Origin of the sequence: Salinisphaera dokdonensis CL-ES53, assembly GCF_040361215.1 — a bacterium.
In the GTDB taxonomy this organism is placed as follows: Bacteria; Pseudomonadota; Gammaproteobacteria; order Nevskiales; family Salinisphaeraceae; genus Salinisphaera; species Salinisphaera dokdonensis.
In genome coordinates this window covers 1,024,157-1,077,909 of sequence record NZ_APND01000001.1, presented here as the reverse complement: position 1 = coordinate 1,077,909, position 53,753 = coordinate 1,024,157, and the positions used below count along the sequence as shown (strand labels likewise).

The following is a 53,753-nucleotide window of genomic DNA, read 5'->3' as shown; positions in this document are numbered from 1 at the left end:
AGCGACGGACCGCTGCTGCCGATTCTGCACGATGTACAGGCGCATCACGGCTACGTGTCGGACGAGGCCATCCAGCAGATAGCCGAGGAATTGAATCTGTCCCGTGCCGAAGTTTTCGGCGTGGTCACTTTCTATCACGATTTTCATCGCGAACCGCAGCCCACGCACAGCCTCAAGGTGTGCCGGGCCGAGGCCTGTCAGTCCGTGGGCGGGCGCGATGTCTGGGCGGCTGCCAGCACGGCGGCAGAAAGCGGTCAGGGCGATGTACAGCTCGAAGCGGTCTACTGTCTCGGCAACTGCGCTTGTGCGCCGTCGGTACAGATGGACGGTCGCACGATCGGTCGCATGACCGCCGAGCGTGTCAGTACATTGTTTTCGGCGGGTAACAGCGCCGGGGTGCCGTCATGAAGATCTATATCCCCGTCGATAGCGCGGCGGTCTCCATCGGTGCCAACGAAACAGCCGATGCGTTTGTTCGCCAGGACGCGATTGCCGACGCCGAGGTCGTGCGTACCGGCTCGCGCGGATTCTATTGGCTCGAACCAATGGTCGAGATCGAGCACGAGCACCGTCGTATCGGCTTCGGTCCGATCGAGGCGGCCGACGTGCCGGAGCTGGCTCAGGCCATCGCCGGTGGCGGCTTCGCATCCCATCCGCAGTACCTGGGCGATATCGACCACATGCTGCGCGAGCAGGGCCAGCGCCGGATGACCTTTGCCCGTTGCGGCGTGATCGAACCGACCGACTGGCAGTCGTTCGTGGCCAATGGTGGCAGCGCCGGTCTGCGCGCGGCGCTCGACAACAGCGGCCAGGCGATCGTCGACGCGGTGAAGGAATCCGGGCTGCGCGGGCGTGGCGGCGCGGGTTTCCCCACCGGTATCAAGTGGCAGACCGTGCACGACACGGCCGCCGAGACGAAGTATGTCGTCTGCAACGCGGACGAGGGCGATTCCGGCACCTATGCCGATCGCATGCTCATGGAAGGCGACCCGTTCACGCTCTTTGAGGGCATGGCGATCGCCGGTGTGGCGGTGGGCGCCGAACACGGGCTGATCTATCTGCGCTCCGAGTATCCGGATGCCGAGCGCGTTCTCAAGCGCGCGCTGGATGTCGCCCGGGCCGAAGGCATGCTGGGCGACGACGTGCTGGGCTCCGGCAAGTCCTTTGATATCCAGGTCCGCATGGGCGCCGGCGCCTATATCTGCGGCGAGGAAACCTCGTTGCTGGAAAGTTTGGAAGGCAAGCGCGGGCTGGTGCGATTCAAACCACCACTGCCGGCGATCCAGGGCTTCATGGGCAAGCCGACCGTGATCAACAACGTGATCACGCTGGCCAGTGTGCCGGCGATCATGGCCCAGGGCGCGCCGATGTATGCCGATCTCGGCATCAACCGTTCACGCGGTACGCTCACCATCCAGCTGTGCGGCAATGTCGCCCGCCCGGGTCTCTACGAGATGCCGTTCGGCGTGACGCTCGATCACCTGATCAACGAACTCGGTGGCGGTTCGGCCTCGGGCCGTCCGGTGCGCACTGCGCAGGTCGGTGGCCCGCTGGGCGCCTACGTGCCGGCGTCGCATTTCGATACGCCGCTCGGCTACGAGGAAATGGCCGACAAGAAGGCGATGATCGGCCACGGCGGCGTGGTGGTCTTCGACGACACCGTCGACATGATGCAGCAGGCCCGTTTTGCGATGGAGTTTTGCGATATCGAATCCTGCGGCAAGTGCACGCCGTGCCGGGTCGGCTCGGTCCGCGCACAGGAAGTCATTGATCGCATCATCGCCGACGACGAGCGTGAAGCGAATATCGAACTGCTGCGCGAGCTCTGCGACACGATGATCAACGGCTCGCTGTGTGCCCACGGCGGCATGGCACCGTTTCCGGTGCTCTCGGCACTGAATCATTTTTCCGAGGATTTCGGCGTCCGCGAACAAGCGGCCGTCACCAGCTAGCGCGCCGCGCTGGCTAGAAGAACAACGAGAGGAGGTAGCCATGGCATCTCTCAACCCGGTCGATTACGGCACGCCCAAGCGCACGTCGGACACGCAGATTACGCTCGAGATCGATGGCCAGTCGGTAACCGTGCCGGAAGGTACGTCGGTCATGCGTGCGGCAATGGAGTCCGGCATCGACGTGCCCAAGCTGTGTGCTTCCGACATGCTCGAGCCGTTCGGCTCCTGTCGGCTGTGTCTGGTCGAGATCGAGGGCCGCAAGGGTTATCCGGCCTCGTGCACGACGGAAGTCTCGGAAGGCATGCAGGTCAGCACCCAGACCGACAAGCTCAACCAGCTGCGGCGCGGCGTGGTCGAACTGTATCTGTCCGATCACCCGGGCGAGAGCCTGACGCCGGACGGCAACGGGGACGACGAGCTGCTCGAACTCGCCGACAAGCTCGATCTGACCGAGGTTCGTTACAACAAGGGCCGCAATCACCAGATGGCGGCGGTGGACGACTCGAACCCGTATTTCGATTTCGACGCCTCGCGCTGCATCGTCTGCTCGCGCTGCGTACGTGCCTGCAACGAGGTACAGGGCACCTTCGCGTTGACCGTGGACGGCCGCGGCTTCGCGTCGATGATCAGTGCCGGTACCGACGACGACACCTTCCTCGATTCCGAATGCGTCTCCTGTGGCGCCTGCGTACAGGCCTGCCCGACCGAGGCGCTGATCGAAAAGGACGTGGTCGAGAAGGGCATGCCGGAGCGCTCGGTGACCACCACCTGTGCCTATTGCGGCGTGGGTTGCTCGTTCAATGCCGAGCTCAAGGGCGACGACGTTATCCGCATGGTGCCGGCCAAGGAAGGCAAGGCGAACCAGGGCCATTCCTGTGTGAAGGGCCGTTTCGCCTGGGGTTATACCAACCATCCGGATCGCATCACCAAGCCCATGGTGCGCGACAAGATCACCGATCCCTGGCGCGAAGTCAGCTGGGAGGAGGCGATCCAGTTCTCGGTCGACAAGATCAACGCCATCCGCAACGAATACGGCAGCGGCGCGCTGGGCGCGATCACCTCGTCGCGTTGTACCAACGAAGAGACTTTCCTTGTTCAGAAGCTGGCGCGGGCGGTGTTCAATACCAACAACGTCGATACCTGTGCCCGTGTGTGTCATTCGCCGACCGGCTATGGCCTGAATTCCACCTTCGGCACCTCTGCAGGCACCCAGGATTTCGTATCCGTCGAGAAATGCGACGTGATTCTGGTGATTGGCGCCAACCCGACCGATGCGCATCCGGTATTCGCATCGCAAATGAAAAGACGCCTACGTGAAGGTGCACGGCTGATCGTCTGTGACCCGCGGGCCATTGATCTAGTGCGTTCGGCGCACGTCGAAGCCGACTACCATCTGCAGCTGCGCCCCGGCACCAACGTGGCGCTGGTCAATGCGATGGCCCATGTGGTGCTCAGCGAAGGCCTCGAGAACCGCGCCTTCGTCGAGGAACGTTGTGATCTCGACGAGTATGACGGTTGGCGCGATTTCATCCTGCAGGAGGAGAACAGCCCCGAGAACACCGAGCAATACACCGGCGTGCCGGCTTCAAGCGTTCGCGAGGCGGCGCGCCTGTATGCCACCGGCGGCAACGGGGCGATCTATTACGGCCTCGGCGTGACCGAACACAGCCAAGGCTCGACCATGGTGATGGGCATGGCCAATCTCGCCATGGCCACCGGCAACATCGGCCGGCCGGGCATGGGCGTGAACCCGCTGCGCGGCCAGAACAATGTCCAGGGCTCCTGCGACATGGGCTCGTTCCCGCACGAGCTGCCGGGTTATCGCCATGTCTCCGACAAGAGCGTGCGCGACATCTTCGAGAAGGAATGGGGCGTGACCATCGATCAGGAGCCGGGGCTACGCATCCCGAATATGATCGACGCGGCCACTGCTGGCACTTTCAAGGGTCTGTATGTGCAGGGCGAGGATATTCTCCAGTCCGACCCGAACATCAAGCATATTGCCGCGGGCCTGGCGGCCATGGACTGCGTGATCATTCAGGACATCTTCCTGAACGAGACCGCCAGCTATGCGCATGTCTTCCTGCCGGGTTCGACCTTCCTCGAGAAGGACGGCACCTTCACCAACGCCGAGCGGCGTATCAACCGGGTGCGCAAGATCCAGACGTCGCCGGCCGGCTATGCCGACTGGGAGATCACCCAGATGCTGGCGCAGGCGCTCGGCTACAACATGAACTACAGCCATCCGTCCGAGATCATGGACGAGATCGCGCGCACCACGCCGACCTTCAAGGGCGTGAACTTCGACAAGATCGATGCGCTGGGCAGCGTGCAGTGGCCCTGTAACGACGAGAATCCGGAAGGCACCCCGGTGATGCACGTGGACAATTTCGTGCGCGGCAAGGGCAAGTTCATGCTCACGCCGTTCGTGCCGACCGAGGAGCGCGCCAACCGCAAGTTCCCGTTGCTGCTTACCACCGGTCGTATCCTGTCGCAGTACAACGTCGGCGCGCAGACGCGGCGCACGGCCAACCGCCTGTGGCACGCCGAGGACTGGCTGGAAGTCCATCCCTCGGACGCCGAGATGCGCGGCATCAAGGACGGCACGCTGGTCGCCGTGGCTTCACGCATGGGCGAGACCACGCTGCGAGCCAAGGTCAGCGAGCGCATGACGCCGGGCGTGGTCTATACCACCTTCCATTTCCCGGAAACCGCCGCGAACGTGGTCACGACCGAGTTCTCCGACTGGGCGACCGAGTGCCCGGAATACAAGGTCACTGCAGTCGAAGTCCGGCCCTGCAACACCATGAGTGAGTGGCAGAAGCGCTATATCGATACGCGCGAGAAGCAGCAGCAGATCGAAGGCGATCAGCCGGTGCGTGATCCGGATACGGTCGCCGCCGGCTTCGACGCGGGCGACAACGAATGGGAGCCGGCCGAGTGAGCCGGCGTCCCGTCGAGCCGCCGATGAGCCGCGGCGGCGACGCGCGCCGGGCCATCCGAGGAGATGAGTAATGGATACCGACAAGATGGTGCGCCAGGCGAACCAGATCGCGCAGTACTTCAAGGTCTATCCGCGGGCGCGCGCCGAGGAAGGCGTGCGCGGGCATATCCGCAAATTCTGGGAGCCGCGCATGCGCGCCCAGTTGATCGAGTATCACGATAACGGCGGCGAAGGACTCCACCCGCTGGTGAGCACTGCCGTAGTTGCGATCAAGGCCGAGACGCAGAGTACAGTCTAGGCTGGGGTCTGCGGGCTGGCGTCGAGCGGAAAGAAGCGACTGTTACGGCAGGTCTCGAAAAGCGCTGCGACCAGCGGCGACAGCGGATCGCGTTCGAGCGTGACCAGGCCGACCCGATGGGACGGCTCGAGGTCGTCCAACGCGATCGTGGCGATGCTCGTGTCCGACGCCAGCAACTCGCCGAAATATTCGGGCAGGATGCTGCTCAGGCCGGCGTACTTGATGTGCGCCCAGAGATTCACGATCGAATCGGTCTCGATCGGCGTCACCGGCGTCTGCCCGACCCGTTCGAAGGCATGATCGATGATGCGTCGATTCTGCATGTTGGGCGTGAGCAGGCAGAGCGGTTCGGTCGCAGCCTCGCGCCACGTCACCGCCTTGCGATGTGCCCAGGGATGGTCGCGCGGCACGAATAGCCGGTAACGCTCGCCGTAGAGATCGAACGTTGTCATGTGGCGGACGGGTTCGTTATCCAGATAGGTGATGCCCGCGTCGAGCTGGAAATCCTGTATCTCGCGCAGGATTTCGTCAGAGGTGCGTGAATACACCGCAAAGCGCACATCGGGATAGTGCTGGCGCATCGTGCGGGTGAGCGCCACGACCATCGGCAGGGCGGAGGGCACGACGCCGAGCGCCACGCGGCCCGACAGGCCGCCCTTGAGCGCCGTCAGCTCCTCTTCCATGGCCGAGCAGTCGCGCAGGATGGCCTGGGCCCACTGCAGCACGCGACTGCCTTCCGGCGTCAGGTCGTGGTAGCGCTGGCCGCGCTCGACGATCGGCACACCGAGTTCTTGTTCCAGCTGGCGTATTCGCCCCGAAAGGGTCGGCTGGGTGACATTGCAGCGTTCTGCTGCGCGCGTGAAGTGGCGTTCTTCGGCCAGCGCGACCAGATAATGCAGCTGTTTTATGTCCATGCTTGCCTCTCGAAAAGCCACGTAGACGCGGCATGCGGCGCTGGCGTCATCATACGTTCACTGACATGAGAAAACCTGATCGTCCGGCGGTTGACATTCGAGGTCCGATTCTCAACAATGCGCGGCTTGTTCGTGGAGGGATACCCAAGCGGTCAAAGGGAACAGACTGTAAATCTGTCGGCTCAGCCTTCGGAGGTTCGAATCCTCCTCCCTCCACCACTAAACAGATTGCGCGAGCCAGCGCGACGAAGATGCACAGCAATACGGGTCGATCTGGCCTGCTGTTGTCGACTTTCGAGCACTGGTTCGGGCGGCCAGCCGACAGGGCAATCGTTTGCGATGTCTGTCGGTTTGCAAGGCCGGCCGGGATTCGCGAAGGTTGGCAGGTTGGCGGTGCGGGCGTAGTTCAATGGTAGAACCTCAGCCTTCCAAGCTGATGATGCCGGTTCGATCCCGGTCGCCCGCTCCAGTTTCGGTCTACCGCGGCCGAAGCAGACAAGGTTTTCTGGCCCATGTAGCTCAGCGGTAGAGCACTTCCTTGGTAAGGAAGAGGTCACCGGTTCAAGTCCGGTCATGGGCTCCAGTATAGGCCGGCGATGCGTGGGCGTGGCCGGCGTGTCGGCGCGCGACACTCAAGCAGTGGCGCGGCGATTGACGGTTGAACTCACGGCAACAACGACGAAAGGCGAGCAATGTCCAAATCAAAATTCGAGCGTAACAAGCCGCACGTAAACGTCGGCACGATTGGTCACGTGGACCATGGCAAGACCACGTTGACGGCGGCGCTGACGGTGGTGTCGAACCGTTTGTTCGGCAGTCAGCTGTCGGCGTTTGACATGATCGACAAGGCGCCTGTAGGGTTACCTTTTTTCGCAAGAGAAGGCCCGTGGCATCACGATTTCGACCTCGCACGTCGAGTACGAGTCGGAAGCGCGCCACTACGCCCACGTCGACTGCCCGGGTCACGCGGACTACGTCAAGAACATGATCACCGGTGCCGCCCAGATGGACGGTGCGATCCTGGTCGTGTCGGCTGCAGACGGTCCCATGCCGCAGACCCGTGAGCACATCCTGCTCTCGCGTCAGGTCGGCGTGCCGCACATCGTCGTGTATCTCAACAAGGCCGACATGGTCGACGACGAAGAGCTGCTCGAGCTCGTCGAAATGGAAGTGCGCGAGCTGCTCGACGCCTACGATTTCCCGGGCGACGACACGCCGGTCGTCATCGGCTCCGCGCTCAAGGCGCTGGACGGCGACGAAGGCGAGCACGGCATCGAATCGATTGCCAAGCTGGTCCGTGCGATGGACGACTTCATCCCCGAGCCGGAACGCGCCGTGGACGGCGCCTTCCTGATGCCGGTGGAAGACGTGTTCTCCATCTCCGGTCGCGGCACCGTCGCCACCGGTCGTGTGGAGCGTGGCATCGTCAATGTCGGTGACGACATCGAGATCGTCGGCATCACCGCCACCGCCAAGACCACGGTCACCGGCGTGGAAATGTTCCGTCGCCTGCTCGACCAGGGTCAGGCTGGTGACAACGTCGGCGTGCTGCTGCGCGGCACCAAGCGTGAAGACATCCAGCGTGGTCAGGTTCTGGCCAAGCCGGGTTCGATCACGCCGCACACCAAGTTCGAATGCGAAGTGTACGTGCTGAAGAAAGAAGAAGGCGGTCGTCATACGCCGTTCTTCAAGGGCTACCGCCCGCAGTTCTACTTCCGCACCACGGACGTCACGGGCGCCTGTGAGCTGCCGGCGGACACCGAGATGGTGATGCCGGGCGACAACGTCACGATGAACGTGGAGCTGATCCATCCGATCGCGATGGAAGAAGGCCTGCGCTTCGCCATTCGTGAAGGCGGCCGCACCGTGGGTGCCGGCGTCGTGACCAAGATTACGGAATAGTGGAGTAGCACGATTCGCGGCATGCGGCCGGTCATCGAGAGGTGGCTGGTGGCATGTCGCTTTCGTGTCTCTATGCCGCGAGTGTGGCGGGGCAGTTGCCAAACGTGGAAACTGTGATAACATCCGCCGTCTTTTTCGCGGGCAATGAGTTTACGCGCATAGGCCAGTAGCTCAATTGGCAGAGCAGCGGTCTCCAAAACCGCAGGTTGGGGGTTCGAGTCCCTCCTGGCCTGCCACGTAAATTCCATTACCCACTTTCTTTCTGGTCGAGTCGTCGATGGCAACCCAAGAAAAACGTACGAGCTCCCTGCTCGACACCGCGCTGCTATGGCTTGCCATAGGCGTGCTGTTGGCGAGCATGGTCGGCTACTACTATTTCACGGCGCATACCGATCTCGTACGCGTGCTCGGTCTGCTCGGTGGGGCAGTGGTTGCAGTGGTTATCGCGCTGCAGACTGCAATCGGCAAGACGGCCTGGTCCTATATTCAGGGGTCGCGCACCGAGTTGCGCCGCATGGTCTGGCCCACGCGGCGTGAGACCGTGCAGACCACGCTGATGGTGGTCGTCGTGGTGCTCATCCTGGCCATCTTCATCTGGGCTCTGGATATCGTGCTCGCCTGGGCTGTTCAACTTCTGACTGGCCGATAGGCGCAAGGCGAATTCTTATGGCCAAGCATTGGTATGTGGTTCATGCCTTCTCGCAATACGAGAAGAAGGTGCGCGATTCTCTCAAGGAATACGCTGCACGCCACGGCATGGAAGATTATTTCGGTGACATTCTTGTGCCGACCGAAGAAGTGGTCGAGATCAAGGATGGTCAGCGTCGCACCACCGAGCGCAAGTTCTTTCCCGGTTATGTGCTAGTGCACATGGAAATGAACGACGACACCTGGCATCTCGTCAAGAGTGTTCCTCGTGTACTCGGTTTTATCGGCGGCACCGCTGATCGGCCTGCGCCGATCACCGACGCCGAAGCAGACCAGATCCTCAATCGCGTCGAGGAGTCCGTCGAGAAGCCGCGTCCCAAGACGGTTTTCGAGCCGGGTCAGGAAGTGCGCGTCATCGACGGCCCGTTCGCCGATTTCAATGGCGTGGTCGAGGAAGTCAATTACGACAAGAACCGTCTGCGCGTGGCGGTCACGATCTTCGGGCGTTCGACCCCCGTGGATCTCGAGTTTGACCAGGTCGAAAAGAGCTGATTCGCCGCGGCGCAGCTGCGCCGCATTCGTTGTCACAGGGAGCCCGGGTCAGGCCCGCGGCGCATGAACCTGAAGGAGTAGTTCAATGGCCAAGAAGATTGCAGGCTATATCAAGCTGCAGATCCCGGCCGGCAAGGCCAATCCGAGTCCCCCCGTGGGCCCGGCTTTGGGTCAGCACGGCGTTAACATCATGGAGTTCTGCAAGGCGTTCAACGCCGAAACGCAGGACATGGAGCCCGGTCTGCCGACGCCCGTGGTCATCACGGTGTTCTCGGATCGCAGCTTCTCGTTCGTCAAGAAGACGCCGCCGGCTTCGATTCTGCTGAAGAAGGCTGCCAAGATTTCCAGCGGTGCCGCCGATCCGCTGCGCGAGAAAGTGGGTGTGGTCACCCGTGCGCAGGTCGAAGAGATCGCCGAGACCAAGTGGGCCGATCTCAACGCGGCCGACATGGACGCTGCGGTTCGCATCATTGCAGGCAGTGCCCGTTCCATGGGCATCAAGGTGGAGGGCTAAGTCATGGCGAAGATTTCCAAGCGCAAGGCAGCCATCCGCGATCAGATCGATCCGATCAAGGTCTACCCGGTCGACGAGGCGCTCGAGCTGCTCAAGAAGCTGGCCAGTGCAAAGTTCACCGAGTCGGTCGAAGTGTCGGTCAACCTGGGCGTGAACGCGCGCAAGTCCGATCAGAACGTTCGTGGCTCGACCGTGATGCCGCACGGCACCGGCAAGAGTGTTCGTGTGGCCGTGTTCACCCAGGGTGACAACGCCGAAAAGGCCAAGGCCGCCGGCGCCGACGTTGTCGGTCTCGAAGATCTGGCCGAACAGGTCCAGGCTGGCGAGATCAACTTCGACATGGTCGTTGCCACGCCGGACGCGATGCCGGTTGTGGGTCGTCTGGGTCAGATTCTGGGTCCGAAGGGCCTGATGCCGAACCCGAAGACGGGTACGGTCACGGCCGATGTCGAGACCGCAGTGCAGAACGCCAAGGCGGGTCAGGTGCAGTACCGCACCGACAAGGCCGGCATCATTCATTGCGCCATCGGCAAGGTGGATTTCGACAACAACGCGCTCAAGGAAAACCTTGCCGCGCTGATGTCGGATCTGCGCAAGGCCAAGCCGGCCAATGCCAAGGGCGTTTATTTCAAGAAGGTTTCGCTGTCCACCACGATGGGTCCCGGTCTTGCCGTGGACGCGTCCGGCGCGGCAGCGTAAGTGACGTGGGTTGTCCGGCGGTCTAGCCGTCGGGCGCCGACGCCGTAGTTCTTTGTAGCGTAGCCCGCTCTTCGGTGGCTGCGTTGTCAAAGACCGTTAGGCGAGCCGAAGGAGTCGGTTCTTAAAGGCGACGACGCCAGCCTACGTAGATGACGTATGTCGTATGCGCCGAAAGGTTGCGCGGCAGTCGTCGACGGGCATGTCTTCGGATGTGCTCGATCAATCATCCGGCGACATGTGTCGTCGGTTTGCTCAAGGAGTGATGACTATGGCCATGAGTTTTCAAGCCAAGCAGGCCATGGTGGCAGAAGTCAGCGACGTGGCGACGCGCGCCCATTCCGCAGTGCTTGCGGAATATCGCGGTCTCACGGCTGGCCAGATGGATACCCTTCGCGTGAATGCCCGTCAGGGTGGTGCGTACTTGAAGGTGATCAAGAACAATCTGGCCAAGCTGGCGCTGAAGGGCACCGAATACGAATGCATGACTGATGCGTTCGTCGGTCCGGTGATCCTGGGTTTCTCCATGGAGGATCCGGGTTCCGCCGCGCGCGTTGTCAGCGATTTTCGCAAGAGCAACGATGCCCTGAAGGTGACGGCGATCTCGTTCAACGGGCAGTTGCTGCCTGGCGAACAGCTCGATCGCTTGGCCAAGCTGCCGACCCGTGACGAGGCCTTGTCCCAGCTGATGCGTGCCATGACTGGCCCGGTCGAGAAGCTGGCACGAGTCACGCGCGAGCCGGTTGCCCAGCTCTCCCGCACCGTGGCTGCAGTCCGCGATCAAAAGCAGGCTGCTTGAATCAATTGAATCGGGTCAAACGACCCCAAACGTATTAGGAGCACATAATGGCTGCTACGAAGGAAGAAGTACTCGAAGCGATCTCCGAAATGTCCGTGATGGACGTGGTCGAGCTCGTCGAAATGATGGAAGAGAAGTTCGGCGTTTCCGCCGCGGCACCGGTTGCGATGGCCGCGCCGGGCGGTGGTGGCGAAGCTGCTGCTGCCGAAGAGCAGACCGAGTTTGATGTGGTTCTCGCCAGCTTTGGCGACAACAAGGTCGGCGCCATTAAGGCCGTCCGTGCCATCACCGGCCTGGGTCTGAAGGAAGCCAAGGAAATGGTGGAATCCGCCCCGGCGACGCTGAAGGAAGGCGTCGAGAAGGCAGAAGCCGAAGAAATGAAGACCAAGCTTGAAGAAGCCGGCGCCAAGGTCGAGCTTAAGTAAAGCAGGACGCGTCAAAGGAATTGTTCGACACGATAATTTGACGCTTTTGCGGAAATGGCTGGTAGCGGCAACGCTGCCGGCCTTTTCCCGTTGTCCCCGACCGACACGCGCGCGCTATACCGGCCACGAAGCACTCACGGTTTCGTGGCAAGTCCAACCAGAGGGTTGAGTGACATGGCCTACTCGTTTACCGAGAAAAAACGCATCCGCAAGGATTTTGCGAAACAGCCTTCAGTGCTGGAGATGCCGTTCCTGCTGGCGACCCAGCTGGACTCGTATCGGCAGTTCCTGCAAAAGGATCTCGATCCTGAAAAGCGTGCGGGCATGGGTCTGCATGCCGCGTTCTCGTCGGTGTTCCCGATGGCGAGCCATTCGGGCAGCGCCGCCCTGGAATACGTCAGCTACCGTCTCGGTCAGCCCGTGTTCGACGAGAAAGAGTGCCGTGTTCGCGGCATGATCTATTCCGCGCCGCTGCGGGTGACCGTGCGCCTTATCATCTACGACAAAGACAGCAAGGCCAACCCGAAGCCGGTCAAGGACATCAAGGAGCAGGAAGTCTACATGGGCGAATTGCCGCTCATGACGGACACCGGCACCTTCATCATCAACGGTACCGAGCGGGTCATCGTGAACCAGCTCCACCGTAGTCCGGGCGTGTTCTTCGACCACGATCGTGGCAAGACGCATTCGTCTGGCAAGTTTCTGTATTCCGCGCGCGTGATTCCGTACCGCGGTTCGTGGCTCGATTTCGAGTTCGATCCGAAGGACAACGTGTACGTGCGCATCGACCGTCGTCGCAAGCTGCCGGCCACCGTGCTGCTGCGCGCGCTGGGCTACGACACCGAGCAAGTCCTGGAGATCTTCCACGAGACCAACATGTTCCACCTGTCCGAGCAGGGCGTGGAGATGGAGCTGGTGCCGGAGCGTCTGCGCGGCGAAACGGCGACGTTCGACATCAAGGCCGGCGACGAAGTCATCGTCGAAGAAGGTCGTCGCATCACCGTGCGTCATATCCGCAAGCTCGAGGAGGCCGGCATCGACCGTCTCGAGGTGCCGGAAAGCTATCTGATCGGCAAGGTGCTGGCGCGCGGCATCATCGATACCGACACCGGTGAAGAGTTGGCGCCGGCGAACACCGAGCTCACTGAGGAGCTGGTCGACGCCCTGCGCATGGCGGGCATCAATGATGTTCCGACGCTCTACATCAACGATCTGGATCACGGTCCGTACATCTCGAACACGCTGATGGTCGATCCCAGCAGCACTCAGCTCGAGGCGCTGGTCGAGATCTATCGCATGATGCGTCCCGGCGAGCCGCCGACCAAGGACGCCGCCGAGAACCTGTTCGCCAACCTGTTCTTCAACGAAGATCGCTACGATCTGTCGGCCGTCGGTCGCATGAAGTTCAACCGCCGCCTGGGTCGCGAAGACGCGACCGGCGAATCGGTTCTGTCCAATGACGACATCATCGATGTCCTGCGCGAGCTGGTCTCCATCCGTAACGGCATCGGCCAGACCGACGATATCGATCACTTGGGCAACCGTCGTGTACGCAGTGTCGGTGAGATGGCCGAGAACGCGTTCCGTACTGGTCTGGTCCGTGTAGAGCGCGCGGTGCGCGAACGTCTATCGATCGCCGAGTCCGAAGGCCTTATGCCGCAGGACCTGATCAACGCCAAGCCCGTTGCCGCCGCGGTCAAGGAATTCTTCGGCTCCTCGCAGCTGTCGCAGTTCATGGACCAGAACAACCCGCTGTCGGAAGTCACGCATAAGCGTCGTGTCTCCGCTCTCGGCCCGGGTGGTCTGACCCGTGAGCGTGCCGGCTTCGAAGTCCGTGACGTGCATCCGACCCATTACGGTCGTATCTGCCCGATCGAGACGCCGGAAGGCCCGAACATTGGTCTGATCAACTCGCTGTCGGTTTATTCCCGCACCAACGACTACGGCTTTCTCGAGACGCCGTATCGCAAGGTCGAGGATGGCCGCGCAACGGAAGAAGTCGAGTATCTGTCGGCGATCGAGGAAGGCCGTTACGTCATCGCGCAGGCCAACGCCCGCGTGGATGAAAAGGGCGATCTGGTCGACGAACTGGTCTCCTGCCGTCACCAGAACGAGTTCACCATGGCCTCGCCGGATCGCGTCCAGTACATGGACGTGTCGCCGAAGCAGATCCTGTCGGTCGCCGCGTCGCTGGTGCCCTTTATTGAGCACGACGACGCCAACCGTGCGCTGATGGGTTCGAACATGCAGCGCCAGGCCGTGCCCTGCCTGCGCGCCGACAAGCCGCTGGTGGGTACCGGTATCGAACGCAAGGTCGCGATCGACTCCGGCAACGCCGTGACCGCCCGTCGCGGTGGTGTGGTCGACAAGGTCGACGCATCGCGTGTCGTGGTACGTGTCTACGACAGCGAGACCTCGGCCGACGAAGCCGGCGTCGATATCTACAACATGGTCAAGTACACGCGTTCGAACCAGAACACGTGCTTGAACCAGAAGCCGCTGGTCAAGCCGGGCGATCGGATCGAGCGGGGCGACGTGCTGGCCGACGGCCCGTCGACCGACATGGGTGAGTTGGCCTTGGGTCAGAACCTGCTCGTGGCGTTCATGCCGTGGCATGGCTACAACTTCGAGGACTCCATCCTCATCTCGGAGCGCGTGGTCGAAGAAGACCGCTTCACCTCGGTGCATATCGAGGAGATGACTTGCGTTGCGCGTGAGACCAAGCTCGGGCCGGAGGAGATCACGTCGGATATCCCGAACGTGAACGAATCCGCGCTGCAGAAGCTGGACGAGTCTGGCATCGCCTATATCGGCGCCGAAGTGAAGTCCGGCGACATCCTGGTCGGCAAGGTGACGCCGAAGGGCGAAACCCAGCTGACTCCGGAGGAAAAGCTCCTACGGGCCATCTTTGGCGAGAAGGCATCCGATGTGAAGGATTCTTCGCAGCGCGTGCCGCCGGGCATGGACGGCACCGTGATCGACGTGCGCGTGTTCACGCGTGACGGCGTCGAGAAGGATGCCCGTGCCCTGTCGATCGAAGAAGACGAGCTGGCCGAAGTCCGAAAGGACCTGAACGACCAGCAGCGTATCTTCGAGGACGATCTGTTCGATCGTCTGCGTTCCATGCTGCTGGGCAAGGTCGCCGATGGCGGTCCGAACAAGCTCAAGGCCGACGCCAAGATCACCGCGAGCTATCTCGACGGGCTGGATCGTGGCAAGTGGTTCGATATCCGCCTGCAGAGCGAAGAAATGCAGTCGCAGCTCGAATCCGTCGCCCAGCGTCTGAAGGATCAGAAAGCCGACTTCGAGCGCCGCTTCACCTCCAAGAAGGAGAAGATTACCCAGGGCGACGAGCTCGCTCCGGGCGTGCTCAAGATGGTCAAGGTCTACCTGGCCGTTAAGCGTCACGTGCAGCCGGGCGACAAGATGGCCGGCCGCCATGGCAACAAGGGCGTGATCTCGCAGATCGTGCCGGTCGAGGACATGCCGTATCTGGAAGACGGCACGCCGGCCGACATCGTGCTCAACCCGCTGGGCGTGCCGTCGCGCATGAACATCGGTCAGGTGCTGGAAACGCATCTGGGCTGGGCCGCACGCGGCATTGGTCTGCGCGTTGGCGAGATGCTTGAGCAGCAGCAGGCCGTGGGCGAGGTTCGTGAATTCCTGAAGAAGGCCTACTTCACCGAAGGCGGCACCCAGGAAGACATCGATAGCCTCACCGACGAAGAGATGATGACAATGGCCGGCAATCTCGTGGGCGGCATGCCGACCGCGACGCCGGTGTTCGACGGCGCCGATGAAGACGAGATTCGTCGACTGCTCAAGCTGGGCGGCCTGCCGGAATCGGGTCAATCGACGCTCATCGACGGGCGTACCGGCGAGACGTTCTCGCGCCCGGTCACGGTCGGTTACATGTACATGCTCAAGCTCAACCATCTGGTTGATGACAAGATGCATGCGCGTTCCACCGGTCCGTACTCGCTCGTCACCCAGCAGCCGCTGGGCGGCAAGGCGCAGTTCGGCGGCCAGCGCTTCGGCGAAATGGAAGTCTGGGCGCTGCAGGCCTACGGTGCGGCCTACACGCTGCAGGAGATGCTCACGGTCAAGTCCGACGACGTGACCGGGCGTACCCGCATGTACAAGAACATCGTCGATGGCGATCACCAGATGCATGCCGGCATGCCGGAGTCGTTCAACGTATTGACCAAGGAAATTCGTTCCCTTGGCCTGAATATCGAACTCGAGGAAGACGATTAGTGACGGGTAGCGGCGGCCCGGTTATCCGGGCCGCTCGCGACGGTTGCCCATCGTCGTGTGACGTGTCGATGCCCCTCACGATCCGGAGTAGGACATGAAAGATCTGCTGAATCTGTTCAAGAGCCAGGACGACGTCGAAGAGTTCGACGCCATCAGAATCGGCCTTGCGTCGCCGGAAACGATCCGTTCGTGGTCGTTCGGTGAAGTCAAGAAGCCGGAAACCATCAACTACCGCACCTTCAAGCCGGAGCGGGACGGCCTGTTCTGTGCCCGGATCTTCGGGCCGGTCAAGGATTACGAGTGCCTGTGCGGCAAGTACAAGCGCATGAAGCACCGTGGTGTGATCTGCGAGAAGTGTGGCGTTGAGGTCACCCAGACCAAGGTTCGCCGTGAGCGCATGGGTCATATCGACCTGGCCTCGCCGGTCGCCCATATCTGGTTCCTCAAGAGCCTGCCGTCGCGTATCGGTCTGCTGCTCGACATGCCGCTGCGTGCGATCGAGCGCGTGCTGTATTTCGAAGCCTATGTGGTCACCGATCCGGGCATGACCCCGCTTGAGCCGTATTCGCTGCTCACCGAAGAGGAATACCTCGACACGGTCGAGCAGTACGGCGACGAGTTCGCGGCCAAGATGGGTGCGGAAGCCGTGCTCGATATTCTTCGCAACATGGACATGGCTGCCGAAGCGCAGCGCATGCGCGAAGAGCTGTCGGCCACCGGTTCTGCCACCAAAATCAAACGTCTCGGCAAGCGCCTGAAGCTGCTGGAGTACTTCCAGCAGTCGGGCAACAAGGCCGAGTGGATGATCATGCGCGTACTGCCGGTGCTGCCGCCGGATCTGCGTCCGCTGGTGCCGCTGGACGGCGGCCGTTTCGCGACGTCGGATCTAAACGATCTGTATCGCCGCGTGATCAACCGCAACAACCGTCTGCGTCGCCTGCTGGAGCTCAATGCCCCGGACATCATCGTGCGCAACGAAAAGCGCATGCTTCAGGAGTCCGTGGATGCGCTGATCGACAACGGCCGTCGCGGTCGTGCGATTACCGGTTCCAACCGTCGTCCGCTCAAGTCGCTCGCCGACATGATCAAGGGCAAGCAGGGCCGCTTCCGTCAGAACCTGCTCGGCAAGCGTGTCGACTACTCCGGCCGCTCGGTCATCGTGGTCGGCCCGACGCTGAAGCTTCACCAGTGCGGTCTGCCCAAGAAGATGGCGCTGGAACTGTTCAAGCCGTTCATCTATTCCCGCCTGCAGCGTCTGGAGCTGGCCTCCACGATCAAGGCGGCCAAGAAGATGGTCGAGCGCGAAGAGCCGGAAGTCTGGGACATGCTCGAGGAGGTCATCCGCGAGCACCCGGTCATGCTCAACCGCGCGCCGACCCTGCATCGTCTGGGCATTCAGGCGTTCGAGCCGGTCCTCATTGAAGGCAAGGCCGTCCAGCTGCATCCGTTGGTTTGTACCGCCTTCAACGCCGACTTCGACGGCGACCAGATGGCCGTACACGTGCCGCTGTCCATCGAAGCGCAGCTCGAAGCGCGCGTGCTGATGATGGCGTCGAACAACATCCTGTCGCCGGCATCGGGTGCGCCGATCATCGTGCCGACCCAGGACGTCGTGCTCGGTCTGTACTGGATGACGCGTTCGCGTGTGAACTCGCTGGGCGAGGGCATGACCTTCTCTGACGTGAGCGAGGTCTATCGCGCCTATGACGCGCAGATGGTCGACCTGCAGGCGCACGTCAAGGTTCGCATCAACGATGTGGACGTGGACGAGGACAACAATCAGACGCCGGTCACCCGCATCGTAGAAACCACGGTCGGTCGTGCGCTGCTGTCCGAAATCCTCCCGCAGGGTCTGCCGTTCAAGCTGATCAACCGCGAGCTGGACAAGAAGGCCGTCGGCGACGTCATCAACTCGAGCTACCGCGACGTGGGTCTCAAAGAGACCGTCGTGTTTGCCGACCAATTGATGTACACCGGTTTCCGGATGTCCACCAAGGCCGGTATTTCCATTGCCGTCGGCGACATGGAAGTGCCTGCCGAGAAGGCCACCGTGCTGGCGCGCGCCGAGGACGAGGTCAAGGAGATCGAGGAGCAGTACACCTCCGGTCTCGTGACCCAGGGCGAGCGCTACAACAAGGTCATCGACATCTGGTCGCGTGCCAACGAGCAGATCGCCTCGGCGATGATGGACAAGCTCGGCACCGACGAAGTCGTGGACGGCGAGGGCAACCCGGTCGACCAGACCTCGTTCAACTCGATCTTCATGATGGCCGATTCCGGCGCGCGTGGTAGCGCGGCGCAGATTCGTCAGTTGGCGGGCATGCGTGGCCTGATGGCCAAGCCGGACGGCTCGATCATCGAAACCCCCATTACCGCTAACTTCCGTGAAGGTCTGAACGTACTCCAGTACTTCATCTCCACGCATGGTGCGCGTAAGGGTCTGGCCGATACCGCGCTCAAGACCGCGAACTCGGGTTACCTGACCCGTCGTCTGGTCGACGTGTCTCAGGACGTGGTCATCACCGATCACGACTGTGGCACCGACGTGGGCGTGATGATGTACCCGATCGTCGAAGGCGGCGATGTCGTCGAGCCGCTGCGTGAGCGTGTGCTCGGTCGTGTGCTGGCCGCCGACGTCGTCGACCCGGCCACCAACCACACGTTGCTCGATGCCGGAATCCTGCTTTCCGAGAAGGAAGTGGATCTGCTCGAGAGCAATTCGATCGACGAGGTGCGGGTGCGCAGCCCGATCACCTGTGAAGCGAGCTTCGGTGTCTGTGCGCAGTGCTACGGACGCGATCTGGCTCGTGGCGAGCAGGTGTCGATCGGCGAATCGGTCGGCGTTATCGCCGCCCAGTCGATCGGTGAGCCCGGCACGCAGCTGACCATGCGTACCTTCCATGTGGGTGGTGCCGCATCCCGTGCGGTCTCGGCCGACGGTGTCGAGGTCAAGACTGACGGCACGGTCAAGCTGCACAACATCAAGACCGTGCAGCACGCCGAAGGTGGCCATCTGGTCGCCGTGTCCCGCTCCGGTGAGATCGGCGTGATGGACGAGAACTATCGCGAGAAGGAACGCTACAAGATCCCCTACGGTGCACGTCTGCACGTGGCCGACGGCGAGGAAGTCGCCGCCGGTGCCCGTCTGGCCGACTGGGATCCGCATACCCATCCGATCATCTCGGAAGTCGCCGGCAAGGTGCGTTTCGAGGAGTTCATCGAGGGTGTGACCGTCCAGCGCGAAATCGACGAAATCACCGGCGTCTCGACGCTCGTGGTGACAGAGCCGAAATCGCGTGGTTCCGCGAACAAGGATCTGCGTCCGGTCATCAAGCTGCTGGATAACGACGGTAATGAGCTGAACTTCCCGGGCACCGAGATCCCGGCGTCGTACAGTCTGCCGCCGAAGGCCATCGTGGTTGTCGAGGACGGCCAGGAAGTGGTCGTTGGTGACGTAACCGCACGTATTCCGCAGGAATCGTCGAAGACGCGTGACATCACGGGTGGTCTGCCGCGAGTGGCCGACCTGTTCGAAGCGCGCAAGCCCAAAATCCCGGCGATCCTCGCCGAGGCTGCGGGTACCATCCGCTTCGGCGAGGCGACCAAGGGCAAGCAGCGTCTCAAGATCGTGGACAGCGAAGGCTACGAGAACGAGCTGCTGATTCCCAAGTGGCGTCAGATCAACGTGTTCGAAGGCGAGCACGTCGAGAAGGGCGAAATCGTCTCCGATGGCGAGCCGATGCCGCACGACATCCTGCGCTTGCAGGGTATTCCGAAGCTGGCCGACTACCTGGTGAAGGAAATCCAGGACGTCTACCGGCTGCAGGGTGTGCGGATCAACGACAAGCACATCGAGGTGATCATTCGCCAGATGCTGCGTCGCGTCGAGATCGTCGATGCAGGCGACACCAGCTTCCTGCAGGGCGAGCAGGCCGAGTACCAGTCGGTGCTCGACGAGAATCGCCGTGTAGAGGCCAAGGGCGAGACGCCTGCGACCTTCGATCGGCTGTTGCTCGGCATCACCAAGGCGAGCCTGTCCACCGAGTCGTTCATCTCGGCGGCGTCGTTCCAGGAAACCACGCGCGTGCTCACCGAAGCCGCCGTGCGTGGCGCTCGGGACGACCTGCGCGGCCTCAAGGAGAACGTCATTGTGGGCCGTCTTATCCCGGCCGGCACGGGCCTCGCCTACCACGAGCAGCGTCGTCGTGAACGTCTCGGTCCGCTGGATCTGCAGGGCGCGCTTCCGCGTGACGAGCAGATCCCCGGCGCTGAAGACGAGACGGCCACCGAAGAGCAGGCCAACGAAGACTCGGCATAAAGCGAAAGTGCGGGCGTTTCTGCTTGACAGAGAACGCCCGCACCATTAGTATCCGCCGTCCTTTAACGGCAGCGCGACTCCGGTCGGGCTGCCTTTATATTTTTCATCGATCGAGCAGGGTGACGACGTGTCTACGGTCAACCAATTGGTCCGCAAGGGCCGCAAAGACAAGCCCCAGAAGAACGACGTGCCCGCGCTGCAGGGCTGCCCGCAGCGCCGTGGTGTTTGCACGCGTGTTTACACCACGACGCCGAAGAAGCCGAACTCCGCGCTTCGTAAGGTCGCTCGTGTTCGCTTGACCAACGGCTACGAAGTCGCCAGCTACATTGGCGGTGAAGGTCATAACCTTCAGGAGCACTCGGTTGTGCTCATTCGCGGCGGTCGTGTGAAGGATTTGCCCGGCGTGCGTTATCACACCGTTCGTGGTGCGCTCGACGCATCCGGTGTGGAAGCTCGCCGCCAAGGCCGTTCGAAGTACGGCGCCAAGAAGCCGAAGTCCTAGTCCGAACGCACTAGTTCAACGAATACCTAAAGGTTCACTATGTCCCGTCGTGCATCCGCGCCGCGCCGCGAAATCCTGCCCGATCCGCGCTATCACAGCGAGCTTCTTGCCAAGTTCATGAACATGATCATGGAAGACGGCAAGAAGTCGAAGGCCGAGGCCATCGTCTACGGTGCGCTCACCCAGATCGGTACCAAGAAAGGCACCGACGAGCCGCTCGAGATTCTCGAGGAAGCACTGGACAACATCCGTCCGGCTGTCGAGGTCAAATCCCGTCGTGTCGGTGGTGCCACCTATCAGGTGCCGGTCGAGGTTCGCGCCGTACGTCGTACGACGTTGGCCATGCGCTGGGTGATCGATGCATCGCGCAAGCGTGGCGAGCATTCCATGGCGCAGCGCCTGGCGGGTGAGCTGCTGGATGCTTCAGAGCATCGCGGCGCCGCCGTCAAGAAGCGTGAAGACACGCATCGCATGGCTGACGCCAACAAGGCGTTCTCGCACTTCCGCTGGTAAGCGGCGCGCGGCCCATTTCGAGAGTCGAAAAGAGAACTATTCATGTCCCGCAAGCATCCCCTCGAGCGTTATCGCAACATCGGCATCATGGCCCACATCGATGCCGGCAAGACGACGACGACCGAACGCGTCCTGTTCTACACCGGCATCTCCCACAAGATGGGCGAAGTGCATGACGGTGCGGCCGTAATGGACTGGATGGCGCAGGAGCAGGAGCGCGGCATCACCATTACGTCCGCGGCGACGACCTGTTTCTGGCAGGGCATGGAGCAGCAGTATCCGGACCAGTACCGGATCAACATCATCGATACCCCGGGCCACGTGGACTTCACCATTGAAGTCGAGCGTTCCCTGCGTGTGCTCGACGGCGCTGTCTGTGTTCTGGACGCCAACGCCGGTGTTGAGCCGCAGACGGAAACGGTGTGGCGCCAGGCCAACAAGTACCACGTCCCGCGTCTCGTGTTTGTCAACAAGATGGACAAGCTGGGCGCCGACTATTATCGCTGCGTCCAGATGATGCGCGACCGTCTCGCGACCCAGGCAGTGCCGATCCAGCTGCCGATTGGCGCCGAAGACGAATTCGAAGGCGTGATCGACCTGCTGCGCATGCAGGCCATCTACTGGAACGCCGATGACGGCGGCCGTACCTTCGAAGCGCGCGACATCCCGGCGGACCTGCTGGCGGATGCCGAAAAGTATCGCGAAGAGATGGTCGAGGCGGCTGCAGAAGCCAACGAAGACCTGATGGATCGTTATCTCGAGAATGGCGAGTTGACGAACGACGAAATCAAGGCTGGTCTTCGTGCGCGGACCATCGCGAATGAGATCTGCCTGACGATCTGTGGCACCGCTTTCAAGAACAAGGGCGTCCAGGCGATGCTCGACGCGGTCATTGATTACTTGCCCGCGCCGACCGAAGTGCCGGCGATCAAGGGCATCGACGCGAACGACGAAGAAGTCAAGGTCGAGCGTCGCGCCAGTGATGACGAGCCGTTCGCCGCGCTGGTGTTCAAGATTGCAACTGACCCGTTCGTCGGTTCGCTGTCCTTCATTCGCGTATACTCGGGCGTGCTCGCCTCGGGTGACTCGGTCTACAACCCGATCGAGAACAAGAAGGAGCGCGTGGGTCGTATCCTGCAGATGCACTCCAACTCGCGTGAAGAGATCAAGGAAGTCCGTGCCGGCGATATCGCTGCCGTCGTGGGTCTGAAGAACGTCACGACGGGTTACACGCTGTGCGCGCCCGACTCTCAGGTCATCCTGGAGCGGATGGAGTTCCCGGATCCGGTTATCGCCGTGGCCGTGGAGCCGAAGTCGCGTGCCGATCAGGAGAAGATGGGTGTTGCGCTGTCGAAGCTGGCCCAGGAGGATCCGTCCTTCCAGGTTCGCACCGATGACGAAACCGCGCAGACCATCATTTCCGGTATGGGTGAGCTTCACCTCGAGATTATCGTCGATCGCATGAAGCGCGAGTTCGGCGTCGAGGCAAACGTTGGCGCGCCACAGGTTGCTTACCGCGAGACCATCCGCAAGGAAGTCGAGCAGGAAGGCAAGTTCGTGCGCCAGTCCGGCGGTCGTGGTCAGTACGGTCACGTCTATCTGCGGCTCGAGCCGCAGGAAGAGGCCGGCATGGGCTACGAGTTCATCAACGCCATTACCGGCGGCGTGGTTCCGAAGGAATACATCAACTCCGTGGACAAGGGTGTTCAGGAAGCGATGACCAATGGCGTGGTTGCCGGCTACCCGGTTGTCGACCTGAAGGTCACGCTGTACGACGGCTCGTACCATGATGTTGACTCGAACGAGACCGCGTTTAAAATAGCCGGCTCGATGGCGTTCAAGGACGGTGCCCGCAAGGCATCGCCCGTGCTGCTCGAGCCGATGATGGACGTTGAAGTCGTCACGCCGGAAGAATACATGGGTGACGTGATGGGCGATCTGAATCGTCGTCGCGGCACCGTCAAGGGCATGGATGACATCCCGACCGGCAAGCAGCTCTCTGCTGAAGTGCCGCTCTCCGAGATGTTTGGTTACTCCACTGATCTGCGCTCCATGAGCCAAGGTCGTGCGACCTACACCATGCAGTTCGAGAAATATTCGGAAGCCCCGTCGCATGTGATCGAAGGGCTGACCCGCAACCAGTCGCAAAAGGCATAAGAGGAAGTCGCCGTGTCCAAATCAAAATTCGAGCGTAACAAGCCGCACGTAAACGTCGGCACGATTGGTCACGTGGACCATGGCAAGACCACGTTGACGGCGGCGCTGACGGTGGTGTCGAACCGTTTGTTCGGCAGTCAGCTGTCGGCGTTTGACATGATCGACAAGGCGCCTGTAGGGTTACCTTTTTTCGCAAGAGAAGGCCCGTGGCATCACGATTTCGACCTCGCACGTCGAGTACGAAAGTGAAGCGCGCCACTACGCCCACGTCGACTGCCCGGGTCACGCGGACTACGTCAAGAACATGATCACGGGTGCCGCCCAGATGGACGGCGCGATCTTGGTCGTGTCGGCTGCAGACGGTCCCATGCCGCAGACCCGTGAGCACATTCTGCTCTCGCGTCAGGTCGGCGTGCCGCACATCGTCGTGTATCTCAACAAGGCCGACATGGTCGACGACGAAGAGCTGCTCGAGCTCGTCGAAATGGAAGTGCGCGAGCTGCTCGACGCCTACGATTTCCCGGGTGACGACACGCCGGTCGTCATCGGTTCGGCGCTCAAGGCGCTGGACGGCGACGAAGGCGAGCACGGCATCGAATCGATTGCCAAGCTGGTCCGTGCGATGGACGACTTCATCCCCGAGCCGGAACGCGCCGTGGACGGCGCCTTCCTGATGCCGGTGGAAGACGTGTTCTCCATCTCCGGTCGCGGCACCGTCGCCACCGGTCGTGTGGAGCGTGGCATCGTCAATGTCGGTGACGACATCGAGATCGTCGGCATCACCGCCACCGCCAAGACCACGGTCACCGGCGTGGAAATGTTCCGTCGCCTGCTCGACCAGGGTCAGGCTGGTGACAACGTCGGCGTGCTGCTGCGCGGCACCAAGCGTGAAGACATCCAGCGTGGTCAGGTTCTGGCCAAGCCGGGTTCGATCACGCCGCACACCAAGTTCGAATGCGAAGTGTACGTGCTGAAGAAAGAAGAAGGCGGTCGTCATACGCCGTTCTTCAAGGGCTACCGCCCGCAGTTCTACTTCCGCACCACGGACGTCACGGGCGCCTGTGAGCTGCCGGCGGACACCGAGATGGTGATGCCGGGCGACAACGTCACGATGAACGTGGAGCTGATCCATCCGATCGCGATGGAAGAAGGCCTGCGCTTCGCCATTCGTGAAGGCGGCCGCACCGTGGGTGCCGGCGTCGTGACCAAGATTACGGAATAAACATGGCCGCAAGTCAGAACATTCGTATTCGCCTCAAGGCTTTTGATCATCGTCTGATCGACAAGTCGGCCCGCGAGATCGTCGAGACCGCCAAGCGCACCGGCGCCCAGGTTCACGGCCCGATCCCGCTGCCGACCCGTAAAGAGCGCTACACGATCCTCGTGTCGCCGCACGTCAACAAGGACGCGCGCGACCAGTACGAGATCCGCACGCACAAGCGGATGATGGATATCGTGGAGCCCACGGAGAAGACCGTGGACGCGCTCATGAAGCTGGATCTTGCTGCGGGCGTCGACGTCCAAATTAAATTGCAGTAAGAACGAGACAAATCGGTTGCGGTCTGGTATAGTCCGCGACCCTGGCGAACAAGGCCCGCATCACGCGGGCCTGTTCACTGGATGCAACCAAACTTGAACTGTCGCCCCCTCTAGCGAGTGGCGATAAGCGAGAAGGTACTTAACACATGGCTATTGGATTGGTAGGTCGCAAGCGCGGCATGTCTCGCGTGTTCGACGACAACGGCGTATCCGTTCCCGTAACGGTCGTTGAAGTCGAGCCCAACCGCGTCGTTCAAATGAAGGACGTGGACACCGAAGGCTATCGTGCCGTGCAGGTAACGACGGGATCGCGTCGTGCCAGCCGGGTCACGAGCGCCAGCGCCGGCCACTTCAAGAAGGCGGGCGTCGAAGCGGGTCGCGGTCTCTGGGAGTTTCGTGTCGAGGGCGACTGGCCGACCGTGCCGGGCGCCGCGCCGCAGCCGACTGAAGAAGGCGAAGAGCCGGCCGAGGCCGAGCAAGTCGAGATTTCCGTAGGCGGTGAGCTCACGGTGTCGCTGTTCGCCGAAGGGCAGATTGTCGACGTGGTTGGCCGTTCGATCGGTAAAGGCTACGGCGGCGTGATCAAGCGCCACAACTTCAGCTCGCAGCGCATGTCGCACGGTAACTCGAAGGCGCATCGCGCCCCGGGTTCGATTGGTCAGAACCAGTCGCCGGGTCATGTGTTCAAGGGCAAGAAGATGGCCGGTCAGCTCGGCAATGCGCGCACGACGGTTCAGAATCTGCGTGTCGTGCGTGTCGACGCCGAACGTAATCTGATCCTGATCCAGGGCGGTGTTCCGGGTGCCAAGGGTGGTGACGTGGTCATCAGCCCGGCAGTCAAGAAAGCCGGTTAAGCGCGACTCTTACGACAGGCATAAGTCATGGAACTGAATTTGGCAACAGGCGGCAAATCGGTCTCGGTATCGGATGAGATCTTTGCGCGCCCGTTCAACAAGGATCTGGTGCATCAGATCGTGACCGCGTATCTCGCGGGTTCGCGTGCAGGCACCAAGGCCCAGAAGAATCGTGCTGCGGTACGTGGCGGCGGCAAGAAGCCGTGGCGGCAGAAGGGCACGGGTCGTGCTCGTGCCGGCACCATTCGGAGCCCGATTTGGGCCGGTGGTGGCGTGACCTTTGCAGCCGTACCGCGCGACTATTCGCAGAAGGTCAACCGCAAGATGTATCGCGCTGGCATGCGCGCCATCGTGTCGGAGCTTCTGCGTCAGGATCGCCTGGTCGTCATCGAAGCGCCTGCGCTCGAGACGCGTAGCACCAAGGGTCTGATCAAGGCGCTTGCCGATCAGGACTGCGAGGCGCGCGGTCTGGTGATCGTCAACGAAGTGGACGACAAGCTGGGCTACTCGGCCAACAACATCATCGGGCTCGACGTGGTAGGTGTTTCCGCCATCGATCCGGTCGTGCTGGTGGGTGCCGAGAAAGTGCTGATCACGGAAGAGGCGCTGCGCGCCCTCGAAGGTTGGTTGCAATGAACCAGGAACGAATTTTTCAGATTCTGCGCGCCCCGCACATCTCCGAGAAGAGCAGTGTGGTTGGCGATGCGAATAATCAGGTGGTCTTCGAGGTTGCGAAGACGGCCAGCAAGCCGGAAATCGCGGCAGCTGTCGCTGCGCTGTTCGACGTAAAGGTCGAAGGCGTGACCATCAGCAACGTGAAGCCGAAGCTCAAGCGCTTTCGTGGCCGTCCCGGCGTGCGGAGTGGTTGGAAGAAGGCTTACGTCTCGCTGGCGGAAGGCGAGGAAATCGATTTCCTCGACGGCGCCACCCAGTAAGCGCTGCGATAGCGCCAGACAGGTAAGGAATTATGGCACTCAAGAAAGCCAAGCCGACATCAGCGGGACGTCGCTTTGTCGTGAGCGTCAAGGATCAGTCCTTGCACACCGGCAAGCCCGAGTCGTCGCTCGTCGTCAAGAAGCACAAGCAGGGCGGTCGCAACAACAACGGCCGCATCACGGTCCGTCATCGTGGCGGCGGTCATCGCCAGCATTATCGTCTTGTCGACTTCAAGCGTGACAAGGATGGCGTGCCGGCGAAGGTCGAACGTCTCGAGTACGATCCGAACCGTAGTGCGAACATTGCGCTGCTGTGCTATCTGGATGGCGAGCGTCGCTACATCATCGCCCCGCGTGGCGTGGCTGTCGGTACGCAGATCGTCTCTGGTCCTCAGTCGCCGATTCGTCCGGGTAATGCATTGCCGTTGGCGAGCATTCCGGTCGGCACCACGGTGCACTGTGTCGAGATGCGTCCCGGCAAAGGTGCGCAGCTTGGCCGTAGCGCGGGTGCTGCCATTCAGGTCGCAGCCCGTGCCGGCGAGTACGCTGTGCTGCGCTTGAAGTCCGGCGAGACCCGGCGCGTGCATATCAACTGCCGCGCCACGGTTGGCGAAGTTGGTAACTACGAGCACAGCCTGCGTCAGCTCGGCAAGGCTGGCGCGAAGCGCTGGCGTGGTCGCCGCCCGACGGTTCGTGGTGTCGCCATGAATCCGGTCGACCATCCGCACGGTGGTGGTGAAGGTCGCACCAGCGGCGGTCGGCATCCGACCAGCCCCTGGGGTTGGAAGACGAAGGGCTTCAAGACGCGTGCCAACAAGCGCACGGACGGCATGATCGTTCGTCGCAGCACCAAACGTAAGAAGCGGTAAGCCGCGTACACATCAGGTACAGGAACAGCTATGCCACGCTCTATCAAGAAAGGCCCGTTTGTGGACCTTCACTTGGCCGCCAAGGTCGAAAAGGCCCTGGGCAGCAGCACCAAGCGTCCGATCAAGACCTGGTCGCGCCGCTCCATGGTGACGCCGGACATGATCGGTCTGACGATTTCCGTGCACAACGGTCGTCAGCACATCCCGGTGTTCGTGTCTGAAAACATGGTCGGCCACAAGCTCGGCGAATTCTCCCCGACCCGGACGTTCAAGGGTCACCTGGGCGACCGCAAGGGTTAAGGCGAGGACTTATAATTATGGAATCGTTCGCCAAATTGCGTTTCGCGCGGATCTCGCCGCAGAAAGCTCGCCTCGTCGCAGACGAAGTGCGCGGTATGCCGGTCGAGCGCGCGCTCGAAACGCTGCAGTTCTCGACGAAGAAGGCGGCGCAGATCGTGCGCAAGGTGCTGGAGTCGGCGGTAGCCAACGCCGAGCACAACGAAGGCGCCGACATCGACGAGCTCAAGGTCTCGGTGATCATGATCGACGAAGGTCCGACCATGAAGCGCATGAAGCCGCGGGCACGTGGTCGTGCCGACCGGATTTTCAAGCGTACGAGTCACCTGACGATTCGTGTCGCAGACAAGTAATCGGACATAGATATGGGTCATAAAGTACATCCTGTCGGTTTCCGTCTCGGTATCACTTCCGAGTGGAGCTCGCGCTGGTACGCCGAAGGCGTTGGCTATAGCGACGCGTTGAACACGGATCTCGAGATTCGTGACTTCATCCGCGAAAAGCTGTCGCACGCTTCGGTCAGCCGTATTCAGATCGATCGTCCGGCGCGTTCCGCCCGGATCACGATCCACACGGCCCGCCCGGGTATCGTAATCGGCAAGAAGGGCGAGGATATCGACAAGCTGCGCGCGGAAGTGTCCAGTCGCATGGGCGTGCCGGTGCATCTGTCGGTGGAAGAGATTCGTCGCCCGGAACTCGACGCCCTGCTTGTGGCCCAGAACATTGCGCAGCAGCTCGAGCGCCGCATCATGTTCCGTCGTGCGATGAAGCGCGCGGTTGGTAATGCGATGCGTCTCGGTGCCGGCGGTATCCGCGTCAACGTGGCCGGCCGTCTGAACGGTGCCGAGATTGCGCGTACCGAGTGGTATCGCGACGGTCGTGTGCCGCTTCACACGCTGCGTGCCGATATCGATTATGGCCTGGCGGAAGCCAAGACCACTTACGGCGTCATCGGCGTAAAGGTCTGGATCTTCAAGGGCGAAGTGTTCGATACGGAACCCAAGATCGAAGAGAAGCCCGCCGAGTCCGGCGCGGCCGCGGGGTAATAAGCGATGTTGCAACCGAAACGTACGAAATTCCGCAAGGTCCAGAAGGGCCGTAATCGCGGTCTTGCGCAACGCGGCAACGAGGTGAGCTTTGGTGAGTACGGCCTGAAGGCCGTGCAGCGCGGTCGTCTGACGGCGCGCCAGATCGAAGCCGCTCGTCGTGCCATGACCCGTCACATCAAGCGTGGCGGCAAGACGTGGATTCGCGTGTTTCCGGACAAGCCGGTGACCAAGAAGCCCATCGAAGTTCGTATGGGTAAGGGCAAGGGCAACGTCGAATTCTGGGTTGCCAAGGTCCAGCCTGGTTCCATGCTCTATGAGATGGAAGGCGTCAGCCGCGAAGTCGCCCAGGAAGCGTTCCGTCTGGCAGCGTCGAAGCTGCCGGTTAAGACGGCCTTTGTCGAACGCAAGATTCTGTAGAGGCGAAGATGAAAGCGAAAGAATTGCGCGAGAAGTCGCCCGAAGACCTCACGAAAGAGCTGCTCTCGCTACGGCGCGAACAGTTCAACCTGCGCATGCAGCAGGCGACAGGTCAGCAGGCGCAGACGCATCAGTTTGGCGCCATCCGTCGCGATATCGCGCGCATCAAGACCGTGCTGCGCGAAGCGCGCAAATAGGAACAGTTGAGCCATGAGCGAAACGAGCGAAACGAACAACGCGGCCGCCGATCAGGACAAGCGTCAGCGCGTCCTGGCTGGAAAGGTTGTCAGTAACGCGATGGACAAGACCATTGTGGTTCTGATTGAGCGGCGCATGCAGCACCCGTTGTATGGCAAGTATGTCCGTCGGAGCACGCGTCTGAAGGCGCATGATCCGGAGAATACCTGTCAGGTGGGTGATCTGGTGGAAATCTCAGAGGGTCGCCCGGTGTCCCGCCATAAGGCGTGGTCGCTGCGGCGCGTGGTCGAGAAGGCCGGCGAATTCGATACCGCAGGATAAACGACAGCCATGATCCAGACAGAATCGGTACTCAATGCGGCCGATAACAGCGGCGCCCGCCGCGTCCAGTGCATCAAGGTGCTGGGCGGGTCGCATCGCCGTTACGCTCGTGTTGGCGACATCATCAAGGTCAGCGTCAAGGACGCGATTCCGCGTGGTCGAGTGAAGAAGGGCGAGGTCATGAATGCCGTCGTCGTTCGCACCCGGCATGGCGTGCGTCGCGGTGACGGTTCGCTGATCCGCTTCGACAACAATGCGGCCGTGCTGCTGAACGCGAACAACGAGCCCGTTGGTACGCGTATCTTCGGCCCGGTCACGCGCGAGCTGCGCGAGAAGTTCATGCGCATCATCTCGCTCGCTCCGGAGGTTCTATGAGCTCCAGAAAGATTCGTAGTGGCGACGAGATCATCGTGATCTCGGGCAAGGACCGTGGTCGTCGTGGCACCGTGAATCGTGTGCTCGAGGACAAGGTCGTTGTCGACGGTATCAACATCGCGAAGAAGCATGTGCGTCCGGACCCGAACCAGGGTATCCAGGGTGGCATTGAAGAACGCGAGATGCCGCTGCACATCTCGAACGTGATGCTGTACAACCCGGACACCCAGAAAGGTGAACGGGTCGGTTTCAAGTGGTTGGGCGAAGGTGCGGACCGTCGTAAGGTGCGCATCTACAAGTCGTCTGGCGAAGTGGTCGACGCGTAGGCAATACAGTCATGGAAAACGCAATCAAACATCCGGCACGCTTGAAATCGGTCTATGCCGATCAAATCGTCCCGAAACTCGTTGAGCAGTTCGGTTACAGCAGCCCGATGGCGGCGCCGCGTGTGACGAAGATCACGCTTAATATGGGTGTCGGCGAAGCTGTGTCCGATCGCAAGGTGATCGAAGCCGCCATGGGTGACATGGCCAAGATCGCTGGCCAGAAGCCGGTGATGACGCGGGCACGCAAGTCGGTCGCCGGCTTCAAGATCCGTGAAGGCTGGCCGATCGGCTGCAAGGTCACGCTGCGTCGTACGCAGATGTACGAATTCCTGGATCGACTCGTCAACGTGTCGCTCCCGCGTATTCGTGACTTCCGCGGCCTGAACCCGCGTGCGTTTGACGGCCGCGGTAATTACAGCATGGGTATTCGCGAGCAGATCGTGTTTCCCGAGATCGATTATGACCGGGTCGACGCACTGCGTGGCATGGACATCGTGATCTCGACCTCCGCACAGAATGATGAAGAGGGGCGCGCGCTGCTGGACGGGTTCAACTTCCCGTTCCGCAAGTAAGCCGGCCCCGGAGACCAATACTATGGCAAAGAAGAGTATGATCGCCCGCGATCAGAAGCGTGCCAAGCTGGTAGCGAAGTATGCTGCCAAGCGCGCTGCGATCAAGGATCGAATCAACGACCCGGAGGCAACCCCGGAAGAGCGGTTCGCCGCCGCGCAGGAACTGCAGGCGCTGCCGCGCGACGCAAGCCCGACTCGGGTCACGCGTCGCTGCCAAGCCACCGGTCGTCCGCGTGGCGTTTATCGCAAGTTCGGGCTCTCGCGCAACAAGCTGCGGGAAGCAGCTATGCGCGGCGAAGTGCCCGGTCTCGTAATGTCCTCCTGGTAGGCCACAGCAAAGGTATCGGTACGCATGAGTATGACTGACCCTATTGCCGACATGTTGACCCGTATTCGTAACGGGCAGTCGGCAGACAAGGAAAGCGTAGAAATGCCCTCGTCCAAGCTGAAGCTGGCAATCGCCGGCGTGCTTGAAAGCGAAGGCTACATAACCGGATTCGAAACGAGTGAGCTGGATGGAAAGCCGCGCCTGCGTGTGCAGCTGAAGTACTTCCAGGGTCACGGCGTGATCGAGAACATTGAGCGCGTCTCCAAGCCCGGTCTTCGGATCTATCGCGGTAGCAAGGACGTGCCGGCAGTGGTCGGCGGCCTTGGCATCTCGATTGTGTCCACGTCGCAGGGCGTGATGACCGATCGCGCGGCGCGCGAAGCGGGTCACGGCGGCGAGATTCTCTGCTACGTGTCGTAGACGCGTAGCAACGCACAGGAAGTTCGAATATGTCCAGAGTAGCTAAGGCGCCCGTGAGCCTGCCCAGCGGCGTTGAATGCAACGTCGCCGAGCGCGACGTGCGCGTCAAGGGCAAGAACGGTGAGCTGTCGTTTCGCCTGCCGTCGGGTGTAGACCTCGAGGTTGCCGACAGCGAGGCGCGTGCGCAGGCAACCGGTCGCAAGCCCAATCTGGCGATGGCCGGTACGGTGCGCGCGATCGTGGCCAACATGGTCAAGGGCGTGAGCGAAGGTTTCGAGCGCAAGCTTGAGCTGGTGGGCGTGGGTTATCGCGCTCAGGCTCAAGGTGATGTCGTGAACCTCTCGCTTGGCCTGTCCCATCCGGTGGCATACAAGATGCCCCAGGGTGTGACCGTGCAGACGCCGAGCAACACGGAAATCATTCTCAGCGGTGCCGACAAGCAGGTCGTTGGCCAGGCCGCTGCTGAAATCCGCAACTTCCGTCCGCCGGAGCCCTATAAGGGCAAAGGTATCCGCTACGCCGATGAGCGTGTGGTTCGCAAGGACGCGAAGAAGAAGTAAACACCGGCTCGCTTCATTAACGGCCACCAACAGATTCAGTAAGCCATGCACAAGAAAACGATTTCGCGACTGCGCCGGGCTCGCCGGGGACGCATGCACATGCGTGACCTGGGCGCCCACCGTCTGTCCGTTCATCGGACGCCGCAGCATATCTACGCCCAGGTCGTCGCACCGGACGGTTCTCGCACGATTGCGTGTGCTTCCACGGTCGAGAAGAGCCTCAAGGAAGAGTGCGGCAAGACGGGCAATTGTGACGCTGCGCGCCTGATTGGGCGTACAATCGCCGACCGCGCGAAAGCCGCGGGCGTCGAGACGGTAGCGTTCGATCGCGCAGGCTTTGCCTATCACGGTCGTATCAAGGCGCTGGCTGACGCGGCGCGTGAAAGCGGCCTGCAGTTCTAACAGGATCTAGAGATGGCAACACGTAACGAACAACGTACCGAAGGCGATCTGCTCGAGAAGCTGATCACGGTCAACCGCGTAGCCAAGGTGGTCAAGGGTGGCCGTCAGTTCGGCTTCACCGCGCTTACCGTGGTTGGCGACGGCGAAGGCCGGGTCGGTTTCGGTTATGGCAAGGCGCGCGAAGTGCCGCTGGCGATCGCCAAGGCGATGGAAGCCGCGCGCAAGAGCATGATCCGCGTCCAGCTCAAGGACGGCTCGACGGTGCAGCACGCAATCGTCGGCTGGCACGGCGCGACTAAGGTGATCATCCGCCCGGCCTCGGAAGGTACCGGCGTGATCGCGGGTGGTGGCATGCGTGCGGTGTTCGAGGTTGCGGGCGTCAGCAACGTGCTGGCCAAGAGCTACGGCTCACGTAACCCGATCAACCTCGTGCGGGCGACGATCAACGGTCTGCGTGAAATGCACGATCCGGAGTTCATCGCCGCCAAGCGTGGCAAGACGGTTGAAGAAATCACCGCTTAACGGGAGCGTGCGCGATGGCCAGTAAGCAGATCACGATCAAACTTATCAAGAGCCCGATCGGCCGGCTCGAGCGGCATCGCGCCTGTGTGCGCGGCCTCGGCCTGCGTCGGATGCATCACACGGTTTCGGTGGCGGACACGCCGGAAAACCGCGGCATGATCAACAAGATTGTCGACATGCTCGCGATCGAGGAGTCCTAGGATGAAACTCAACGATCTTCAACCCGGCGATGGCGCCCGTCAGCTGCGCAAGCGCGTTGGTCGTGGTCCGGGTTCCGACATGGGCAAGACCGCGGGCCGTGGCCACAAGGGCCAGAAGGCCCGTAGCGGCGGCTATACCAAGGTGGGCTTCGAAGGCGGCCAGATGCCGTTGCAGCGCCGCGTACCCAAGCGGGGTTTCCGCAGCGCGATGAACGCGCCGGCGGAAGTGCGCCTGGACAACCTGAATCGCCTGGATGGTGATGTCGACCTCGCCGCTCTCAAGGCGGCCGGCGTGATCGCGCGTGATTCGCGTCGCGCGAAGGTCATCGCCTCGGGTGAGCTTTCGAAAGCGATTAACCTCAAGGGCGTCGCCGCGACCGCGGGTGCCGTCAAGGCCATCGAAGCGGCCGGCGGTAGCGTCTCCGAGTAGATCATGGCGAAGCGGCCCAACAACGCAGGCGCCGGCGGTGGCATGAATCCCAACGCCGGTAGTCTCACGGAAGTGCGTCAGCGCCTGCTGTTTCTGGTAGGCGCTTTGATCGTTTTCCGGATTGGCACGTTCATTCCGGTGCCGGGCATTGATCCGGCGCAGCTCGCGCGTCTTTTCGATCAGCAGTCGGGCACCATCCTGGATGTTGGGGTGATGTTCACCGGCGGCGCGCTGGAGCGTTTGTCGATCTTCGCGTTGGGCGTGATGCCGTATATTTCGGCGTCGATCATCATGCAGTTGATGACGGCTACGATCCCCACCCTCAAGGAACTCAAGAAAGAGGGTGAGGCGGGTCGACGCAAGATCACGCAATACACGCGGTATGGCACGGTGGCACTGGCTTCATTCCAGTCTATCGGGACCGGTGTAGCACTCTGGAATCAGGGAATAGCGCAGAGCGGCACCAGTGAGCTGAGTTTCATCTTCACGACCGCTTTGTGTCTTACGACTGGCGCGATGTTCCTGATGTGGCTGGGCGAGCAGGTGACCGAGCGTGGCATTGGTAACGGCATCTCGATGCTGATTTTTGCCGCCATCGTGTCGGGTCTGCCATCGGCGATCGGCGGCACGCTGGATCTGGTGCGCACGGGCGAGTTGAGCGTGTTCTTCGTAATCGCGCTGTTTGTGGGTGCCATGGCCGTATTGGCGTTCGTGGTGTTCGTGGAGCGAGCACAGCGGCGCATACCAGTGCATCACGCGCAACGTCAGCGCGGTCGCAAGATGTATGCGGCCCAGACGCAGCATCTGCCGTTGAAGCTGAATATGGCTGGCGTTATTCCGCCCATCTTCGCCTCCAGCATCATCCTGTTTCCGGCGACGATTGTTCGCTTCCTGGGTGAGGGCGGCACGGTCGCGAATTGGGTTTCCAACGCTATCGCACCGGGGCAGCCGCTGTATGTGCTGTTCTACTCGTTGATGATCATCTTCTTCTGCTTCTTCTACACTGCGCTCGTGTTCGACTCGCGGGAAACGGCAGATAACCTGAAGAAGTCGGGTGCGTTCATCCCGGGCGTTCGTCCAGGCATGCAGACGGCGAACTACATAGATACCGTGCTGACGCGTTTGACGGTTGCCGGCGCGATCTATGTCACCGCTGTATGTCTGCTGCCGGAGCTGCTGATTCTTCAGTACAACGTGCCGTTCTACTTCGGCGGTACGTCGCTGCTGATCATCGTGGTGGTAGTCATGGATTTCATGGCTCAACTCCAGGCTCATCTGATGTCGCATCAGTACGAAGGGTTGATGAAGAAGAACAACCTGAAGTCTCAAGGTCAGGGCCGCGGCGCGGGCATGCTCCGCTAGTCGGAGCTGGTTGAATACGGATTTAACGGATACACCTCCGGCTGTTCATGCGGCCGGCGTGATGTCAGAGGTAGGACATGAAAGTTAGAGCATCGGTCAAGAAAATTTGCCGTAACTGCAAGGTCATCCGCCGCAACGGCGCCGTGATGGTCATCTGCTCGACAGACCCGCGCCATAAGCAGCGCCAGGGTTAGTCGGTACGTCTTGTAATCACTGAACAGAAAGGCTATATTGGCGGGCTTTTCCACGGTTGAATAATTCGCGGGCGCCTGAGCCGGCACTCAACCAACGCCCAATAGCTGGGAGATCAATCGAATGGCGCGAATCGCTGGAGTTAACCTCCCGATCAACAAGCACGCGGTCGTGGCACTGACGTCACTTTACGGCGTCGGGTTCACCCGGGCGCGCGAGATCTGCGCGTCGGCCGAAGTGGCGACCGATACCAAGATCAAGGATCTCACCGAGGGTGAGGTCGAGGCACTGCGCGCTCAGGTGCAGCAGTACACGATCGAGGGCGATCTGCGTCGCGAGATCTCGATGAACATCAAGCGTCTGATGGACCTTGGCTGTTATCGCGGTCTGCGTCATCGTCGCGGTCTGCCCGTGCGCGGCCAGCGCACCAAAACCAATTCGCGCACGCGTAAGGGTCCTCGCCGGCCCATTCGCCGCTAGTTCGTTCTCGCACGAGAGTACAGGTAACGCTTTATGGCGACAGGCACTTCTTCTTCGACCCGTACGCGCAAGTCGCGCGCACGCCGCAACGTCACGGACGGCATCGCCTTCGTGTATGCGACGTTCAACAATACGATCATCACGATTTCGGATCGTCAAGGCAACGTCCTTGCGTGGTGCACCTCGGGAAGCTGCGGCTTCAAGGGTTCCCGCAAGAGCACGCCGTTCGCTGCGCAGGTTGCAGCTGAGCGCGCGGGCGAGGGTGCCAACCAGTACGGGGTCAAGAATCTCGAAGTTCGCGTCAAGGGTCCCGGCCCGGGGCGTGAGGCGGCCGTACGCTCGCTCAACGGTGCAGGTTTCAAGGTCACGGGCATCATCGATGTGACCCCCATCCCGCACAACGGTTGCCGCCCGCCCAAGAAGCGCCGCGTCTAGCGCGCTCGGGCGAACGCACAGGAACAGGTAGAAAGAAATGGCTAAATATACGGGACCGAAATGCAAGCTTTCGCGCCGAGCAGGTACCGACCTGTTCTTGAAGGGGCGCGGTCGTTCGCTGGAAGGCAAATGCAAGATCGATACGCTGCCGGGTGCCCAGGGCACCGCGCGTCGCCAACGCCTTTCCGATTACGCGCTGCAGCTGCGTGAAAAGCAGAAACTTCGGCATATGTATGGCGTGCTGGAAAACCAGTTTCGCAACTATTACAAGAAGGCGGCCCAGAACAAGGGCGCGACCGGCGTGCTGCTGCTGCAGCAGCTTGAGTCACGCCTCGACAATGTCGTCTATCGCATGGGCTTTGCCTCGACGCGCGCTGAAGCGCGGCAGTTGGTGAACCACAAGGCGGTGGCGGTCAACGATTATCCGGTCAACATTCCGTCCTACGAGGTCAAGGTCGGCGATACGGTTGCCATTCGCAATCGCGCCAAACACCAACCACGTATCCTCGAGTCGCTCCAGGTTGCCTCGCAGCTCGGTATCAGCGAGTGGGTCGAGGTGGACGAGAAGGGCCTCAAGGGGACCTTCAAAGCGGTGCCGGATCGCGATCAGGTGCTGCCGGATATCAACGAGAATCTGGTAGTCGAGCTTTACTCGAAGTAATTGGCGCTGTCCTAGACGGCAAGAGGTATTTGCATTATGCAGTCCAGTGAATTGCTGAAACCGCGCCTGGTCGAGGTTGAGCGGGCGAACGAACGCCGCGCCAAGATCGCGCTGGAGCCGCTCGAGCGCGGCTACGGTCACACGCTCGGAAACGCGATTCGGCGGATTCTGCTGTCCTCCATTCCAGGGGCGGCGATCACCGAGGCGAAGATTGACGGTGTGCTTCATGAGTACACCACGGTCGAAGGCATGCAGGAAGATGTCATCGACGTGCTGCTCAACCTCAAAAACGTGGCGGTGCGCATGCACTCGCGCGATGAGGCTGAGCTGCACCTGCACAAGAGTGGTCAGGGGCCTGTGACGGCGGGTGATATCACCACCGATCACGACGTCGAGATCGTGAACCCGGATCTGGTCATCGCACATCTCACGAGTGGTGAGCTGCGGATGAGCATGAAGGTGGAGCGTGGCCGTGGCTATCAGCCCGCGCAGAGCAAGTCGGAGCCGGGTGAAGAAGATACCGGCGCGACTGAAATCGGCGCCCTGCGCCTCGATGCCAGCTTCAGCCCGATCCGTCGGGTGAGCTACGCAGTGGAGCGTGCGCGTGTTGAACAGCGGACCGACCTCGACAAGCTGGTCTTGGATATCGAGACCAATGGCAGCGTTGAGCCGGAGGATGCCGTGCGCACCGCAGCGGCCACGTTGTACGATCAGCTGTCGGTTTTTGTCGACCTGGAAGCACGCGAGGAGTCGAGCCGGAAGGGTGAGACCGGCAAGATTGACCCGACCTTGCTGAAGCCGATCGAGGATCTCGAGCTCACGGTTCGTTCGACCAACTGCCTGAAGGCGGAAGACATCCATTACGTGGGTGATCTGGTTCAGCGTACCGAGACCGAGCTGATGCGCACGCCTAACCTCGGCAAGAAATCGCTGACTGAGATCAGCGAAGTGCTGGCGGAACATGGACTCAAACTCGGCATGTCGGTAGAGAACTGGCCGCCGGCAGAACTCGAAAAAGCCTAGCTCTCAGCTAGCGCTTTTTTGTAGTCGCAGACTAAGGAATATCAGATATGCGTCATCGCAAGAGCGGTACCAATCTGGGGCGTGAGTCGTCGCACCGCGCCGCCATGATGAAAAACATGTCGTCGTCGCTGTTCAAGCACGAGTTGATTCGCACGACGCTGCCCAAGGCCAAGGAATTGCGTCGGGTGGCCGAGCCCTTGATCACGCTTGCCAAGACGGATAGCGTCGCTAACCGTCGTGTGGCGTTTGCCCGGCTGCGGGATAAGGAAGCGGTCGGCAAGCTGTTCAGCGAGCTGGGCCAGCGCTACGCGCAGCGCCCGGGCGGCTACCTTCGCATTCTCAAGTGCGGTAACCGTCCCGGCGACAACGCGCCGATGGCCTACGTGGAGTTGGTCGATCGTCCGATGGTCGACGTTGACGAAGACGAAACCGAAGAGGCGACTGTCTAAGACAGCGTGCTCTGATAAATTGAAAAGCCGGCTGCAGAGCCGGCTTTTTTTTGCGTATAGATACGGCCATATGGCCGAGGCTTGGGGGATAGAATGGGTGTGATTCGATTGGGGCTTGGGGCATTGGTTGTGGGCGTCGCGTTGTATGCGTCGTCGGCGCATGCCGATACCGTCTATCTGTCGGATGGGAGTGTGCTCAAGGGCAGCGTGATCTCCATGTCGGCGGACGAGTTACATCTCAAGACGCGTTTCTCGGATGATCTCGTAGTGCCGCGTGACCAAATAGACGGTCTCGCCAGCGACGGCGAGCTTCCGTTGCGCCTGGAGTCGGGCGAAGAAGTTCAAGGCCAATTCGTCTATGAGCCCGAGCAGGGCGGGCAGTCGATCCACATCGATGGGCGGTCCGTGCCTTCCGGCTCTAAACCCGAAGACGTTCTCGCGAGCGTCGCCGAGGTAGCGCCCCAAGTGGTCGCGGCGCAGGCGGATGACGATGAATACGAGTTGCCAGAGGCGGATGCGCTGCCGCCCGAGGACGCGGACTATTGGTCCGGACGTTTCGAGTTGGCGATCAACGGCAATTCAGGCAACACGGACAGTAGTTCGTTGCTCACCGAGGTGTCGGCATTGCGGGACACCGGCGACAAGCGTCTGTCTCTATCGGCATCGGTTGACCGCGAAGAAGAGGACGAAGAGCAGACTGCAGAGGAGTATCTCGGCAAGGCCCGCTACGAGCAGGACATTACTCGTCGGATCTTCTGGTTTGCTCAGCAGCAGTTGGAGAAGGACGAGTTCGAGGATATCGACCTGCGGTCGCGGACCCTGTTTGGCCCTGGCTTCTTCTTGGCGCGTCGCGATCGGCTGACGTTCAAGGTCCGGAGTGGCCTCGGCTACCAGTACGAGGCCTATACCGATGACTCCGAGAGTAGTGAATTGATCTTCTCCGCAGGTTGGGATTACGCCCAGCTCGTTGGGGAATGGATGAAGCTGACGCACGAGTTCACGATCTTCCCGGAGGTCAGCAACAGTCCGAGCGAGAACTTCGTGCTCGAATCCGCGTTTGGCGTAGAAGTGCCGATCGCCAACAGCGCTGTCTGGCGTATTCGGGGCGCGCTCGATCACGAGTACAACAATAACCCCGAGCCTGGCGTCGAGGAACTCGACACCTCGTATCAGGTAGGCGTCATCCGGGACTTCTAATCGGGCTCAGCCGGCGTCGACTTGTACCAGTTCGGGCGTTGCGCTATCGAGGCGCAATGCGCTCAGCTGACCGCCCCAGGCGGCGCCGGTATCGATACCCCAGACGTTGTGTTCCGGCCACTCGATGCGCTCCAGTGCGGACCAGTGACCGAACACGATGCGTTCGTGAGCTGATGCGCGCTCCGGCACGGCGAACCAGGGCAGCAGCTCTGGTGGCGCGCCAGCCAGGGTTCTCTTGTAATCCATGTCCAGGCGCCCATCTGCATGCACGAAGCGCTGACGCGTCAGCGTATTGGCTATGTAGCGCAGGCGCTCCGCCCCGGCAAGCTGCGGATCCCATTGCTCGGGTGTATTGCCGAAAAGTTCGGCTAGAAATGCCCCGTGATCAGGCCCGCGCAGGGCATTCTCGAGCTCGGTAGCGCGCGCTTGGGCTTCTTGGATCGTCCATTCTGCAGGTATCCCGGCGTGCACCATTGTCCACCCCAGCGATTCGTCGCGATGCATCAATGGACGGTGGCGCAGCCATTCCAGCAGTTCGTCGCAGTCCGGCGCCTCCAGCAGCGGCCGGAGCGAAGGTTTCGCCGAGTCCAGCGCATCTGGCCGCTGGGCCAGCGCCAGCAGGCTCAGGTCATGATTGCCGATCACGGTGACGGCCCGATCACCCATATCTCGGATCCGCCGGAGCACGCCCAGAGAGTCAGGTCCGCGATTGACTAGATCGCCGACGAACCAAAGTGCGTGCGATTCTCTGGCTGAGGGCAGGCGGTCGAGTAGCTGATCGAGAGGTATGAGGGCGCCATGTATATCGCCTATGCAGAAAACGCTCATGTGAGTCGCGGTTCGAGAATTCTGCGCTGCATTCTGACCACGGATGTCGCAATGCGCCAGAGGAACAGAGTGAGCGCGATTGCGACAAGGCCATCGGCGGCGTAATGCCAGCCGAGTACGATCGACCCGACAAAAATGGCCAGCAGATAACAGCTCGCCAGAGTCCGAGCCCATACACCTGCATGCCAGGCGCGCAGCAGTGTCAGGCAGGCGATGCTCACATGCATGCTGGGCATTGCGGATATGCCAAATCCCGGCGGCGCAATCCCCGCCTTCTTGAAAGCTGCTAGCTTCTCCGCTAGCAGGAAGCTGCCAAGGCCATTGGGGTTCGTGAGTTCTGCGAGGTGCTCTACGAGAGCAGCGTACTCATTGGTGCCGGTGTACAGCTCGAAAAACACCGGCCCGCCGGAGTTAAGGGCTAAAGCCACTACAGTGCCGATTAGTATCCACGCGCTGGCGAAGCTTAGGAGGAAAATGGAGCGGCGCTCGCCAGGAGGGCTCACGAACAATGCATAGGCAAGCAGCGCGAGGCAGCAACTGACCCATATCGGATGATATGCCGCGGAAAGCACCTCATAGCGAAGGCGCGTTTCAACGAGCCATGAGAAATAGGTATGCGGGTAGTTACCGGCGCCGAGCCAAAGGTCGATCTGTCGGAACGTCTCATCCCAGCGGCAAAACGCAAGATAATCCATAAGTGATTTCATCTGTCCGAAGTAAAAAATTATCGGTGCGATGAAGAAGAAGCCGAGAGCGCCCGGGACAAGGTGGCCCGGCAGGCGAAGTGCTGCGAACCGCGAGATAATCGTTCGCGTGGGATGAGCTGGGCGCTCAATGACGAGCGTGTGAAAGCACAGCGCAAGCAGGAGGCCGATGGCAATAGGAGGGATAAAAAACGGCCAGAGAAGCAGACTTCGCTGGTCGTCGAAAATCTCCGAACTGGCCTGCGCAACGACCGACCGACACGCGAGCACATAGAACAGAGACAAAGCAGCAAGGCAGAAATCGTTGGTAACGAAAGCTCGCCAGCCTGCATTCATACGCTTGCTAGCGACTCTTGATAGTCCGCGGAAAATGCAACTTTCGGTGAAGGTCGCCACTAAATGTTCGCTGTTCGAGGCCGATAAACATGGATGAAAGAGCGAAGTTGTGAAACCTCCGTTCCTCAATCAAGAATCGGCCGTTCAGGCCAGAAACTGAGAAGGTATGTCCTATGATTCATTTGCAGTGGTTTTGCCGGTTGTTGATGCCCAGCGGTGACATTCAGCGTCAGCGTGGTGCGACCCTGATTGAGTATGTATTGATCGTGGCCGTTATCGCCATCGCAGTTTTTGCGGGCGCGCAGTTCGGTCTGGCGAGCGCCATCACGGGTCTATTCGGTACGGCTGCGAGCACGATCAATAGCGCTTAAACGTGCCAAGGGTCTGCCATGCGCGAAGTTGGATCACGAGGCTTTCAGACAGGCGCGAGTCTTATTGAGTTCGCGTTGGTTTTGCCGGTATTCCTGCTGTTGGTGATCGGCGTGCTCTACGCTTCCATTGCTTTCGTTACCCATCAAGCCGTGGCCCACGCTGCCCAGCGCGGTGCCGATGCTGCGATTTCGGCGGACCCGAATGCCCCGAGCTATGCCACGCTGGCTGTGGTTCGCGCGTCACTTCGCGTCGCAGAAGCGCTTTCCTTCCTGCCCGGCGAGCCGCCAGAAATCGAGCTCAGGCAGGAGTGCGATACGCCGGTGGATGGTGCGGGAAATGCGCCGCCAGCGTCGTACTTTTGTGTGATCGACTCAGGGGCGGCAGGCGGGCGGATGGTCAGTCTCAGTCTAGCTCCGGCGTTCTCGTCGCTCTGGCCGCAGTTTCCACGCGTTGCTCTCGCGCCCTTGCCTGCGTACGTGCGGGCAACGGGCGCGGCAGTTGTTCCCCGGTCCGACGATGGGCGGTAGCAGTCTTATACGCCAGACGGGGGCCGCCATCGTGGAGTTTGCCTTGGTGCTGCCGCTACTTTTGGCGATCGCCAGCGGGATCACTTACTACGGTTATGCCTATGTTCTGAAGTCGGCGGTAGAAAGTGCGTCGCGGGCGGGCGCCGAGCAGGCAGTGGCGGTTAGCCCGCTGCTGGGTGCCGACTATGCGGCAGTGCAAGAGGCTCAAGTGCAGCAGGCAGTGGCGCGCAGCCTCGATTGGTTGCCAAGCAGGGTGATTGAGGCCGTGACGGTCCAAGCCAAAGCCGCATGCGCGTTAGACGGCGGCTATGGCGTGCGCGTGCGCCTGCCCCTGACAGGGGAGGGAAGCGACGTGTTGCCAGGAGTGAGTCTCGGCCGGTTTCGTGTGCCGCCTTTGCCGGTCGCGCTGGAGAGCCTGACTTGTGTCGTTATTTGACTCGTCTATATTGAAATCGAGCGCAGTGCTGCCGCAGCATCGTGTCTTTCGGGGGGAATAGGAATGAGTTCATCCGCACTGCGAACGTTCGCTTTCGCGCTGATCGCGCTCGCGATGCTTTTCGGCGTTGTGGCGTACTTCATGAGCCGCCAGATCGCATCGAATCCGGATGCCGCGGCCAACGCGCCGATGCCGGAGAACAACAGCGTGCTGGCCGTGGTCGCCGTCAAGCCGTTGCAGCCGTACCAGACGATCACGCTTGAGGACGTGTCTTTGGTGCCGATCTCAGTCGAGCCGCCGCAGTATTACACCAATGTGGCCGACGTGGTCGGGCGTACGCCGGTGCGCGAGGTGGCCACGGGGGCGCCGGTCACGGATGCGGCGTTCGGGCGCAAGAACAAGCTTGCTGAAGCGATCCCTCCGGGTACCCAGGCGATGTCACTTTCCATTTCGGATGTCATCGCGGTAGGCGGTTTTGTGCAACCGGGGGATTTCGTCGATGTTCTGATTTATCTTCGCTCGGCCGGCGAGCAGGTCGAGGACAGTCAGGCCCGCATTCTGCTTGAGGACGTGCGTGTGCTGGCGTATCAGGAGGAACTGATCAGCAACGAGGCCAGCGACGACGAATCGGGAGACAGTCGTAGTCGTCGTGATCGCACGGCCGTGCTGGCGGTGCCGGAAGCGCAGACGACGCGCGTCATGCTGGGGGCCAGCCTCGGCGAGCTGCGGTTGTCGCTCCGTGCGCCCGTTCGCGCGGAGGGGGCGGGTACGACCGATCTTGCCATGGCAGACGCCGAAGGTGTCGATGATGGGCCAGCCATGCCGGAGTCTGTTTCGCCTGCTGCAGCGCGTAGCGCTCCCGAGACGGCCCAGGCCAAGACATCGCCGACCTCGGATGCCGAAGCGCAACGGGTGATTACGCTGGCCGAGCTAGCGCGGGTCGAGGAAAAACGCGAGCAGCGATCGTCTGCGCCGCGTCGCTCCGTACCCAGGCGGGCGACGATTGAAGTTTACGAGGGCGCGCAACCCAGTCGTATCAGCCGACCGTACTGATGAACATGACCAATAATAACGACAACGGCCCAGGCCGGCAGAAAGAGGACGTAGCCATGAGGCGTTTCATCCAGCAGGCGCTGGTGGGGCTTGCCCTGTGCGCGGCGCTCGCGCTGACGGGCACGGTCAGCGCTCAGGTAACGGCCGGCCACGTCAGCAAGGCGCGTTCTGTCCAGGTCGGGATCGGCCAGCAGGAGATCGTACGTACCCCCGGGCGTATCGAGCGGGTCGCCATCGGCGATCCGGAAATCGCATCGGTCAATGTGTTGAGCGCGCGTGAGGTGCTGCTTACCGGCAACGAACGCGGCAACACCAGTCTTCTGGTTTGGGTGGCGGGCAACGACCAGCCCACTCGTTTCCCCATTCTTGTCGGCGCGGGCGATCTGCCTGGCGTGCTTCTCGAAGGCAGCCGTGGTCAGCTCAAGACGCAGGTGCAGACGGATATCCGTATCGCCGAAGTCAGCCGGAGCGCGTTGCGCCAGATCGGTTTCAATTTCATCAGCAACGCCGCAGGAGAATCTGCTGTCGGCGTATCGCCGCCCGGCGCGTCGGCTGGTGTAGACGGGCTCGGCAACAACGGTTTGAGTCTGCTGTCGAGCACCGGTTTCCAGCCGATCGGTGACGCCTTCAATCTTGTGCTGACCGACAGCAACAAGGACACGGCTGGTCTGCTGAGTATTCTCGAGCGGCGCGGGCTCATGCGAACCCTGGCCGAACCTTCGCTGGTCGCGATGAGCGGGCAGACCGCTTCTTTCCTGGCCGGCGGCGAGTTCCCGATTCCGGTCACGCAGGGCGGCGGCAGTGGTGTCGGCAACAACGCCGTGACGATCGAGTTCAAGGAATTCGGTATCCGGCTGTCGCTTACCCCGACGGTGCTCGAGCGCGACCGGATCGTGCTTAAGGTTGCGCCCGAGGTCAGTGAACTGGACTTCGACTCCGGCGTTACCCTGCAGGGCATCACGGTTCCGGGCATTCGGGTGCGGCGCACCGATACCACCGTGGAACTGGGTGATGGCGAGAGCTTCATTCTGAGCGGTCTGGTCGACCAGAATCTCGCGGCTAACGTCGACAAGGTGCCGTGGCTGGGCGATCTGCCTTTCATCGGTGCGTTCTTCCGCAATACGCGCTATGAGCGCCGCAATCGCGAGCTGATCATGGTGGTAACGCCGCATCTGGTCTCGCCGCTGGCGCGGGGCACCGAGGTGCCGCTGCCGGGTCGCGAATACGACAATTTTGATCCCAGCAATTCCGAACTGTTCTTCCTCGAACGCGGCGAGTTCGAGAAGCGGGCAGGTCATACGGGATTCTCCCGTTAACGGAATCACCCATGGCATTACAGGCCTTATTATTCGCGCGTGAAGACAGCTGCCGCGCCTGGTTGCAGGAGCGACTTGGTGAAGGTGTCGTGTTGCTGCCAGCCGATGCACGGACTGGCGACGACAGCGTGGCGGAGATCGTGGAGACGCCCGGTGTCGCCCTTGTCTTCGTACAGTTCGATCACAAGAACGCGGCGTTGAATACGGCGATTGTCGAGGCGATCTCGAACGCCTACCCGTCGCTTCCGGTCGTCGCCGTCGGCCGCGACGATGCCGGCGATGTCGTGCTTGCTGCGATGCGTGCCGGCGCGCAGGATTTCTTCGTCATCGATCGTGACGACGAGCGCTTCAGTTCGTTGCTCGACCGGGTTCTCGATCGCAAGCGGCGCGCGCGTCAGGCGCCGAAAGACGAGCGTGAACCCGGACGTATCGTAACGGTATTCAGTGGTCCGCAATCGCCGTTGCTCGCCTTCCTCGGCGGGCATATCGCTTTTGTTCTGGAAGCGGCGACCCAGCGTGACAAGCGGGTTCTGTTCTTCGATCTGTCGACGCCCGGTGGCAACGCGACCATTATTTTCGACGGGGCCCAGGATTACACGGCTCTGGACATTCTGCGCGATGTCGAACGTTGCGACGAAACGCTTGTGGAGAGTGCTTTCCAGCAGTTGCAGAGTGGTGTCTACCTGCTCGCGCTACCGGAGGATTTCACCGACGAGCAGTTGGGCGGCCGGCCGCTCGACCTGGCGCGTCTGATCGAGATATTTCGTGGTCTGTTCGACTATGTCGTGATCTGTATCGACCAGGGCCTGGGCATCCGCGCGCTATGTCAGGCCATCGAGAACAGCGATCACTCGCTGCTTCTCTCGGATCAGTCCGTGCTGCGCAGTCGCCAGAACAAGGCGATGCTGCAGGAGGTTCACCAGCAGGCTTCGGCGTTGCCGCCGCTCAAGCTTGTGGTCGTGAATTACCGGTCGGATATCGGCATGGAGCCCGAGCGGCTCGCGGAACTGCTCGGTGTACCGCTGGCGGCGACGCTCGGCGGTCGGCCGGAGGTGCGTATCCGTGCAATGAACGCGGGCGAATCCATGCTCGAATATGCGCCGTCGGACGGTTTCACCCGAGGCGTGACCCTGCTCACCGAGCAGATACTGGGGATAGAAGCGCCGCTCCCCCGCAAGAAGTTCACGCTCGGACGATTGTTCGGCCGGGGAGAATCGGCATGATCCCTGAGCACGGTTTTCGTCTGTCCGATCGCTATCAGGAGCTCAAGGGTACGCTGCACCTGCATCTGATCCGGCTGATCGAGGACCGGGGCATCGATCTCGGCACCTGGTCGGAAGCCAAGGCTGCCGAATTCCTGCGTGGACAGACGCGCATCTATGTCAATGAAAACCGGATCCCGCTCAATCAGCACGAGATCCAGCTGCTTGCCGACGACACGCTCGACGAACTGGTGGGATTCGGACCGCTGCAGCCGCTGATCGAGGACGACAGCGTCGACGATATCGTGGTCAACGGCCCTGACCGCGTCTATACCGAGCGACAAGGTCGGCTCATGAGTGAGGCAGTGCGCTTTTCCAGCAACGCCCATATTCTGCGTGTCGCGCAGCGTATCCTGGCGCCGCTGGGCCGGCGCCTGGATGAGTCGACGCCCATGGTCGATGCCCGTCTGCCGGACGGCAGTCGCGTGAACGCGATCATCCCACCCCTGGCGCTGGACGGGCCCTGTCTGTCGATCCGGAAGTTCGGCAAGCACGCGCTCAGCGATGCCGACCTGATTGCCAGCGGTTCCGTGTCGCGGGAAGTGCTCGACTACCTGCGCGAGCGCATTGCCGCGCGCGAGAACGTGATCGTGGTCGGCGGCACCGGCTCGGGCAAGACCACGTTTCTGAACATGATCAGCCAGTGGGTCGGTGAGTCGGAACGCATCATCACCATCGAGGATGCGGCCGAGCTGCGTCTCGAGCATGACCACGTAGTCCGACTGGAAACCCGGCCGCCGAATCTGGAAGGCGAGCGGGCCATCAGTGCACGCGATCTGGTGCGCAATGCCTTGCGCATGCGCCCGGACCGGATCATCGTCGGTGAGGTGCGCGGCGACGAGGTGCTGGACATGCTTCAAGCCATGAACACCGGCCATGATGGCTCGATGACCACGCTGCATGCGAATAGCCCGCGCGATGCGGTGCATCGGCTGCAACTCCTGGCCAGTTTCGCCGGGTTTGCCGGTGACGAGCGCACGTTCCTGCACCAGATTGCTTCCGCGCTGGATATCATCGTTCATGTGGCACGCCTGCCCGATGGCAAGCGTCGGCTCATGTCGGTTGACCGGGTAGGCGAGGTCACAGCCCACCGTCTCGAACTGCACAGCGAGTTCGTATTCGAGCAGGAGCGCGATGCCCATGTGCGTCGTGCGCGGGCCGCGTAATGTGGATTGTGGCGGGCATGTGCGCGTTGTTTTTGCTTGGCGGCGGCCTGCTGGTGCTGGCGCGGGCCTCGCAACGCGCGGAGCGCGAAAAGCTGGCCGAGCGCGTCGGGCAGTTCAGCGTAGACGATACGAACGACCCGGTGTCCGGCTTGCAGCGCCTGGAGGGGATCCGCAATCCGCTCATGCGCGAGTTGTGCCGGCGGATGTGGTCCGCCGGTATAGAAGTGTCGCCAGTGCGTCTCGGCCAGTTCGCCGCGTTCTGGATATTGGGTACGGTACTCGTCGTGATCGTGCTCGGGCTCGCTGGCCTGGTGACAATGTTTGCGTTGCTCTTGCTTGTGGTGCTGGTTTTGGCGCATCGCAAACGTAGTCGCCGCCGCCAGATCAACGCACAGATGCCGAATTTCCTGGGTTATCTCGTGCGTGCGCTGACGGCCGGGAACACGCTCGAAGACGGTATCCAAAGCGCGGCGCTGGAAAGCGTAGAGCCGATTCGCAGCGTGTTCCTGAGCGTGTCGCGGCAGGTGCGCCTGGGGGCGAGCATCGAGGACACACTCGGCGAAAGTGCGCGGATCCATGAGCTCAAGTCGTTGCACATTCTTGCCATGAGCGCGCGGGTCAATCGGCGCTATGGCGGTTCCATGCGGCGTGTCATCGCGAGCCTGGTCGATACCATTCGCCAGCAGGAGGCCGCCGCGCGGGAACTCAAGGCGCTCACCGGCGAGACGCGTTTCTCGGCCTATGTGGTGGCCGCGATTCCGGTTGCCATAAGCCTGTTCTTCTACCTGCAGAATCCCGAATATTACGCGGCCATGCTGGCCAGCCCCGGCGGGCAGGTCGCGGTGATGCTCGCGCTCGCGCTCGAAGCACTGGGTCTGGTGATCATCTGGCGCATGATGTCCCGTCTGCAGGAGCCGGACGCATGAACATGCCGGCGCTTTTTCTTGCGCTGGCCGTCGGTGCCGCCGTGGCTGCGCTCGGCTTGTTGTCGCTGATGCTGGTAGAGCGGGTGCGGGAACGTCGGCTCGTGCGGCGCTATCAGGGAGAGCGCGTCGGCGACGGAACCACACGGCGTGATTCGGGTGCGGCCTGGGTCGCGGGAATGGCTGAAGGCGGCGAGCGCATCGATCGCTTCCTCAAGAACCCGGACGAGACCTGGATGCTGCTGGCCCAGGCGGGCTGGCGCGATGCGCAGTCGCGCATGATCTTCTATGCCTTCCAGTTCGGATTGCCAGTCGTGACCGGCGCGGTGGTCTTGCCGTTTTCGGGCATAGCAGGTCTCACCTCCGGCTCGTTGAACAGCCTGTTGCTGGTTGCCGTTGTGGTCATCGTGTCGTTGCTGGCGCCGCGCTACATCCTGCGCATGAAGGCCAAGCGGCGACGTGATCGCATCCGTGCCGAAGTGCCTTTATTCATCAACCTGCTGGTCCTGCTGTTCGAGGCCGGGCTGAATCTACGTCAGGCCCTGTTGTCGCTGGTGCGCGATGGGGCGCCGACCATGCCGGAGTTGGTCGACGAACTGGCGCCGGTGCTACGCCAGATCGAGGCCGGCGCCGATGCCGATCAGCTGTTGTTCGATGTCGGCAAGCTGCTCTCCATCGAGGAACTGGATACCGTGCTCGGCATCCTGCGTCAGGTGGAACGCTACGGTGGCGAGATCCGGGAACCGTTGCTTGAGGCGCTCGACAATCTGCAATCCAAACGGTCGATGGAACTGCGCGAGCAGGTCAACGTCATGTCCGGCAAGATGACCGTCGTGTTGGTCACCTGTTTCTTTCCGCCGCTGCTGATTTTCATCGCCGGGCCGGCGTTCATGTCGATCTCCGAAACCCTCGGTAGCCTGTGATGTCGGCGGTGGTTTCGATCGGCCGTGTTGTGCCGGCACTGCTGTGTGCGCTGATCCTGCTGGTCGGCTGTTCGACGCAGCGCGTATCCCCGCGGGATCTGCCCGGGTCGACGCTCGATGAGGCACGAGGCCCGGACGAGAACGCCCGACTGTATACCGACTTGATCCGCCAGCTGATCGCGAAGGATCGTCTCTACGCGGCGCTGGCCCATCTGCAGGCGCGCGAACAGGAATTTGGCGTCAGCGATGAATTGCGCCTGCTGCGTGCCGATATCCTGCGCAAGATGAACGATTATGCTGGCGCCCGCGCGCTGTATGAGCAGCTGCTGAATACGCCTTATGTAGGGCAGGCCCATCATGGCCTGGGCCTGGTGATTGCAAGAGACGATCTCGCCGCCGGCCAAAGTCATCTGGAGCAAGCGGTGACCCTGGTGCCGACCGACGCGCGAATGCGTAACGATCTTGGTTACGCGCTACTCCGCCAGGGACAGCTTGCGGAGGCGCGCTTGCAACTGGCGACCGCGTATCAGCTGGATGAAGCTAACGAGCTGAACCGTAACAATTACATTCTGCTACTGTTGGTCGAAGGCAACGACCGCAAGGCAGCGCGGATCGCGGCCGATAATCAGATCAATGCCGGCGTCATGCGCGGACTCCGACAACAAGCGCAGACGATCACGGGATCCACAGCGGCCGCGATTACCGACCAGCGACCGATGCCGGTGCGTGAGATGCCTTCGCAGGCGTCTTCGCCGGGGGTCGGCGGTGGTGGCGGCTAGGATGCGGTTTCTGGTATCGAATCTGGTTATCAAAGGGTGAAATCATGAAACAGCAGTATCTTGCAGTCGGTGTAGTCGCGGCCTGGATGCTTGCGGCAACCAGTGCGCATGCCGGCGACGTCGGTGATGTCGGACCCACGGTCCAGAGCGCGCTGGAAATGCAGCGCAGCGGGCGCCAGGCGGCGCCCGTGCGACCGATGCTCAGCGACGTGGCCGATCGGACCTATGACCGTTATCTCGAAAGCTTTACCTACCCGATACCGGAACAGTTCGAGCGCGACGAAGCCTTCGCTGCGGACGCCGGCAATTAATCGGTTCGACGGCATATCCTTGCCGGCGCAGACCCCTGTGAAGCGGCTCGGGTGAAGGCGTCGATGGCGAGCATCAACGGATCAGGAGTGCAGCGATACGCGTTCTATGCGCTGGCGGTCGCCTGCCTTGCGCTGGTGGCTTACGCGGGCCTGCGTAGCGCGACGCTCATCACCGAAGCACGTACGGCCGCGCTATTCGACGCCGAGCGCGCCATTGCCCAGGCGACGGCCGGGCGGGTCGAACAGGACCGCATCCCGAATGGATTGATCGTGTCGGTAGAGGCTGTGCTCGGCGAAAGCGAACTCGGTCTCAATTACGTCACGGTGCGCAACGCCGACAACGTGACGCTTGTCTCGCGAGGACGCTTTTCCGATCGCTTCGAATGGTTGGGCGCCGAGTCGGCCCGACAATGGCGGGGTTGGGATTACCAGCTGGAATCGGCCGAGGCGAATCGCCCCTTGCTGCAGGCCGAACAACGCGTCGGCTATGCGCAATTCGGTGTGAGCTGGTTTGCCGTGGTCACGGGCGGGGGCATGGCGCTTCTAATCTGGTTGATTGCGTTGTTGGCCGGCGTGATCGGATTCTTTGGCGCCCTGGGCGCAGCTGCAGCCGCTCCAGCGACGAGCGACAAGAACAAGGTCGAGACTAAACCACGCATCCGCGAGCCTTCAGAAGAATCCCTGTCGAAACAAGGCGAGCGGGCCAAGGCGCCGTTGTCACGGCTTGCACGTCGACGGGAGCGTAAGACAGACGACGAGTTCGCGCCCATCGTCGATACCCGTCGTTCGAAGACGCCTAAAAATACGCCTGAGGCTGCGGCGCGCTCGACCCCTTCGCAGAATGAGTCGTCTGAACGCAGCGCTCGAATAACGCCACCGGCCGCGGATGCCCCGCGACGGTCGGCGCCACCGGCGCCCGCTCATCTGTCCACGCCGAAGCCGCCACCGGCTTCAGCACCCGTAGTCGACCCTTTCGAGCCGTCGAGCCCACGGGAGGCGCCGCCTGCGGCGCCAGCCGTACCTAAAACTACGCCGGCCGCGGCCGAGACCGAGTTGCATGCGCCGAGTCTCGATGCCCAGCCGGCGCTCGGAGACGACACGCTCGATCTGCGTTTCTATCCGATCTGGCGCGATCTGGATCGCGAAGTATTGGCGGGCGCCTGTGCCGCACTGGCGTGGCGGATGGGCGAAACACGGTTGATCGACGCCGACGCGCTAACCCGCTTGGCTGAAAAAGACGGCGCGTTGCGCGCTTTCACCCAATGGATCGCGCGTCGGTTCTCGTTGCTGCACAGCAACTGGCGCACGCTAGAGATCGATACGGTGCCGATTGTGCTGCCGATCCCGAGCGCAATGCTGGGCTTTGCCGACGCCGAGACCGTGTGGCGCGATGCGCTGCGGCGTACGGATCGCGATCCGAACGATCTGGTTCTCTGGCTGGGTACGCGCGTACGTCGTCATGTCCACAGCGCACTACCCGTACGTCGAGCGTTGCTGCTCTCGGCTCACGATCAGCCCTTGCCCGCCGACTGCGATATCGCGTGTATCGGGCCGGAACAGATCGGCGCAGATATCGACGCCTGGTATACGCGGATCGAAGAGCTACGGTGCCCGGTACTGCTGGGCCCGGTAGACAATCCTGATCGATTCAGCCGCCTGATACAGCACAAGCGGGTGCTCTGGTTCAGTGAGGCCGACAAAGATCTGTACGCTCCGCGGGCTTTTGCCCGCCTGCTATCCCGTCATCCAACCGACCCGATCTGATCGGCGTCAGGCGTGTCCCAAGCGCGCTGTGCGGGTAGAGCAGTTCAGTCGGTATCGACGGCCGCGCTAGCGGCGTTGGCCAGGCGGGCGAACTCTGCCGCGGCCAGCCGTTCCGGTCTCAGCGTCGGATCTATATCGCAGGCCTCGATCGCTTCGGCCGAGAGAAAACTCCGGACCGCGTTGCGAAGCGTCTTGCGCCGCTGACTGAAGGCGGCGGTCACGAGGCGATCGAACATCTTGCCGTCGTGGATCTCGAAGTCGGGCGCGCGTGGCGTTACGCGAACCACCGATGACATCACGCGTGGAGGCGGCGTGAACGCGCCAGGCCCTACATCGAACAGGGATTCAGCGCGCGCGCGTGCCGCCACGGACACCGTTAACCGGCCATAGTCGCGGCTGCCCGGAGTTGCGGTCATGCGATCGACGACTTCCTTCTGCAGCATGAAGTGCATGTCGGTAATCGGCGCAGCACTGCCCAACAGGGCGAATAGCAACGGGGAAGAGATGTTGTAAGGCAGGTTGCCAACCAGCCGCAGCGGCGCGCCCCGGCGCGTCGCGATCTCGGCATAGTCGATACGCAGGGCATCGCCTTCGATAACTTCAAGCCGTGGTTCTTCGACTGCTTGGGCGCGTAGATCCGCGGCAAGGTCCCGGTCGATCTCGATCACGCTCAGGCGATCGACCCGGTCGAGCAGCGGCTGTGTCAGCGCACCTTGGCCGGGGCCGATTTCGACAAGTGCATCGGCTGCCTTTGGCGCGAGCATGGACAGGATTCGTTCGATGACGCCCTGCTCATGCAGAAAGTGCTGTCCAAATCGTTTGCGCGCCATGAAGAAACCTCGGGTCGGCGGCAAGCGCCGGGTGCGATGTAGGGTCGGGTTATAGCCACCACCGCGTGGGGCGGTTGGCTTGAACTAGCGCGGTTGAGCGTGAACCATGCGCACGGCGGTATCGATAGCGGCCTGCAGGCTGCCGGTGTCCACGCTCTCGTGGCCCGCGAGTTCGAGAGCGGTGCCGTGGTCGACGGATGTGCGCACTATGGCCAGGCCGAGGCTGATGTTCACGGTGCGCCCAAAGCCGAGATGCTTGATCACCGGCAGGCCCTGGTCGTGATACATCGCGACCACCGCGTCCGCCCCGGCAAGCCGATGCGGCGTGAACAGGGTATCCGCCGGAAGCGGGCCGATAATATCCATGCCGCGGGCGCGCTGCGCTTCGATCACCGGGGTGATGGTATCGATCTCCTCGC

61 protein-coding genes, 4 tRNA genes and 2 pseudogenes (2 of these 67 running past the window's edge) are annotated in these 53,753 nt (G+C 61.6%); 62 read left to right on the top strand and 5 right to left on the bottom strand.

Features of this window, described 5'->3' with window-relative positions; translation table 11 throughout:
- The 4 genes from SADO_RS05070 to SADO_RS05055 all read left to right on the top strand — a co-directional run.
- Positions 1-408, top strand: partial view of an NADH-quinone oxidoreductase subunit NuoE family protein gene (locus tag SADO_RS05070; RefSeq protein WP_353109741.1) — the 3' portion only. Its footprint begins 63 nt before the window's first position; only the last 408 of its 471 coding nucleotides appear in the window; its start codon lies off the left edge, out of view; the stop codon is at positions 406-408.
- The gene (locus tag SADO_RS05065; protein WP_353109739.1) at positions 405-1,952 is read left to right on the top strand and encodes a formate dehydrogenase beta subunit; all 1,548 of its coding nucleotides are present in this window, start codon (positions 405-407) and stop codon (positions 1,950-1,952) included. The genes SADO_RS05070 and SADO_RS05065 overlap by 4 nt, the downstream gene beginning before the upstream one ends.
- Before the next feature lie 40 nt (positions 1,953-1,992).
- On the top strand, positions 1,993-4,896 hold the full coding sequence (gene fdhF / locus SADO_RS05060) for a formate dehydrogenase subunit alpha (RefSeq protein WP_353109737.1): 2,904 nt from the start codon (positions 1,993-1,995) through the stop codon (positions 4,894-4,896).
- A gap of 70 nt (positions 4,897-4,966) precedes the next feature.
- Positions 4,967-5,194, top strand: a complete 228-nt coding sequence (locus SADO_RS05055; protein ID WP_353109736.1) for a formate dehydrogenase subunit delta — start codon at positions 4,967-4,969, stop codon at positions 5,192-5,194.
- Here the strand turns inward: SADO_RS05055 and SADO_RS05050 are convergent.
- A complete protein-coding gene (locus SADO_RS05050; RefSeq protein WP_353109734.1) occupies positions 5,191-6,108 on the bottom strand; it encodes a LysR family transcriptional regulator in 918 nt (305 codons plus the stop codon). The two genes, SADO_RS05055 and SADO_RS05050, sit on opposite strands and share 4 nt — an antisense overlap.
- Before the next feature lie 134 nt (positions 6,109-6,242).
- Here SADO_RS05050 and SADO_RS05045 point away from each other — a divergent pair.
- The 46 genes and pseudogenes from SADO_RS05045 to SADO_RS04820 all read left to right on the top strand — a co-directional run bounded on the left by SADO_RS05045 (position 6,243) and on the right by SADO_RS04820 (position 39,804).
- Positions 6,243-6,327 (top strand) — tRNA-Tyr (locus SADO_RS05045).
- A gap of 176 nt (positions 6,328-6,503) precedes the next feature.
- A tRNA-Gly gene (locus SADO_RS05040) sits at positions 6,504-6,577 on the top strand.
- Positions 6,578-6,616: 39 nt separating this feature from the next.
- Positions 6,617-6,691 (top strand) — tRNA-Thr (locus SADO_RS05035).
- 109 nt (positions 6,692-6,800) lie between these two features.
- Positions 6,801-8,010, top strand: a pseudogene (gene tuf / locus SADO_RS05030) (elongation factor Tu).
- Positions 8,011-8,170: 160 nt separating this feature from the next.
- Positions 8,171-8,246: transfer RNA gene (locus tag SADO_RS05025), tRNA-Trp, on the top strand.
- Between the two features lie 41 nt (positions 8,247-8,287).
- Positions 8,288-8,659 carry a preprotein translocase subunit SecE gene (gene secE, locus SADO_RS05020; RefSeq protein ID WP_353109733.1) on the top strand — a complete coding sequence of 124 codons (372 nt, stop codon included), beginning with the start codon at positions 8,288-8,290 and terminating at the stop codon, positions 8,657-8,659.
- Between the two features lie 17 nt (positions 8,660-8,676).
- Positions 8,677-9,210 carry a transcription termination/antitermination protein NusG gene (nusG, locus tag SADO_RS05015; protein WP_353109731.1) on the top strand — a complete coding sequence of 178 codons (534 nt, stop codon included), beginning with the start codon at positions 8,677-8,679 and terminating at the stop codon, positions 9,208-9,210.
- An 85-nt stretch (positions 9,211-9,295) separates the two neighbouring features.
- Positions 9,296-9,724, top strand: a complete 429-nt coding sequence (rplK, locus tag SADO_RS05010) for a 50S ribosomal protein L11 (protein WP_353109730.1) — start codon at positions 9,296-9,298, stop codon at positions 9,722-9,724.
- Between the two features lie 3 nt (positions 9,725-9,727).
- The gene (gene rplA / locus SADO_RS05005; protein WP_353109728.1) at positions 9,728-10,423 is read left to right on the top strand and encodes a 50S ribosomal protein L1; all 696 of its coding nucleotides are present in this window, start codon (positions 9,728-9,730) and stop codon (positions 10,421-10,423) included.
- Positions 10,424-10,691: 268 nt separating this feature from the next.
- Positions 10,692-11,219 carry a 50S ribosomal protein L10 gene (gene rplJ, locus SADO_RS05000; RefSeq protein ID WP_353109726.1) on the top strand — a complete coding sequence of 176 codons (528 nt, stop codon included), beginning with the start codon at positions 10,692-10,694 and terminating at the stop codon, positions 11,217-11,219.
- A 47-nt stretch (positions 11,220-11,266) separates the two neighbouring features.
- Positions 11,267-11,644 carry a 50S ribosomal protein L7/L12 gene (rplL, locus tag SADO_RS04995; protein WP_353109724.1) on the top strand — a complete coding sequence of 126 codons (378 nt, stop codon included), beginning with the start codon at positions 11,267-11,269 and terminating at the stop codon, positions 11,642-11,644.
- A 174-nt stretch (positions 11,645-11,818) separates the two neighbouring features.
- Positions 11,819-15,901 carry a DNA-directed RNA polymerase subunit beta gene (gene rpoB / locus SADO_RS04990; protein WP_353109722.1) on the top strand — a complete coding sequence of 1,361 codons (4,083 nt, stop codon included), beginning with the start codon at positions 11,819-11,821 and terminating at the stop codon, positions 15,899-15,901.
- A 94-nt stretch (positions 15,902-15,995) separates the two neighbouring features.
- On the top strand, positions 15,996-20,219 hold the full coding sequence (gene rpoC / locus SADO_RS04985) for a DNA-directed RNA polymerase subunit beta' (protein ID WP_353109720.1): 4,224 nt from the start codon (positions 15,996-15,998) through the stop codon (positions 20,217-20,219).
- Positions 20,220-20,346: 127 nt separating this feature from the next.
- A complete protein-coding gene (gene rpsL / locus SADO_RS04980) occupies positions 20,347-20,721 on the top strand; it encodes a 30S ribosomal protein S12 (RefSeq protein WP_209060427.1) in 375 nt (124 codons plus the stop codon).
- Between the two features lie 39 nt (positions 20,722-20,760).
- Complete coding sequence (gene rpsG, locus SADO_RS04975) at positions 20,761-21,234, top strand: 30S ribosomal protein S7 (RefSeq protein WP_353109718.1); 474 nt, start codon at positions 20,761-20,763, stop codon at positions 21,232-21,234.
- Between the two features lie 42 nt (positions 21,235-21,276).
- Positions 21,277-23,391 (top strand): elongation factor G, encoded by a 2,115-nt coding sequence (gene fusA, locus SADO_RS04970; protein WP_353109716.1) that lies wholly within the window; start codon positions 21,277-21,279, stop codon positions 23,389-23,391.
- A gap of 12 nt (positions 23,392-23,403) precedes the next feature.
- A pseudogene (gene tuf, locus SADO_RS04965) lies at positions 23,404-24,613 on the top strand (elongation factor Tu).
- A gap of 2 nt (positions 24,614-24,615) precedes the next feature.
- Positions 24,616-24,930 carry a 30S ribosomal protein S10 gene (rpsJ, locus tag SADO_RS04960; RefSeq protein ID WP_353109714.1) on the top strand — a complete coding sequence of 105 codons (315 nt, stop codon included), beginning with the start codon at positions 24,616-24,618 and terminating at the stop codon, positions 24,928-24,930.
- A 146-nt stretch (positions 24,931-25,076) separates the two neighbouring features.
- Entirely contained in the window at positions 25,077-25,784 is a 708-nt protein-coding gene (rplC, locus tag SADO_RS04955; RefSeq protein WP_353109712.1) for a 50S ribosomal protein L3, read from the top strand.
- Positions 25,785-25,811: 27 nt separating this feature from the next.
- Positions 25,812-26,420 carry a 50S ribosomal protein L4 gene (gene rplD, locus SADO_RS04950; protein ID WP_353109710.1) on the top strand — a complete coding sequence of 203 codons (609 nt, stop codon included), beginning with the start codon at positions 25,812-25,814 and terminating at the stop codon, positions 26,418-26,420.
- Positions 26,417-26,719: a 50S ribosomal protein L23 gene (gene rplW, locus SADO_RS04945; protein WP_353109709.1), complete on the top strand. Its 303-nt coding sequence runs from the start codon at positions 26,417-26,419 to the stop codon at positions 26,717-26,719. Before rplD ends, rplW begins: the two co-directional genes overlap by 4 nt.
- Before the next feature lie 32 nt (positions 26,720-26,751).
- A complete protein-coding gene (gene rplB, locus SADO_RS04940; protein WP_353109707.1) occupies positions 26,752-27,588 on the top strand; it encodes a 50S ribosomal protein L2 in 837 nt (278 codons plus the stop codon).
- 30 nt (positions 27,589-27,618) lie between these two features.
- Entirely contained in the window at positions 27,619-27,888 is a 270-nt protein-coding gene (gene rpsS / locus SADO_RS04935) for a 30S ribosomal protein S19 (RefSeq protein ID WP_353109706.1), read from the top strand.
- 17 nt (positions 27,889-27,905) lie between these two features.
- Positions 27,906-28,238: a 50S ribosomal protein L22 gene (gene rplV, locus SADO_RS04930; protein ID WP_353109704.1), complete on the top strand. Its 333-nt coding sequence runs from the start codon at positions 27,906-27,908 to the stop codon at positions 28,236-28,238.
- A 12-nt stretch (positions 28,239-28,250) separates the two neighbouring features.
- Positions 28,251-28,931: a 30S ribosomal protein S3 gene (gene rpsC / locus SADO_RS04925; RefSeq protein WP_353109702.1), complete on the top strand. Its 681-nt coding sequence runs from the start codon at positions 28,251-28,253 to the stop codon at positions 28,929-28,931.
- Between the two features lie 6 nt (positions 28,932-28,937).
- Positions 28,938-29,351: a 50S ribosomal protein L16 gene (rplP, locus tag SADO_RS04920; protein ID WP_353109701.1), complete on the top strand. Its 414-nt coding sequence runs from the start codon at positions 28,938-28,940 to the stop codon at positions 29,349-29,351.
- A gap of 8 nt (positions 29,352-29,359) precedes the next feature.
- The gene (gene rpmC, locus SADO_RS04915; protein ID WP_353109699.1) at positions 29,360-29,548 is read left to right on the top strand and encodes a 50S ribosomal protein L29; all 189 of its coding nucleotides are present in this window, start codon (positions 29,360-29,362) and stop codon (positions 29,546-29,548) included.
- Between the two features lie 13 nt (positions 29,549-29,561).
- Entirely contained in the window at positions 29,562-29,870 is a 309-nt protein-coding gene (gene rpsQ, locus SADO_RS04910) for a 30S ribosomal protein S17 (protein ID WP_353109697.1), read from the top strand.
- Between the two features lie 9 nt (positions 29,871-29,879).
- Complete coding sequence (rplN, locus tag SADO_RS04905) at positions 29,880-30,245, top strand: 50S ribosomal protein L14 (protein ID WP_353109695.1); 366 nt, start codon at positions 29,880-29,882, stop codon at positions 30,243-30,245.
- Complete coding sequence (gene rplX / locus SADO_RS04900; protein WP_353109692.1) at positions 30,242-30,571, top strand: 50S ribosomal protein L24; 330 nt, start codon at positions 30,242-30,244, stop codon at positions 30,569-30,571. Before rplN ends, rplX begins: the two co-directional genes overlap by 4 nt.
- An 11-nt stretch (positions 30,572-30,582) precedes the next feature.
- The gene (gene rplE, locus SADO_RS04895) at positions 30,583-31,143 is read left to right on the top strand and encodes a 50S ribosomal protein L5 (protein WP_353109690.1); all 561 of its coding nucleotides are present in this window, start codon (positions 30,583-30,585) and stop codon (positions 31,141-31,143) included.
- Between the two features lie 22 nt (positions 31,144-31,165).
- On the top strand, positions 31,166-31,471 hold the full coding sequence (rpsN, locus tag SADO_RS04890) for a 30S ribosomal protein S14 (protein ID WP_353109688.1): 306 nt from the start codon (positions 31,166-31,168) through the stop codon (positions 31,469-31,471).
- Between the two features lie 24 nt (positions 31,472-31,495).
- The gene (gene rpsH, locus SADO_RS04885) at positions 31,496-31,891 is read left to right on the top strand and encodes a 30S ribosomal protein S8 (RefSeq protein ID WP_353109687.1); all 396 of its coding nucleotides are present in this window, start codon (positions 31,496-31,498) and stop codon (positions 31,889-31,891) included.
- Between the two features lie 29 nt (positions 31,892-31,920).
- Positions 31,921-32,451 (top strand): 50S ribosomal protein L6, encoded by a 531-nt coding sequence (gene rplF / locus SADO_RS04880; protein WP_353109686.1) that lies wholly within the window; start codon positions 31,921-31,923, stop codon positions 32,449-32,451.
- A gap of 45 nt (positions 32,452-32,496) precedes the next feature.
- Positions 32,497-32,853: a 50S ribosomal protein L18 gene (rplR, locus tag SADO_RS04875; RefSeq protein ID WP_353109684.1), complete on the top strand. Its 357-nt coding sequence runs from the start codon at positions 32,497-32,499 to the stop codon at positions 32,851-32,853.
- Positions 32,854-32,865: 12 nt separating this feature from the next.
- Positions 32,866-33,375, top strand: a complete 510-nt coding sequence (gene rpsE, locus SADO_RS04870; protein WP_353109682.1) for a 30S ribosomal protein S5 — start codon at positions 32,866-32,868, stop codon at positions 33,373-33,375.
- Positions 33,376-33,389: 14 nt separating this feature from the next.
- Positions 33,390-33,575, top strand: a complete 186-nt coding sequence (gene rpmD / locus SADO_RS04865) for a 50S ribosomal protein L30 (protein WP_353109680.1) — start codon at positions 33,390-33,392, stop codon at positions 33,573-33,575.
- Between the two features lies 1 nt (position 33,576).
- Positions 33,577-34,005: a 50S ribosomal protein L15 gene (gene rplO, locus SADO_RS04860; protein ID WP_353109678.1), complete on the top strand. Its 429-nt coding sequence runs from the start codon at positions 33,577-33,579 to the stop codon at positions 34,003-34,005.
- Between the two features lie 3 nt (positions 34,006-34,008).
- Entirely contained in the window at positions 34,009-35,367 is a 1,359-nt protein-coding gene (gene secY / locus SADO_RS04855) for a preprotein translocase subunit SecY (RefSeq protein WP_353109676.1), read from the top strand.
- A 77-nt stretch (positions 35,368-35,444) separates the two neighbouring features.
- Complete coding sequence (gene rpmJ, locus SADO_RS04850) at positions 35,445-35,561, top strand: 50S ribosomal protein L36 (protein ID WP_006913650.1); 117 nt, start codon at positions 35,445-35,447, stop codon at positions 35,559-35,561.
- Between the two features lie 121 nt (positions 35,562-35,682).
- Positions 35,683-36,039: a 30S ribosomal protein S13 gene (rpsM, locus tag SADO_RS04845; protein WP_353109674.1), complete on the top strand. Its 357-nt coding sequence runs from the start codon at positions 35,683-35,685 to the stop codon at positions 36,037-36,039.
- Positions 36,040-36,072: 33 nt separating this feature from the next.
- Complete coding sequence (gene rpsK / locus SADO_RS04840) at positions 36,073-36,474, top strand: 30S ribosomal protein S11 (protein WP_353109673.1); 402 nt, start codon at positions 36,073-36,075, stop codon at positions 36,472-36,474.
- A gap of 37 nt (positions 36,475-36,511) precedes the next feature.
- Entirely contained in the window at positions 36,512-37,135 is a 624-nt protein-coding gene (gene rpsD / locus SADO_RS04835) for a 30S ribosomal protein S4 (RefSeq protein WP_353109672.1), read from the top strand.
- A 36-nt stretch (positions 37,136-37,171) separates the two neighbouring features.
- Entirely contained in the window at positions 37,172-38,158 is a 987-nt protein-coding gene (locus SADO_RS04830; protein ID WP_353109670.1) for a DNA-directed RNA polymerase subunit alpha, read from the top strand.
- Positions 38,159-38,205: 47 nt separating this feature from the next.
- Positions 38,206-38,607, top strand: a complete 402-nt coding sequence (rplQ, locus tag SADO_RS04825) for a 50S ribosomal protein L17 (RefSeq protein ID WP_353109669.1) — start codon at positions 38,206-38,208, stop codon at positions 38,605-38,607.
- A 93-nt stretch (positions 38,608-38,700) separates the two neighbouring features.
- Positions 38,701-39,804, top strand: coding sequence for a DUF481 domain-containing protein (locus tag SADO_RS04820; protein WP_353109668.1), 1,104 nt, complete (start codon positions 38,701-38,703; stop codon positions 39,802-39,804).
- A gap of 6 nt (positions 39,805-39,810) precedes the next feature.
- Here the strand turns inward: SADO_RS04820 and SADO_RS04815 are convergent, their stop codons facing one another.
- On the bottom strand, positions 39,811-40,632 hold the full coding sequence (locus tag SADO_RS04815) for a symmetrical bis(5'-nucleosyl)-tetraphosphatase (RefSeq protein WP_353109667.1): 822 nt from the start codon (positions 40,630-40,632) through the stop codon (positions 39,811-39,813).
- The gene (locus SADO_RS04810; protein ID WP_353109665.1) at positions 40,629-41,672 is read right to left on the bottom strand and encodes a phosphatase PAP2 family protein; all 1,044 of its coding nucleotides are present in this window, start codon (positions 41,670-41,672) and stop codon (positions 40,629-40,631) included. Before SADO_RS04810 ends, SADO_RS04815 begins: the two co-directional genes overlap by 4 nt.
- Positions 41,673-41,845: 173 nt before the next feature.
- Between SADO_RS04810 and SADO_RS04805 the strand changes: the two genes are divergently transcribed.
- From SADO_RS04805 to SADO_RS04750, 12 genes are all read left to right on the top strand, one after another.
- Positions 41,846-42,043, top strand: coding sequence for a Flp family type IVb pilin (locus SADO_RS04805; RefSeq protein ID WP_353109663.1), 198 nt, complete (start codon positions 41,846-41,848; stop codon positions 42,041-42,043).
- Between the two features lie 18 nt (positions 42,044-42,061).
- Positions 42,062-42,571: a TadE/TadG family type IV pilus assembly protein gene (locus tag SADO_RS04800; RefSeq protein WP_353109662.1), complete on the top strand. Its 510-nt coding sequence runs from the start codon at positions 42,062-42,064 to the stop codon at positions 42,569-42,571.
- 31 nt (positions 42,572-42,602) lie between these two features.
- On the top strand, positions 42,603-43,007 hold the full coding sequence (locus tag SADO_RS04795; protein WP_353109660.1) for a TadE family protein: 405 nt from the start codon (positions 42,603-42,605) through the stop codon (positions 43,005-43,007).
- Between the two features lie 63 nt (positions 43,008-43,070).
- Positions 43,071-44,060 carry a Flp pilus assembly protein CpaB gene (cpaB, locus tag SADO_RS04790; RefSeq protein WP_353109659.1) on the top strand — a complete coding sequence of 330 codons (990 nt, stop codon included), beginning with the start codon at positions 43,071-43,073 and terminating at the stop codon, positions 44,058-44,060.
- Between the two features lie 56 nt (positions 44,061-44,116).
- Complete coding sequence (locus tag SADO_RS04785; protein ID WP_353109657.1) at positions 44,117-45,376, top strand: type II and III secretion system protein family protein; 1,260 nt, start codon at positions 44,117-44,119, stop codon at positions 45,374-45,376.
- An 11-nt stretch (positions 45,377-45,387) separates the two neighbouring features.
- Positions 45,388-46,599, top strand: coding sequence for a CpaE/TadZ family protein (locus tag SADO_RS04780; protein WP_353109656.1), 1,212 nt, complete (start codon positions 45,388-45,390; stop codon positions 46,597-46,599).
- Positions 46,596-47,804 (top strand): TadA family conjugal transfer-associated ATPase, encoded by a 1,209-nt coding sequence (locus SADO_RS04775; protein WP_353109654.1) that lies wholly within the window; start codon positions 46,596-46,598, stop codon positions 47,802-47,804. Before SADO_RS04780 ends, SADO_RS04775 begins: the two co-directional genes overlap by 4 nt.
- Positions 47,804-48,730 (top strand): type II secretion system F family protein, encoded by a 927-nt coding sequence (locus SADO_RS04770; protein WP_353109652.1) that lies wholly within the window; start codon positions 47,804-47,806, stop codon positions 48,728-48,730. Before SADO_RS04775 ends, SADO_RS04770 begins: the two co-directional genes overlap by 1 nt.
- The gene (locus SADO_RS04765) at positions 48,727-49,650 is read left to right on the top strand and encodes a type II secretion system F family protein (RefSeq protein ID WP_353109651.1); all 924 of its coding nucleotides are present in this window, start codon (positions 48,727-48,729) and stop codon (positions 49,648-49,650) included. Before SADO_RS04770 ends, SADO_RS04765 begins: the two co-directional genes overlap by 4 nt.
- A gap of 161 nt (positions 49,651-49,811) precedes the next feature.
- Positions 49,812-50,429, top strand: coding sequence for a tetratricopeptide repeat protein (locus tag SADO_RS04760; protein WP_353109649.1), 618 nt, complete (start codon positions 49,812-49,814; stop codon positions 50,427-50,429).
- A gap of 44 nt (positions 50,430-50,473) precedes the next feature.
- Complete coding sequence (locus SADO_RS04755; RefSeq protein ID WP_353109647.1) at positions 50,474-50,740, top strand: DUF3613 domain-containing protein; 267 nt, start codon at positions 50,474-50,476, stop codon at positions 50,738-50,740.
- 87 nt (positions 50,741-50,827) lie between these two features.
- On the top strand, positions 50,828-52,504 hold the full coding sequence (locus tag SADO_RS04750; RefSeq protein WP_353109646.1) for a hypothetical protein: 1,677 nt from the start codon (positions 50,828-50,830) through the stop codon (positions 52,502-52,504).
- A 44-nt stretch (positions 52,505-52,548) separates the two neighbouring features.
- On the opposite strand, the gene rsmA is transcribed toward SADO_RS04750, so the two are convergent.
- Positions 52,549-53,334 (bottom strand): 16S rRNA (adenine(1518)-N(6)/adenine(1519)-N(6))-dimethyltransferase RsmA, encoded by a 786-nt coding sequence (rsmA, locus tag SADO_RS04745; protein WP_353109644.1) that lies wholly within the window; start codon positions 53,332-53,334, stop codon positions 52,549-52,551.
- A gap of 84 nt (positions 53,335-53,418) precedes the next feature.
- Positions 53,419-53,753: the end of a 4-hydroxythreonine-4-phosphate dehydrogenase PdxA gene (gene pdxA, locus SADO_RS04740; protein ID WP_353109642.1), read on the bottom strand. 661 nt of this gene lie beyond the right edge of the window; the window shows 335 of its 996 coding nt (coding positions 662-996); the start codon falls outside the window, past its right edge; its stop codon occupies positions 53,419-53,421.

What these genes read in the sequence shown, in the direction of transcription:
- SADO_RS05065 (WP_353109739.1), top strand. Translation starts at nt 405, where the DNA reads ATGAAGATCTATATCCCCGTCGATAGCGCGGCGGTCTCCATCGGTGCC.
- fdhF (WP_353109737.1), top strand. Translation starts at nt 1,993, where the DNA reads ATGGCATCTCTCAACCCGGTCGATTACGGCACGCCCAAGCGCACGTCG.
- SADO_RS05055 (WP_353109736.1), top strand. Translation starts at nt 4,967, where the DNA reads ATGGATACCGACAAGATGGTGCGCCAGGCGAACCAGATCGCGCAGTAC.
- SADO_RS05050 (WP_353109734.1), bottom strand. Translation starts at nt 6,108, where the DNA reads ATGGACATAAAACAGCTGCATTATCTGGTCGCGCTGGCCGAAGAACGC.
- secE (WP_353109733.1), top strand. Translation starts at nt 8,288, where the DNA reads ATGGCAACCCAAGAAAAACGTACGAGCTCCCTGCTCGACACCGCGCTG.
- nusG (WP_353109731.1), top strand. Translation starts at nt 8,677, where the DNA reads ATGGCCAAGCATTGGTATGTGGTTCATGCCTTCTCGCAATACGAGAAG.
- rplK (WP_353109730.1), top strand. Translation starts at nt 9,296, where the DNA reads ATGGCCAAGAAGATTGCAGGCTATATCAAGCTGCAGATCCCGGCCGGC.
- rplA (WP_353109728.1), top strand. Translation starts at nt 9,728, where the DNA reads ATGGCGAAGATTTCCAAGCGCAAGGCAGCCATCCGCGATCAGATCGAT.
- rplJ (WP_353109726.1), top strand. Translation starts at nt 10,692, where the DNA reads ATGGCCATGAGTTTTCAAGCCAAGCAGGCCATGGTGGCAGAAGTCAGC.
- rplL (WP_353109724.1), top strand. Translation starts at nt 11,267, where the DNA reads ATGGCTGCTACGAAGGAAGAAGTACTCGAAGCGATCTCCGAAATGTCC.
- rpoB (WP_353109722.1), top strand. Translation starts at nt 11,819, where the DNA reads ATGGCCTACTCGTTTACCGAGAAAAAACGCATCCGCAAGGATTTTGCG.
- rpoC (WP_353109720.1), top strand. Translation starts at nt 15,996, where the DNA reads ATGAAAGATCTGCTGAATCTGTTCAAGAGCCAGGACGACGTCGAAGAG.
- rpsG (WP_353109718.1), top strand. Translation starts at nt 20,761, where the DNA reads ATGTCCCGTCGTGCATCCGCGCCGCGCCGCGAAATCCTGCCCGATCCG.
- fusA (WP_353109716.1), top strand. Translation starts at nt 21,277, where the DNA reads ATGTCCCGCAAGCATCCCCTCGAGCGTTATCGCAACATCGGCATCATG.
- rpsJ (WP_353109714.1), top strand. Translation starts at nt 24,616, where the DNA reads ATGGCCGCAAGTCAGAACATTCGTATTCGCCTCAAGGCTTTTGATCAT.
- rplC (WP_353109712.1), top strand. Translation starts at nt 25,077, where the DNA reads ATGGCTATTGGATTGGTAGGTCGCAAGCGCGGCATGTCTCGCGTGTTC.
- rplD (WP_353109710.1), top strand. Translation starts at nt 25,812, where the DNA reads ATGGAACTGAATTTGGCAACAGGCGGCAAATCGGTCTCGGTATCGGAT.
- rplW (WP_353109709.1), top strand. Translation starts at nt 26,417, where the DNA reads ATGAACCAGGAACGAATTTTTCAGATTCTGCGCGCCCCGCACATCTCC.
- rplB (WP_353109707.1), top strand. Translation starts at nt 26,752, where the DNA reads ATGGCACTCAAGAAAGCCAAGCCGACATCAGCGGGACGTCGCTTTGTC.
- rpsS (WP_353109706.1), top strand. Translation starts at nt 27,619, where the DNA reads ATGCCACGCTCTATCAAGAAAGGCCCGTTTGTGGACCTTCACTTGGCC.
- rplV (WP_353109704.1), top strand. Translation starts at nt 27,906, where the DNA reads ATGGAATCGTTCGCCAAATTGCGTTTCGCGCGGATCTCGCCGCAGAAA.
- rpsC (WP_353109702.1), top strand. Translation starts at nt 28,251, where the DNA reads ATGGGTCATAAAGTACATCCTGTCGGTTTCCGTCTCGGTATCACTTCC.
- rplP (WP_353109701.1), top strand. Translation starts at nt 28,938, where the DNA reads ATGTTGCAACCGAAACGTACGAAATTCCGCAAGGTCCAGAAGGGCCGT.
- rpmC (WP_353109699.1), top strand. Translation starts at nt 29,360, where the DNA reads ATGAAAGCGAAAGAATTGCGCGAGAAGTCGCCCGAAGACCTCACGAAA.
- rpsQ (WP_353109697.1), top strand. Translation starts at nt 29,562, where the DNA reads ATGAGCGAAACGAGCGAAACGAACAACGCGGCCGCCGATCAGGACAAG.
- rplN (WP_353109695.1), top strand. Translation starts at nt 29,880, where the DNA reads ATGATCCAGACAGAATCGGTACTCAATGCGGCCGATAACAGCGGCGCC.
- rplX (WP_353109692.1), top strand. Translation starts at nt 30,242, where the DNA reads ATGAGCTCCAGAAAGATTCGTAGTGGCGACGAGATCATCGTGATCTCG.
- rplE (WP_353109690.1), top strand. Translation starts at nt 30,583, where the DNA reads ATGGAAAACGCAATCAAACATCCGGCACGCTTGAAATCGGTCTATGCC.
- rpsN (WP_353109688.1), top strand. Translation starts at nt 31,166, where the DNA reads ATGGCAAAGAAGAGTATGATCGCCCGCGATCAGAAGCGTGCCAAGCTG.
- rpsH (WP_353109687.1), top strand. Translation starts at nt 31,496, where the DNA reads ATGAGTATGACTGACCCTATTGCCGACATGTTGACCCGTATTCGTAAC.
- rplF (WP_353109686.1), top strand. Translation starts at nt 31,921, where the DNA reads ATGTCCAGAGTAGCTAAGGCGCCCGTGAGCCTGCCCAGCGGCGTTGAA.
- rplR (WP_353109684.1), top strand. Translation starts at nt 32,497, where the DNA reads ATGCACAAGAAAACGATTTCGCGACTGCGCCGGGCTCGCCGGGGACGC.
- rpsE (WP_353109682.1), top strand. Translation starts at nt 32,866, where the DNA reads ATGGCAACACGTAACGAACAACGTACCGAAGGCGATCTGCTCGAGAAG.
- rpmD (WP_353109680.1), top strand. Translation starts at nt 33,390, where the DNA reads ATGGCCAGTAAGCAGATCACGATCAAACTTATCAAGAGCCCGATCGGC.
- rplO (WP_353109678.1), top strand. Translation starts at nt 33,577, where the DNA reads ATGAAACTCAACGATCTTCAACCCGGCGATGGCGCCCGTCAGCTGCGC.
- secY (WP_353109676.1), top strand. Translation starts at nt 34,009, where the DNA reads ATGGCGAAGCGGCCCAACAACGCAGGCGCCGGCGGTGGCATGAATCCC.
- rpmJ (WP_006913650.1), top strand. Translation starts at nt 35,445, where the DNA reads ATGAAAGTTAGAGCATCGGTCAAGAAAATTTGCCGTAACTGCAAGGTC.
- rpsM (WP_353109674.1), top strand. Translation starts at nt 35,683, where the DNA reads ATGGCGCGAATCGCTGGAGTTAACCTCCCGATCAACAAGCACGCGGTC.
- rpsK (WP_353109673.1), top strand. Translation starts at nt 36,073, where the DNA reads ATGGCGACAGGCACTTCTTCTTCGACCCGTACGCGCAAGTCGCGCGCA.
- rpsD (WP_353109672.1), top strand. Translation starts at nt 36,512, where the DNA reads ATGGCTAAATATACGGGACCGAAATGCAAGCTTTCGCGCCGAGCAGGT.
- SADO_RS04830 (WP_353109670.1), top strand. Translation starts at nt 37,172, where the DNA reads ATGCAGTCCAGTGAATTGCTGAAACCGCGCCTGGTCGAGGTTGAGCGG.
- rplQ (WP_353109669.1), top strand. Translation starts at nt 38,206, where the DNA reads ATGCGTCATCGCAAGAGCGGTACCAATCTGGGGCGTGAGTCGTCGCAC.
- SADO_RS04820 (WP_353109668.1), top strand. Translation starts at nt 38,701, where the DNA reads ATGGGTGTGATTCGATTGGGGCTTGGGGCATTGGTTGTGGGCGTCGCG.
- SADO_RS04815 (WP_353109667.1), bottom strand. Translation starts at nt 40,632, where the DNA reads ATGAGCGTTTTCTGCATAGGCGATATACATGGCGCCCTCATACCTCTC.
- SADO_RS04810 (WP_353109665.1), bottom strand. Translation starts at nt 41,672, where the DNA reads ATGAATGCAGGCTGGCGAGCTTTCGTTACCAACGATTTCTGCCTTGCT.
- SADO_RS04805 (WP_353109663.1), top strand. Translation starts at nt 41,846, where the DNA reads ATGATTCATTTGCAGTGGTTTTGCCGGTTGTTGATGCCCAGCGGTGAC.
- SADO_RS04800 (WP_353109662.1), top strand. Translation starts at nt 42,062, where the DNA reads ATGCGCGAAGTTGGATCACGAGGCTTTCAGACAGGCGCGAGTCTTATT.
- cpaB (WP_353109659.1), top strand. Translation starts at nt 43,071, where the DNA reads ATGAGTTCATCCGCACTGCGAACGTTCGCTTTCGCGCTGATCGCGCTC.
- SADO_RS04785 (WP_353109657.1), top strand. Translation starts at nt 44,117, where the DNA reads ATGAGGCGTTTCATCCAGCAGGCGCTGGTGGGGCTTGCCCTGTGCGCG.
- SADO_RS04780 (WP_353109656.1), top strand. Translation starts at nt 45,388, where the DNA reads ATGGCATTACAGGCCTTATTATTCGCGCGTGAAGACAGCTGCCGCGCC.
- SADO_RS04775 (WP_353109654.1), top strand. Translation starts at nt 46,596, where the DNA reads ATGATCCCTGAGCACGGTTTTCGTCTGTCCGATCGCTATCAGGAGCTC.
- SADO_RS04770 (WP_353109652.1), top strand. Translation starts at nt 47,804, where the DNA reads ATGTGGATTGTGGCGGGCATGTGCGCGTTGTTTTTGCTTGGCGGCGGC.
- SADO_RS04765 (WP_353109651.1), top strand. Translation starts at nt 48,727, where the DNA reads ATGAACATGCCGGCGCTTTTTCTTGCGCTGGCCGTCGGTGCCGCCGTG.
- SADO_RS04755 (WP_353109647.1), top strand. Translation starts at nt 50,474, where the DNA reads ATGAAACAGCAGTATCTTGCAGTCGGTGTAGTCGCGGCCTGGATGCTT.
- rsmA (WP_353109644.1), bottom strand. Translation starts at nt 53,334, where the DNA reads ATGGCGCGCAAACGATTTGGACAGCACTTTCTGCATGAGCAGGGCGTC.